The following is a 57,671-nucleotide window of genomic DNA, read 5'->3' as shown; positions in this document are numbered from 1 at the left end:
CGGTGCCGATTGTGCTGGCCATGTTTCCCTGGTTGGCAGGCTTTGAGAACTGGCCGTTCTTTTTCAATATCGCCTTCTTTATTGTGCTGGTGTCTCTGGTTATGCAGGGCTGGACCGTGGCGCCCCTGGCCCGCTGGTTGAAGCTCGATGTCCCCACCACTTCCTCACGGGTCCAGCGGGTCGAGTTGGGGGTGCCGGGGCAGGTGGGCTACGAGTTTGTCGGCTACAAGCTGGCCGAAGGCAGCCCGGCGCTGCGCTCGCCCACCGATAAACTGCCCTTGCCGGCGGGCGCCAGCCTGTTGTGCGTCTTGCGGGAGGATCAGCCCCTGTCGCTAAAGGAAAGTCATACCCTGGAGCCGGGAGATCACGTCTACTTGCTGGCCTCCGCCACGGACTTGCCCGCCCTCGACAAGTTGCTGGTGGGGGTGGACGAGCCGGACCGGCTGTCGGCTCAGGCGTTCTTCGGGGAATTTGTGGTCACGCCCCGGGCCAAGCTGGCGGACCTCGGCATGCTCTATGGCTTTGAGGTGCCGGAGGAGATGGCCAACTGGAGTATCGCTCGGTACATCTACAGCCANTACCGCCAGCCGGTGGTGGGCGACCGGGTTCGCNTGGGTGATGTGGAATTTGTGGTGCTGGATATGCGCGACTCGAAGCTGACTCAGGTCAGNCTGAAACTCCACCGGTAAAATCCNGNCCGANTTTTNCTTCAGAAATNTTGCGCCCGGCCGATGATTATTGGCCAGGCGTGATTTTGTCTTTTCTCGGCTACACTTTAATAACCAATCCCGATGAGGCNCAGCGTTGTACGGTGGGTGGNGGCTGAAAATCGGTATTTCGATACGGTCTGTTAAACGCNGGATNTTCTTATATAGGTCTTGTTGAAGGGTTCGTTATGTTGAGTTGGTACAACAATATAAGCTTTCGATGGAAGCTGATGCTGCCTTTATCGCTTCTGGTTATTATCTTTATTGCGGTGAGCATCTACGCGGTGCGGGCNGCGAANCAGATGGGGANCTACTCGAACACCATCGGNACNGTGAACCTTCCGGAAATCCAGCTTTTGATGCAGGCCGATCGCGACCTTTATCAGGCGCTGACCGCCGAGCGGGCCATGCTGTTNGCCGACCCGGGTAGCAGCGAAATGGATGCGCTGTATCGCGACCATCAGGATAATGCCCAGCAGACTTACGATCGCGCGATTCAGTCCTTGGACCTCTCCGAGATCGCCACCCGCGAAGAGCGGGAAACCTTCCAACAACTCTACGATCGTTGGTTTAGCCTGAGCGAGTCCATTGTTGAGGATGCTCGCAGTGCCGATCGGATGACNCTCGCCTTCCTGGAGGATCGCTCCTTCGGCGAGGTGGCGGAGGCTTTCGACGCGCTTCGAACTCACCTGGACGTNGTATCCGAACGCCGCCTGGAGCAGGTTGACCGGCTCAATCAGCGGGTTGACGCGGAAGAGGCGCAGATGACCTCGATCCTTACTCTGTCGGGTGTGACGGGCACTCTGATTGCCGTGTTGGCCGCCTTGTTATTGCCCCTGGTGGTGACACGCCCTCTGAACGAAATCAGCGGCCGGATTCACGACATCGCCGAGGGCGATGGAGACCTGACGCTGCGCATCAACCTCGATCGGCGCGATGAATTGGGGCAACTGGCCGGGCATGTGAACCGCTTTATGGACCGGTTGCAGCAACTGATTGGGGATATTCGTCACACCACCGAAGACGTTTCCGTTTCCAGCGAGCAGGTGCTGCAGGCCTCCACCAGCAGCCAGAAGGCGGCGGACGATCAGGGTCAGGCCATCAATATGGTGGTGGCGGCCGTCAATGAGCTGACCGCCGCCATTCAGGAAGTGGCGCAGAATACCAACGAGACCGCCGACAGTGCCAAAAACGCATCGGGCACCACCGATGTGGGGCGCGAGCGCATTGAGCGGGCCGTGGCCAGGGTGAACAGCCTCTCGGCCCACATTGGCGAAACGGCGGAGCGCATGCGCCGTCTGGAAGAAGAAGCCAAGAACGTCACCTCCGTCATTGATGTGATTCGCGGCGTTGCGGAGCAGACCAACCTGCTTGCGCTGAATGCTGCCATCGAGGCGGCGAGGGCGGGCGAGCAGGGGCGTGGCTTTGCCGTGGTGGCGGATGAAGTTCGCACCCTGGCCAGCCGCACCCAGCAGTCCACCGAGGATATCCGCACCATGCTGACCCGGCTTCAGTCCGGCGTGCAGGAAGCGGTTGAGGCCATGACCTCCAGCAGCGAAATGACCGAAGAGGCGGTAACCGCCGCCGGGGAGGCCGGGCAATCCCTGGAGGATATCGCCGAGGCGGTACAGCGGATTACCAATATGGCGATTCAGATTGCCAGCGCCGCCGAAGAGCAGAGTACCGTCACCGCCGATATTGACAAAAATATGGTGGAGATCAACGAGCTAGCNGCACGGACACAGGATGATGCCGCGACCACGGCGAGCGCCAGTGGGCGCCTGACCGACCTGGCTTCCAGCCTGAGAGAACTGGTGGTAAGGTTCAAGGTCTGACGTTAACGAGCCGGCCCGAGTTTTCGGGCCAGGCGTGATACGAGGAGACTTCCGTGAGCGAGCCGATTGGCAACAGTCTGATACTGGTCGGTATGCCCGGCGCGGGTAAAAGCACCGTGGGGCTGCTGCTGGCGAAGGAGTTGGTCAAGGCCTTTGTGGATACCGACATTCTCATCCAGACCCAAGAGGGTAAGGCGCTTCAGGACATCATTTACGATCACGGCTACGAGTACCTGCGCAAGGTGGAAGAGCAGGTGTTATTGGAGTCGCAGTATCTCAACCATGTGATCGCCACCGGCGGCAGCGTGGTTTACAGCGACCCCGGTATGCAGCACCTGAAAAAGGCGGGCCGGATTGTGTTCCTGGACGTTCCCTTGGAGGAGCTCGAACGGCGGGTGCACAACTTTTCCACCCGGGGCATCGCCTGTGCGCCGGGACAGACCCTGGCCGACCTGTTTGAGGAGCGCCGGGCCCTGTACCAGCGCTATGCCGATATCACGGTGGACTGTGCGACCAAGCACCAGGATGAGGTGGTGTCGGAAATCATTTACCAGGAAGCGGAGCAGTTCGCTGAAATGGATGCCTGAGGCGTCCCTGCCTCTTTTCCGGCCTGACTACAGTGGCAGCTCGGTGGTGTATTTCACCTGCTTGAGCGCGAAGTTCGAGCGAATCGAGGCAACATGGGGCAGGGGGCGCAGCTTTTCATTCAGCAACTGCTCGTAATGCTCGATGCTGTTGACCACCACCTTCAATAAATAGTCGCTGTCTCCGGTGCTGGCATAGCATTCCAGTACCTCGGGGACGGCCTGTATCCCCGCTTCAAACTCCTCCAGGGCTTCACTCTGATGGCTGGTCAGGCGCACAGCGCTGTGCACCACCACATGCATTCCCACCTTTTTCGGGTCCAGCAGAGTCACTTTCCCCCGGATGATGCCTTCGGCTTCCAGCCGTTTGAGGCGGCGCCAGCAGGGCGTATGCGACAAACCAATCAGGTTGCCCAGATCGGCCATGGAGTAGTCGGCGCTGCCCTGGAGGGCGCGCAGAATTTTTCGGTCGTAGTCATCCAGATCAATGGAATCGGAGGAGGTTGATACTGACATAGTTTTTATCCTGATTATGAATTTCTCTCACTACCTATTGTAGGGGGCGCGGGCGCGGCAATCAATTAGGGCGAGTATGATCAATCAGGGGGCGGACGGCGGGCAGTTGGCGCTTGAGATCAGGCCTCTGCCCGAGGTGAGCAAAAGCCTGATTTGACGAAGGTTTTGGGGCGTTTCCGGATCAGGAAGAGAGGCTGCCACGCCCCCGGCGCCCGGCCGCAATGGGCGTGGCCGGCTCGGTCGTTTCCAGGCTGTCGCTCAAGGGTTCGGAATCCGTCAGGGGCGCTGCTGCTGGTGCGGGCGGCGCCTGTGTCTGAGGGGCCCGGACCTGCTCAAAACGTGCCTTTATACGGGTCAGCTCCTCCAGTGAGGTGCTGAGCTCCGCCAGTTGCACCTGCTTATCATCAATCTGCTTCTGGAGGGCCGCAATATCCTGCTCGATTCCCTGATGCTCACGGCGAATACGCTGCTCTTTCTGATTAGCATCCTGGAGCACATCGTCGGTGCGGATACGCGCCGATTCCAGGGTTTTACAGATGACCTCCATCAGCCGGTCATCCGGATCGTCGGGCAATTGGCGCATCAGCGCCATGGCGTCGTCAATGCTGTATCGGGTTGCGTTGCGGGCTTTGGGCTCATCCACCAGAGGCGCGTGGAAGTCGTCTCGGGTGGGCAGGTCCAGATCATCGTCTTCCGGTGCATTGTCCTGCTCGTGTCGGTTGAACAGTCCCATAATCGTATCCTCTGCTGTTGGCAGGTGTCACAAGACCTAAGCATAGTCTACCGCGGACGATTTTTCCGGCGTTGCCAGCCTGAATCAGGCTGGCTCTCCCTTCAGCTTCTGGAGGTGCTTCTGGCTCAACGACAGAAACCGGGGGGTGGGACCGGAGTCGTTGTAGATCGGATCGCCCAGTTCATCCTCCGCCACAACGGTCCCACCTTTTATATAGGGCATGCCGGATTCCAGCTCGCTCAAGGCGGCGGAGAGCAGGTCAGTGATCAGGCTTTCCGGGGTTTTTTTGGGGTACATCTCGCACAGTGCTTCGATGCGTGCCGCATCTTCCACCGGCAGGTGCACGGCGTAGGCCTGCTTGGTCAGTTCGCCGCGGGCATTTTTTTCCCAATGACTCATGAGTTCGCTGACTTTCATCGATAAAACCTCATTGCTGGTCAGTGTGGGCGGTCGACCGGACCCCCTCAAATTCAGTATAGAGCAGCTTTTTGCGGCCAGCTAACTCCCGATAGGGAAAAGTGGCCACCCGATGTCGGTTCCGCTACGGAACCTGCCGGTAACGGCTCCTCTATATAAGGAATGTGGGTGAAAGTCGACAAATCAAGGGTTTCCGGGGGCTGATTGTCGCCAAACGGGGCTTGTGTGACGGCTGAAAGTTACAGAATTAGCCGCATGGACCAATATTGTGCTCCCGGGGCCGTGCGTGTATCGTATGCGGTTTTTCATTGGCCATCAGTCCGCCAATCCGTACTGCTTTAGAGGAGCAACCCATGAAAGTAATCCTGCTCGGTGCCCCGGGAGCCGGTAAAGGTACCCAGGCTCAGTTGATCATGGATAAGTTCGGTATTCCCCAGATCTCCACCGGTGATATGTTGCGAGCGGCCGTCAAGGCAGGCACACCGTTGGGTTTGCAGGCAAAAGACATCATGTCGGCGGGCGGTCTGGTGCCGGACGACCTGATCATCGCCCTGGTAAAAGAGCGTATCAAGGCCCCGGATTGCGCCAAGGGCTTTCTGTTCGACGGTTTCCCCCGCACCATCCCCCAGGCGCAGGCGCTGCTGGATGAGGGGATCAAAATCGATCACGTGATCGAAATCGATGTGGATGATGAAGAAATTGTTTCCCGTCTGGCCGGTCGTCGTGTGCATGAGCCCTCTGGTCGGGTCTATCACATCAACCATCAGCCGCCCAAAGAAGAAGGGGTGGATGATATTACCGGCGAGCCCCTGATTCAGCGCGAAGACGATCGGGAAGATACCGTGCGTAAGCGTCTGTCGGTCTATCATGAGCAAACCAAACCGCTGGTCAACTTTTACCGCGACCTGGAAAAATCCGGAAACCCGGACGCACCTCATTACACTCGCATTGAAGGTGTCGGCAGCATTGCGGACATTCGCGCACAGCTGGAATCGGTGCTGAAATAAGCGAAGCGTTACACCTTAGTTTTTGCGATTGCATCAGGGCCCGCTTGCGGGCCCTGATGCGTTTTGGAGCAACGAAAAATTACCCGCGTTGCATTCCGGCAACACCTGAAACGGTTCAGTTTTACCAAAAACGTGATAAAAATTAAAAAAAAGCCGAAAAATCATCAAATAATTTGCTAAAAACTCGCAATGTGGCTAATTTTTACATAGTATTTGTGTGCAGACTGGAAGCACATAGACTGTGCTCGGTTTATGATTCAACTGATGTGCAAACAACGATACGAAGTTGAGGAGAAACGTTTATGGCCAGAGTAGCAAAAAAGCGTAAGGCAACTGCCAAACGCGCCACCGCAAAACGCACCACTTCAACCACCAAAACCGTTGACGCGGCCGTGGCAAAAGTGGAAGCGAAAATCGAAAAGCTGCAGAAAGATGTTGCTGATCACGCGAAGAAAGTAGAGGCCGCTCGCAAGAAAGCGACGGCGGCAAAGTCGAAAGCCGCTACTTCCAAGCGCGCGGTTGACAAGCGTTCGGCAAAATCTGCCACCGCAGCGGTCAGCAAGGCCAATGAAAAGGCCAAGGCCGCTCGAGCCAAGGTCGCGGAAGCGCGCGTAGAGCTTGCCAAAGCCAAGGCGATGGCAACCGCAAAAGCCGCAGCCGAAGCGGCTGAAGCCAAGATTACCGAGCTGCGCGAAAATCTGGCCAAGCGTGCCGAAACCGATCTCGAAAAAGCCAAGGCTTCCTTCGAGCAGCGCTGGAGAAAGTCCCGCGAGAAGGCGGATGAGCGCAAGGTGAAGGCCGCACGCAAAAAAGCCGCTGCCAAAGCCAAAGCCGCCGAGAAGAAGGCCAAGGTGAAAATGGCGCAGGTCGAGCGTAAAGCCGCCGCCAAAGCCAAGACGAAAACCAAGAAGAAGGCCACCAAAAAGCGGGCTACCGCCAAGCGGACCGCCACCGCACCGGCGAAAACCCGGGCTCGCAAGGCGACCGCCAAGCGTGCCGGTCGTCCGCGTAAGAAGTAAGACGCGAGTCGGCGCCGCTCACTCGTCCAGTACGGGCCGGGCGGTCGCTTAGGCCAGGCGAAGCCCTGTACGGGGTCGCCTTTGGTAAAAACCCGGAACTCCCGGCCGAAATGGGCCGGGAGCCGGGTTTTTTTCGTTGTGGAGGCTTACGTGAGGTAGATCGATGCACGGCGGGGTGAAATCTGGCAGAATGCGGCGTCTTCTCTCTGGACCCACGTGACACTATGACCCGATTTCTTGCCCTCGATACCTCAACCGATGCTTGCTCCGTCGCGCTGCAGGACGGAGAGCGGATCATTTCCCGATTTGAGCTGGCCGCCAAGAGCCACACCCAGCGTTTGCTGCCCATGGTGGACGAGGTGCTCTCGGAGGCCGGGTTGGCATTGGCCGACCTGGATGCGCTGGTGTTCGGTCGCGGTCCGGGTTCATTTACCGGCCTCCGAATCTGTTTGGGGGTGGTTCAAGGGTTGGCGTTTTCGCGGAATTTGCCCGTCGTGGGCGTGTCCACGCTCAAAGCCATGGCGGTCGGTTATTATCGGCGGCATCCTGACCTGGCCAGCGCCTCCACGCCGTTGCTGGTTGCGCTGGATGCGAGAATGCAGGAAGTGTATTGGACTTTGGTCAAACCCCAATCCGGTGGCGGCGGTGTTGAAACCCTGACCGATGAAGCCGTCTCCCCCCCGGAGCAGGTCGTCGAGCTTGCCGCCGGGCACACCGGGGAGGCGGGTTTTTATGGCGTGGGGCCGGGTTGGCACTACCCGGCACTGGAAAAGCTGGCGCCATCGGCGGTGGATATGGACGTGCATCCGGACGCCCGCGATATGCTGCCGTTGGGTGCATTTGCGCTGGCGCAGGGGCAGGCGGTGTCGGCCGAGCAGGCCCGGCCCGTTTACCTGCGCGATGAAATCAGTTGGAAGAAACGCGAGCGGATTCGTTCCTGAGCCTCATCATTGTCACGGAAAGCGCTATGGACCTGTTGCAGATTGTTTTTCTGGCCCTGATCCAGGGCATTACCGAATTTCTGCCGATATCCAGTTCGGGGCACCTGCTGCTGCCGTCGGAGTTGCTGGGTTGGCCGGATCAGGGGCTGGCCTTTGATGTCGCGGTACACGTCGGAACGCTCAGCGCCGTCGNACTGTATTTTCGCCACAGCCTGGGCGCCATGGCACGGGATTGGTTGGGGCAGGTGTTTGCCCGTCGCGACAGCACCGAAGACAGCCAGCTCGCCTGGTATCTGATTTTGGCAACGGTGCCGGCGGCGCTTGCCGGACTGGTGTTTGATGGCGCGATCGAAACCCATCTGCGCTCGGTGTGGGTGGTGGCGATTACCACGATTGTATTCGGCCTGGCGCTGGGTTGGGCGGACTGGCATGGCGGGCGTGCCAAAACCGTCTTCGATATTACCTGGAAAACCGCCTTGATCATCGGCCTTGCCCAGGCACTGGCCCTGATTCCGGGCACCTCCCGCTCCGGCATCACCATAACNGCGGCGCTTTTTCTGGGGCTGACGCGAACGGATGCGGCCCGCTTCTCGTTTCTGTTATCGGTGCCGGTGATTGCGCTCAGCGGTGGCTATAAGGCCTTACAGTTGTGGCTGCAGAGCGAGCCGGCNCCCTGGGGGGAACTGGTGGGTGGTGCGGCCATTGCCGGNGTCAGNGCGTTTGTGTGCATCCACTATTTCATGCACTATATTCGGCAAATTGGCATGATGCCGTTCGTCGTGTACCGGTTGCTCTTGGGGGCGGCGCTCATTTGGGTGGCGCTTTGATACCCTCGTAAACATGTCAGCGTCGAGCACGCTGTTGTCTCGATTCACTCGGTTAGAATTCATCTATGGTTGATCATTCGTCCCACGCATTCAATCGGGGCCTGCTGGAGTTTCTGCAGGCNTCNCCCACGCCGTTTCACGCGGCGGAGAATATNGCGGCCCAGTTGACCCNGGCCGGCTTCCAGCCNCTNGTCGAGGGTGAGCGCTGGAGTCTCAAACCCGGTGGCAAGTACTGGGTCATGCGNAATGGCTCCTCCGTGATTGGTTTCATCTACGGGCGCGAGCCCATGGAGACCGACGGTATCCGGATGGTCGGTGCCCACACCGACAGCCCCTGCCTGAAAGTGAAACCGCAGCCGGACCTGTCCNGCCAGGGGTATGCTCAGCTTGGCGTGGAAGTGTACGGTGGTGCGCTGTTGGCCCCCTGGTTTGACCGGGACCTGTCCATGGCGGGGCGCGTCAGCTATCGCGATGGTGAGGGCCGAATCCGCAGCGGTCTGGTGGATTTCAAATTGCCNGTCGCGGTGGTGCCCAGCCTGGCCATTCATCTGGACCGGGAAGCCAACCGCCAGCGCAGCATCAACCCGCAGAAAGAATTGCCGCCGCTCCTGCTCAGTGAAATAGATGGCGTGGATCAGCCGTCNTTTCGCGAGCGGCTCAAGGCCCAGTTATTGGCTGAACAACCGTNGCTGACGGTGGATGAGGTGCTGGANTTTGAAATCAGTCTGTACGACACCCAGCCACCGGCANTNATCGGNCTGGCCCAGGATTTTCTCGCCAGTGCCCGGNTGGANAACCTGTTGAGCTGNTATGTGGGNCTGCAGAGCCTGCTGCAGGCCGATGACCGGCACAGCACGCTGTTGGTGTGCAACGATCACGAAGAAGTGGGCAGTGCNTCCGCCTGNGGTGCCAAGGGGCCCATGNTGCAACAGTTTCTGGAGCGNCTGGTGCCCGAGNCGGAAACCCGTATGCGGGTGCTGGATGCCTCNNTGATGATTTCCGCGGACAACGCTCATGGCGTGCACCCGAACTTTGCCGATCGCCANGACGACAATCACGGCNCGCGCCTGAACCGGGGNCCGGTGATCAAGGTCAANGCCAACCAGCGNTATGCCACCACCAGTGAGAGCAGNGCCCTGTTNCGTGACCTNGCCGAGCGGGCNGACGTGCCGGTNCAGACCTTTGTCTCCCGNACNGACATGGANTGCGGCAGCACCATNGGGCCGATCACCTCNGCNGAAGTGGGCGTCAAAACCCTGGACGTGGGTGTGCCCACCTTTGCCATGCACTCCATTCGCGAGCTGGCGGGGCGGGACGATGCGGCCTATCTTCATCAGATCCTCAANGAATTCTATCGCTACCCGCATCCGCCGGGGCAATCATGACACCAACTGGAGGGTNTATGTCCGGGAGTTTCTATCGTTCAACGCTGGGGCGAGCGGCCTTGCCACTGATGCTTGCGGCGGCTTCGATACTGATGGCCGTCAAGGCAGGCGCCAATGGTGGCCACTTTCTGGTTGATGACGCGGCCACAACGCCACCACAAACCTGTGCCCTTGAGACCTGGGTTACGAGAATGGATCCCACCACCCGTGCGACGGTGGCGCCAATGTGCAATATTACTGGTGCCAGCGAGTGGAAGCTCCCACTGGAGTACAACCTGTCCAATGACGAGCTGNCCACCATCGGGCTNGATTACAAGCGGGTGTTGTGGGCTTCGCGCAGTGGCCCGGCGCTGGCCGGCAGTGCGGGNTTTCGCTACAACCGGGTGACCAGCGAAATGGACACCTACTATCTNAATATTCCCCTGAGNTTCCAGCCCATGGACAGCCTCACGCTGCACCTCAACGGTGGGGTGGANCACGATCGGCCACTGGATGACACCTACGCCACCTGGGGNGNGGCGGCGACGTTCAAACCNGTGACCGGACCGATCTGGATTCTGGAGATGTATGACAATGATCGCCGTCAGGATCCGATCATTGCCGGCGGCGCGCGAATGAATGTCGGCAGCACCCGCTGGACACTGGACCTGGGCCTGGCCCGTGATACTCAACTGGACGAGACTGCCTATACGCTGGGGATCAACATTCCCCGTTTGTTTTGATTGCACGGTAGAAACGTTCTATGAGTCTCCAACGGGACACTTTACGGGTTTTTTCCCCTTTCGATCGCCTGTCTGATGANTACCTGGACAAGGTNCTGGAAAAGGCCGAGTGGGTAGAGATNCCCCGCGGCACACTGATNTTNAANCGGGGCAAAACCCTGGATGTGCAGCACTATCTGGTNTCCGGNCGGGTCGACCTGATCGATGCCCAGTTTCAGAGCAGCAGCCTGGAGGCGGGATCGGACAATGCCAGCTTTCCTCTGGCGGATCATTCGCCCACGCAAGTGTCGGCGGTCGCCAAAACGGACGTCGAGCTGATTGTTCTGGAGCGCGACTTTCTGGATCTGGTGATGGCCTGGAGTCAGAGCGGCGATCACCCCGAGGGTGACAGTAGCGGGGCGGATGATCATGACTGGATGTCCTACCTGCTGGAGTCGCCGCTCTTTACTCGCGTACCGCCGGGCCATATTCAGCAACTGTTTGTCCGCTTCGAAGAAATCGACGTCGAAAAAGGCGAATCAATCGTGCGCGAAGGGGAGCCCGGTGATTATTTTTATGTGCTCGAGTCCGGGCGCGCTTCGGTAACCGACAAGGCCGGTCGGGTGTTGGCGGAATTGGGCGCGGGTTCCTATTTTGGTGAGGAAGCGCTGGTCGGTGATACGACCCGCAATGCCAATGTCGACATGCTGACCGCCGGGCGGCTGATGCGCCTGGAAAAAGCGGACTTCAAAACCCTGTTGCAGGAGCCGGTGGTCAAAACAATCCCGGCGTCGGAGTGGGGCGAGCGCTCCGCCTCTTTGGGCGAGTTCGTCGTTCTCGATGTCCGTCTGGTGGTGGAGCGGCGTTTCGGTAAGCTCGAGGGCAGTCGCAATGTCCCGCTCGGGCAGTTGCGCGGTGCTCTGGACGAACTCGACAAGTCCACCGCTTATGTTGTTTCCGATGATGCCGGGCGACGTAGCGATGTCGCCGTGCAGTTGCTGGCCCAGGCCGGTCTTGAGGTCTACCTGCTGACGGATGCGGCACAGCTCCACGGTCAGCCGCTCAACTGATGCGCGTCCTGCTTCTGTCCGGATACGATGCCCCCAGTCATCGTCGATGGCGGGAGCAACTGGCCGCCCGGTACCCGGATTGGCAGTGGACACAGTTGAGTCTGCCCCCGCGTCATTTCAAGTGGCGCATGAGGGGCAGTGGCTTTCTCTGGGCGTTTGAGCAGGCGAACCGCCTGCGTGAACCCTACGACCTCCTGATTGCCACCTCGATGGTGGACCTGTCGGCTCTGCGCGGATTGGTGCCCGAAGTCGCGCGCATTCCCACCCTGGTTTACTTTCACGAGAATCAGTTTGCCTACCCACAGCGCAAGCAACAGCGGGCCAATGTCGAACCTCAACTGATCAACCTGTACACGGCTCTGTGCGCCGATCAGGTGGCGTTCAATTCCAATTACAACCGGCGGACTTTTCTCGCCGGGGTGGCGGACCTGCTATCGCGGTTGCCGGACCGGGTGCCGGATACCGTTCTGGCGCAGCTGCATGCCCGCAGTCGGGTGATGCCCATCCCGATCGAGCACGACTGTTTTGTGCCGGACCGGGCGCCAGAGGACGGCCCTCTGACCCTGATCTGGAACCACCGCTGGGAATACGACAAAGCGCCGGATCGGCTGCTCAATGGTCTGCGCCGTTTTTTCGAACTGTGTCCGGAGGGAAAAGCCGGCGAGCCGCCGATTCGCGTGCACGTGGTTGGGCAGCAGTTCCGCCAGCAACCGCCGGCTTTTGAGGCCCTGAAGTCCCTGCTGGACGCTCACGGCGCTGGGGGCGCCTGGGGTTATGTGGAGAGTCGGGAAGCCTACGGCCGCCTGCTGGCCGAGAGCCATGTGGTGCTGTCCACGGCGTTGCATGACTTTCAGGGCCTGTCGGTACTGGAGGCGGTGGCAGCGGGCTGTCGCCCCCTGGTGCCGGATCGCGAAGCCTACCCGGAGTGGTTTGCGCCCGAATACGGTTACCTGAGCGATCCGGAAAATCCCGAGTTTGAGGCCCAGGCGTTTGCGGAACGGTTGCTGAGTTGGTGTCGGGCGCGGGCCCAGGGCGAATGGCTTGCTGTACCTGATATCGATTTTCTGCATGAGCGGCGCTGGCATCCGGTCTATCGGGATGAGCTGATTGGGCTGTCGCGGACTTCAAAAATCTGAGTGTCGGGTGCAAAACCGGTGTTTCAGCCTGTATCATAGCGGCCTTTCGTTCCCACCACTGAACAGCGATACGATAACGATCATGAGTAAACAGCGGGTTCTAACCGGTATCACCACCACAGGCACGCCTCATCTGGGCAACTACGTCGGCGCCATTCGCCCGGCCATCCGCTCCAGTGAACGGGACGATGCCCAATCCTTCTATTTTCTGGCGGATTACCACGCGCTGATCAAATGTCAGGACCCGGAGCAGGTGCATCAGTCCACTCGCGAGATCGCGGCCACCTGGCTGGCACTGGGTCTGAACACCGACAAAGCGGTGTTCTATCGCCAGTCGGATATCCCGGAAATTCCCGAACTCTGCTGGTTGCTGACCTGCATGGCCGCCAAAGGCCTGATGAACCGCGCCCACGCCTACAAAGCGGCCGTCGCCGCCAATATGGAAGCGGGGGAGGATCCGGACTTCGGTGTCACCATGGGCCTGTACAGCTATCCGGTGCTGATGGCCGCCGACATCCTGATGTTCAACGCCAATGAAGTGCCGGTAGGCAAGGACCAGATCCAGCACGTGGAAATGGCCCGCGATATCGCCGCGCGCTTCAATCACCATTACGGTGATCACTTCGTGTTGCCTGAAGCCAAAGTGGACGACCATGTGGCGGTGTTGCAGGGCCTGGATGGCCGCAAGATGAGCAAGAGCTACAACAACACCATTCCGTTGTTCCTGCCCGAGAAAAAACTCAAAAAGCACATCAACAAAATCAAAACCAACCTGTTGGAACCCGGCGATCCCAAGGACCCGGATGATTCCACCGTATTCCAGATCTGGCAGGCCTTCGCCACCCCGGAGCAGACCGATGAAATGCGCACCGCATTCGCCGAGGGTATCGCCTGGGGCGAAGCCAAGAAGCAGTTGTTTGAATTGGTGAATGGTCAGTTGGGTGAAGCGCGGGAGCGTTACGAAGCCTTGTTGGCCAACCCGACCCACATCGAAGAGGTGTTGCAGGCCGGCGCCGAAAAAGCCCGCAAAGAAAGCCGTGAGTTTATCGGTAAACTCCGCGAAGCAGTGGGTATTCGTCCCATTCGGTAATTATTACGGCGGATGCGGCCTTCGGCCTTATCCGCCCTACGGCCGAGCGCAGCGGTATAGATATGCGTAGGGCGGATAAGGCCGAAGGCCGCATCCGCCGTTACCCAAGCTTAATTCAACTCCGCCACTACGTTATAAATTCCTTTGGTCAATTGCCGCAACTCCTCTGGCGTGCTCACAAACGGCGGCATGATGTACACCAACTTGCCGAAGGGCCGTACCCAAATCCCTTCCTCAACAAACCGCGGTTGCACCTTCGCCATATCCACCGGCTCGTGCAACTCCACCACACCAATCGCGCCCAACACCCGCACATCGGCCACCGCCGGTAAATTCCGACACGCCCCCAGCTCCTCTTTCAACTGAGCTTCAATACGCCCAACCTGTCCCTGCCAGTCGCTGTCCAGCAACAGGTCGATGCTGGCATTGGCCACCGAACAGGCCAGCGGATTGCCCATGAAAGTGGGTCCGTGCATAAACACCCCGGCTTCGCCCCGGCAGATGCCATCGCTGACTTTATCGTTACACAGCGTGGCCGCCAGAGTCATATAACCGCCGGTGAGCCCCTTGCCCAGGCACAGAATGTCGGGGCTGATGCCGGCGTGCTCGCAGGCGAACAGCTTGCCGGTGCGACCAAAGCCGGTGGCGATTTCATCGGCAATCAAAAGCACATCGTGTTCATCACACAGTTCGCGCACCCGGCGCAGGTAGTCGGGGGAATAAAAGCGCATGCCGCCCGCGCCCTGCACGATGGGCTCGAGAATGACTGCTGCGAGCTCGTCTTTGTGCGTCACCAGCAGGGCTTCAAAGTCCGCAATATGGCGCTCGTCCCAGAGTTCATCAATGTCGCACTCTGGCTGGGGGGCAAACAGTTGTTGTGCCAGGGTGTGACTGAATAGCTGGTGCATGCCGGTCACCGGGTCACATACCGACATGGCGCCGAAGGTGTCGCCGTGGTAACCGCGCCGCAGAGCCAGAAAACGGTGCTTGTCCGGGCGTCCCTGGGATTGCCAGAACTGCATGGCCATTTTCAGAGAGACTTCCACCGAAACCGAGCCGGAGTCGGCCAGGAACACTTTGTTCAGGCCTTCCGGGGTCAACTCCACCAGTCGTTTGGCCAGGGTGACGCCGGGCTCGTGGGTCAGACCGCCGAACATCACGTGCGCCATCTGCTCCAGCTGTTCCTGAATGGCCTGATTCAGGCGCGGGTGGTTGTAGCCGTGAAGCTGACACCACCAGGAGGACATGCCGTCCACCAGCTTTCGGCCGTCGGACAGGTGCAGGTATACGCCCTCGGCCCGTTGCACAGGGAACACAGGAGTCGGGTTCAGAAACGAGGAGTAGGGATGCCAGACGTGCTGACGGTCGATCTCCAGAATCTGTTCGGCGCTGAGTGGGCTGGAGAGGTTGGAACTGGAGGGATTGGAACTGGACATGCGGGCCCTTCAGAAGTTACGTGAGTGGAGTGGAAAGGCGCTCACGCTAGCAGAAAAGCCGTTAAAAATCAGCTGTCTTGAGACCATCGGGCCCGGCGCTGGCCGGGCCCGATGGCGGAATGGTGCGATCAGTAGGCGCCGCGAATGTGCTGCTGTACCTGGTCCTGATAGAACCGATACAGGTCTTCATGCAACCCGTCTTCCAGGGGCTTGAGCGCACTGACTTTGGCGTTTTCCCGCACCTGCTGAGCCGAGCTGGAACCGGGGATGATGCTGGTGACCGCGGGCTGGTCTAGAATCCAGCGCATGGCCATCTGCGCCATGGTGTAACCCTCGGGTACCATGCCTTCCAGTTCGCGCACCAGTTTGACGCCGGTTTCAAAGGGAATGCCCGCAAAGGTCTCGCCCACATTGAAGGCGTCGCCATCGCGGTTGAAGTTCCGGTGGTCGGTTTTGTCGAACTGGGTGTTCTCGGTGAACTTGCCGCTCAGCATGCCGCTAGCCAGGGGCAAGCGAACGATAATGCCGATGCCCTTGTCTTCGGCCCGGGGCAGCAGTTCGTCGAGCAGTTTCTGGCGGAAGATGTTGAAGATGACCTGCAGTGAGGTCAGGTCATCGTGCTCGGCACAGATCAGCCCCTCTTCAACGGTTTCCACGCTGGCACCGAAATAGCGGATCTGACCGTCCTGCTGCAGTCGGCGCAGCCAGTCGAAGATTTCGCCGCGGCGCATGACTTCGGTGGGCACACAGTGCAGTTGCAGCAGGTCCAGGGTGTCGGTCTTCAGTCGGTCCTGGGCGCGCTTGACCGAGTCCTGCATGTGGGTCAGGGAGTAACCGTCGGGGTAGGCGCCGTCGCCGCGGCCGTATTTGGTGGCAATGACCGGCTTGGGGTTGCGGTTGGCCAGGTGTTGGCCCAGGTAGGTTTCGCTGGCACCGCCGCCGTACACATCGGCGGTATCAAAGAAGGTGATGCCTTCGTCCAGAGCGGTCTGAAGGATGGCTTCGACGGTGTCGGCGGTGATCGGGCCGAAGTCGCCACCGAGCTGCCAGCAGCCCAGGCCCACTTCGCTCAATACCAGTTCGCTGTTGCCGAGTTTTCTCGTCTGCATAGTCGCTCCTGTGTTTGCGATACATCGTGATGGGCGGGATCGCCGCCCATAATTAGTCGTTTTGACTATTTACAGTTTAACACTCTGCTGTGGTCAGTGTGTCTTGTGGGTTGATGGGGTCTAGTGGTCCATGCGGCTAATGCTGTAACTTTCAGCCGTCACACAAGCGTCGTGGGCAAGGCGCGCGAGCGCAGGACTGGCCGTGGCCAATTCAAGCGAGCGCAACACCGCCCACGGCGCTTGTGTGGCGGCCCTTCGGGAGCTTCTGTGCTGGCGCGACTCGTCGTTGCGTTTCTTGACAAGGGAGCCACCCTTGCCTGCAAAACGCGCCTTGATTCGCGCCAGCACAGAAGCTCTGAAAGCTACAGAATTAGCCGCATGGACCACTAGTCAATCGGTCAGGCACGCCGGGTCAAACGCATAGCCGCCGTTGAGCCAGTCCAGTAATTCCCGGGCGTGAGGTTGTCCCGTCTCGGCGAAGGGTTGATAGCGGTCTTCCAGGCCGCGTCGCTCGGCGTCGGTGAGCGCATTCAGCCCTCGTTCCTGCAGCAGTGCCCGGTCGGCGATCAGGTGTCTGGCCAGCTCGGGCGGGGTGCAGGCCCGGGTCGCGCTCATGAACGCCGCCTCCGGCCGGTAGTCGCCGCCTGCCCGGTAGGCTTCCGGCAGGGAGTGTAGCGGAATCTGCGACAGGTAGGCTTGGTTCATCGGGTTTACCGCGTGGCCCGCGACCTGTCCGCTCAGTCTGGCATGGCTGGCAGGGTAGGCGTCCAGGCGCAAATAGGGGCTCAGGCTCGCACTGTCATTGACCGGGTAATTGTCCCAGAGAAAGGGGCGCCGCTGCAGGTATTGGCTGACTTGGGTGAGGTGGTCATCGGGGTAGGTCCGGGAGCAGACTTCCTGCCCGGTCCAGAACAGGTCGATCGACGGATCGAGGTTCTGCCCGAGATGCTCCCAGTAGCCGGCCGGACGCGCTCCGAAAACCTTCTCCAGAACGGGGTCAAAGCTGTAATAGGTCGGGCAGAGGATCAGATGCTCGGCGGTGCTGGCCTCGGCCGCGACATGGGCCAGGGATACCTGGCGTTCAGCCAGCTCGGGCAGGTCGCCGCGCATATCGTCGAACAACAGTCCCATCAGGTCCGGTTCGAGGCGGTTCAGCGCCTGGAGTTTCCGTGTCAGGGCCTTCCGGCTCTGCGGCCAGGGCTCCCGGTAGAGCTCCAGGGGGCTGAGTCCTACTCCAAAGCGGATACCCTGCGCCCGGCAGGTGTCGCGTAGCGCGCACAGGGCCCGCCATTCGTCTTCCGGCCAGGGTGTCTGCCAGTGGCGGCGCAGGTGGGGGTCCGCTTTCGGGGCATAGAGGTAAAAATCGTAACCCTGTCGGGCCAGGAAGTGGACCATGTCGGTCCGGGCCGCCCAGGACCAGGTGCGACCGAAGAAACCTTCAATGATTCCCAGCGGCGGGGTGGAGTGAACGTCAGCGGATGGGAACATGGCGCAAACTCGGCCTCGACAAATAAGCCAGCTTACCCTGTGAGACCAGCGCTGGAAAGCCGCTCAAATTGACTTTTTCACCCTAAGTGCTTATTATGCCTGCCTTTTTGAAGCACGCTCAATTTCTCGCCAGGCCAGAGGCGGCGGTGCTTTGCAGCGCTCAATCGGCACCTTTGACACCCGGCGCAGCGGCGGTGTCATCGCTAAATACCTACGCAGTCTTTCGCGTCGGTCAACCGAAGCGGCGGTTGGGCGGGCAGGCGACCTGATGCACCGGACGCCGCCAAAAAACCACAATTGCTTCCAACACAAGTGACCCGCTCTGCGGAAAAATGAGGTCGATACATGGCAAGTCCTACCCAGTTACCGAGTTGGCAATCCCTGGCACAGCATGCCGATACCCTGCGTCAGCGGGAGCTCAAATCTCTGTTTGCCGAGGATCAGTCCCGGTTCGACAACTTCTCTATTCGCGCTCCCCACATCCTGTTTGATTATTCCAAGAATCTGATCACCGAAGAGACCCGTAAGGGGCTGCTGACATTGGCGGAAGAGTCCAAGGTGGCGGATTGGCGCAATCGCATGTTCGGCGGTGAGCACATCAACCGGACCGAAGATCGTGCGGTCATGCACGTGGCGCTGCGGGACAAGTCGGGCAAGCCGATCATGGTGGACGGCAAGGATGTTCGCCCTCAGGTAGAGCGCGAGCTGAATCATATGCGCGAGCTGGTCACCAGCGTGCGCTCCGGCGAGTGGAAAGGTTTTTCCGGCAAGTCGATCACCGATATTGTCAGCATCGGCATTGGTGGTTCCAACCTCGGGCCGCTGATGGTCACCGAAGCGCTGAGCGCCTACAGCGACGATACGCTGCGCACCCACTACGTCTCGAACGTGGACGGTTTCCAGATCGCCCAGGTGCTGGAGCGGGTCAATCCCGAAACCACCCTGTTTATCGTGGCCTCCAAGACCTTTACCACGCTGGAAACCATCACCAACGCGAACACCGCCCGGGCCTGGTTCCTCAAAGGCGGCGGTTCCGAGTCCACGACCAGCCAGCATTTCGTGGCCGTATCGTCCAATGTGAAGAAGGCCGTGGAGTTCGGTGTAGCGGAGAAAAACATCTTTGAAATGTGGGACTGGGTCGGCGGTCGTTTCTCGCTCTGGTCCACCATCGGGCTGCCCATCGCGTTGCAACAGGGCTTTGATGCCTTTGAGGAGTTGCTGCAGGGCGCCTATGAAATGGATCGCCACTTCTGCGAAGCCCCCTTGGCGGAAAACGCCCCGGTCATGCTGGCCCTGGTCGGTATCTGGAACCGCAACTTCCTCGGTTATCCCTCCCATGCCCTGCTGCCTTACGACCAGTGCCTGCACCGCTTCCCGGCCTACATGCAACAGGCCGAAATGGAAAGCAACGGCAAGTCGGTCAACTGGGAAGGTGAGACCCTGACCTACGGCAGCGTGCCGCTGATCTGGGGCGAGGTGGGCATTAACGGCCAGCACGCCTTCTATCAGTTCCTGCACCAGGGAACCGACATCATCCCCGCCGACTTTATTGGCTCGGTGAAGCCCACCATTGAAGTGGAAGGACATCACGATGCGCTGATGGCCAATATGTTCGCGCAAACCGAGGCGCTGATGAAGGGCATCGACGCCGATCAGGTGCGTGCGGACCTCAAGGCCAAGGGTATGGATGAGGCGCGGATTGAAGAAATCGTGGCCCACAAGGTGCACCGTGGCAATCGCCCGACCAACACCCTGTTGATGGACAAGGTGACGCCGCGCTCTCTGGGCGCCCTGATTGCACTGTACGAGCACAAGATCTTCACCCAGGGCATCATCTGGCAGATTCACTCCTTCGATCAGTGGGGTGTGGAGCTGGGTAAGGTGTTGGCCGCCGGTATCCAGCCGGAACTGGCAGACGGCGCCGAGGTGAGCGACAAACATGATGCCTCGACCCGCAGTCTGATAAACTACTACAAACAAGCAAAGTAACAGCGGAAACAGTACGGCCGCCAGCGACCCTGGGTCTCTGGCGGCAAAATCATTTATAACCGCTGCACGGAGACGTGTGAGAGAGCCTCGGGAGTATTGTCCGGCAATGTATCGGATGAGCCCTGAGGAGCATTAGACCGTGAATATAGCAAGTCAGACGAGGCTTGGCGGACTGGCCCTTGGCGGACTGACCATGGTGCCGTCCCCCTGGTGCTGTCCGGCCCCCAACGCCGGATCAGCCCACCCGCAAGCGGGGTGACAGCGCCCGGGGCAGGCCGTCCGACCCGATAAATCGCTCCCGCGGGTGGCGGGGCGAGGGCGTCTGGCTGGATGTAAAGTAATCAATGGTGCTGAAATGACTCACAAAAGACTCTCCGATATTACCCAGCGGATCATCGACCGAAGCCGAGATACCCGGGCGGCCTACGTTGAGCGCGTCAATGCGATGCGCAATGATGGCCCCTCCCGCCAGCGCCTGTCCTGTGGCAACCTGGCTCACGGATTTGCTGCCTCTTCCGAGAAAGAGAAACAGCAGCTGATGGATACCGGCGCGCCCAATATCGGGATCGTGACCGCCTACAACGACATGCTGTCGGCGCACCAGCCCTACGTTGATTACCCCGAGAAAATCAAAACGGCCGCTCTCGCCAACGGTGTGACCGCCCAGGTCGCCGGTGGCGTGCCCGCCATGTGTGACGGGGTTACCCAGGGGCGGGATGGTATGGATCTGTCGCTGTTCAGTCGCGACGTGATCGCCATGTCCACCGCTGTCTCCCTGTCCCACGACATGTTTGATGCCGTGCACTGCCTGGGCATTTGCGACAAGATCGTGCCCGGCCTGATGATCGGCTCGCTGTCGTTCGGCCATCTGCCTACCGTTTTTGTGCCGGCGGGGCCCATGCCTTCCGGTCTGCCCAATTCGGAAAAAGTGAAAGTCCGCCAGCTGTTTGCCGAGGGTAAAGTGGGCCGTAAAGAGCTGCTCAAGGCGGAAATGGATTCCTATCACAGCCCCGGTACCTGTACCTTCTACGGCACCGCCAACAGCAACCAGATGCTGATGGAAATGATGGGCATGCAGTTGCCGGGCAGCTCCTTCGTGAACCCGGGCACCGGGATGCGCGATGCGCTGACCACCGAGGCGACCAACCAACTGGTGAAACTGACCCAGGGTGGCGATCAGTACACGCCGATTGCCGATGTGATCGACGAGAAAGCCGTGGTCAACGGCATTATCGGCCTACTGGCTACCGGTGGTTCGACCAACCACACCATCCACCTGACCGCTATCGCCCGGGCCGCTGGCGTGATCATCGATTGGCAGGATATGGCCGACCTGTCCGAAATCATCCCACTGATGTGCCGTGTCTACCCCAACGGTCTGGCGGATGTGAACCGCTTCCAGGCAGTGGGGGGCATGGGCTTCCTGATCCGCAGCCTGCTCAGCGAAGGGCTGATGCACGAGGATGTGACCACCATCATGGGTAAGGGTATGTCCCACTTCGCCAAGGAGCCGTTCCTGGAGGGCGACAAGATCGAATGGCGCGATGCGCCGGAGAAGAGCCTGGATGAGGACGTCCTGCGCCCGGCCGGTAGTGCCTTCAGCAAAACCGGCGGCATGGCGCTGCTCAAGGGCAACCTGGGCCGCTGTGTCATCAAAGTGTCCGCAGTCAAGCCCGAGAATCGTAAGGTCAAGGCGCCTGCACGGGTGTTCTACCGTCAGGAAGACCTCCANGCGGCGTTCAAAGCCGGCGAGCTGGACCGGGATTTCGTTGCCGTGGTGCGTTTCCAGGGCCCGAAAGCCAATGGTATGCCGGAGTTGCACAANCTGACTCCGCCGCTGGGCGTGCTCCAGGACCGCGGCTTCAAGGTCGCGCTGGTCACCGATGGCAGGATGTCCGGTGCCTCTGGTAAAATCCCCGCGGCCATCCACCTGACCCCCGAGGCGCTCGATGGCGGCCCCATCTCGCTGGTGCGCGATGGCGACATGATTGAGCTGGATGCCGATGCAGGCAAGCTGGAGCTGCTGGTTTCCGAAGAGGAACTGGCCAGCCGTCAGCCGGAGCAGACCGACATATCCAACAGCCACTATGGCATGGGCCGCGAGCTGTTTGCCCCCCTGCGTGCCGAAGTCGGCCTGGCCGAAGAGGGAGCCACCGTCTTCCGTTGGTAGTGAGAGCGTTCGAGCCCGGTGATCGTGCCGGGCTCAATGTATAACCGCAAATACAGAACACAAGGTTTTAGTCCATGCTGAAAGCATTTGATTTTGTGATTTTTGGTGGTGCCGGTGACCTGGCGCTGCGCAAACTGATCCCGGGCCTGTATCGCGCCTATTGCAATGACGAGTTGCCTGAGGGCACTCGCATTTTCGGTACCTGCCGTCGTCAGGAAGCCGTGGCCGAGTACCAGGATAAGGTTCGCGCTGCCGCCGAACAGCACCTGCGCAAAGGCGAGTTTGTGGCTGAAACCTGGGATCGTTTCGCGAAAATGATCCACCCGCTGTTCCTCGACATCTCTTCCCGGGATGAGCACTGGGACAAAATGGCGGAAATCCTCAAGTCCGGAAACGACAATCGCGTTTTCTACCTGTCGACGCCTCCGAGCGTNTTCGGTGTCTGCTGTAAGCACATTTCCGAAAGCGANCTGATCAGCCCGACCACNCGCGTGGTGGTGGAGAAGCCGCTGGGTTACGACGCNGCGTCGGCCGATGCGATCAATACCGAAATTGGNGAATACTTCGACGAGAAGTCCATTTACCGGATCGATCNCTACCTCGGTAAGGAAGCGGTTCAGAACCTTCTGACACTGCGTTTCGCCAATGGCATCTTCGAGCATCTGTGGGATGCCAAAACCATTGACCATGTGCAGATCAGCCTGTGCGAAACCGTGGGCCTGGAAGGGCGCGCGAGCTTCTACGACGACGCCGGTGCCATGCGCGATATGGTCCAGAACCACCTGCTGCAGTTGCTCTGCCTGGTGGCCATGGAGTCGCCCAACAAGCTGACCGCCGACAGCATCCGCTCCGAGAAGATCAAGGTGCTGGAGTCCCTGCGGGCACTCCAGGGTGATGCGGTCAAGTGGCATACCGTGCGCGGCCAATACGCGGCGGGCGAGATGGATGGCAAAGCGGTACCCGGTTACCTGGACGAGCTGGGCAAAGACAGCAATACCGAGACCTTTGTTGCCATTCGCGCGCACATCGATAACTGGCGCTGGTCGAAAGTGCCGTTCTATCTGCGCACNGGTAAGCGACTGAAAGAGCGTTTTGCTGAAATCGTCATTCAGTACAAAGANGTCTCCCACGAGGTGTATCCCGAGTCGGCCGGCGGAGTAACGCCGAACCGTCTGGTGATCCGTCTGCAACCGGAAGAAAGCATCCAGATGGTGCTGATGTCCAAGAACCTGGAAAAGCACGAAACCGAGCTGACGCCGGTGGTGTTGAACCTGAACCTGGCCGAGAAGTANAAGCACTTTGTCAGNGACGCCTACAAGCGCCTNATGCTGGATGCCGCCGCCGGTGACCCGAGCCTGTTCATTCACCGCGCGGAAGTNGACGCGGCCTGGGGCTGGGTGGANCCGATCATCGAAGCCTGGCAGCGCCCGGANAACAAGCCCATGGCNTACCCGGCTGGTTCCTGGGGNCCNGANGCGTCNGANGAGCTGCTGTCCGGCGATGGTCGCAGTTGGTTCAACATGGATGAGCTGCTGACGGAGGATCAGGACTGATGTTGGACGAAAAGATTTTTGACAGCCGCGAAGCCCTGTTGGCGGCGTTGCAGGAAGATTGCGTGGCGGTACTGGACGAGGCGCTGAAAGAGCGTGANCAGGCCAGNTTNCTGGTGTCCGGTGGCAGCTCTCCGGCGCCCCTGTATCAGCGACTGAGCCAGATCGCTCTGGACTGGAAACGGATCCAGGTGGCCNTGGTNGATGAGCGTTGGGTCGAGCCGGGCCACGCCAAAAGCAACGAGACGTTTGTGCAGAAAAATCTNCTGCAACACGCTGCCGGTCAGGCGCCGTTTCTGGGCATGAAGAACTCGGCGGAAACTGCCGCCGAAGGCCTCGCCGCCTGCGAGCAGGCCTATCAGAAGCTGGCCCAGCCGTTCGATCTCACCATTCTGGGTATGGGGCCNGACGGTCANACNGCGTCCCTGTTCCCCAACGCCGAAGGGCTTGAGGAAGCGCTGANCACCGATTCACTGTGTTCGGCGATTACCGCGCACCAGAGTGANGTGACCGGTGAGTACACTGAGCGTATGACCCTGAGCCTGGCGGGTATCGTCAATTCCCGTCGTCTGGTTCTGCTGATCACTGGNGAAGAAAAATTGCAGGCCCTGCGTGCCGCGCAAGGTGAAGGTCCGGTGGGCGATATGCCGATTCGTGCCGTTCTGCGNCAGAACAAAGTGCCAGTGACACTGTATTGGGCTCCCTGAGNCGTCGCNCCCGGGATCGCTCGTATTGAATCAACCCAGTTACCGAATCAAGAGGAAAGCATAGTGGCATTAAGTATCGATAAAATTGTTCAGGTGGCTCCGGTCATTCCCGTNATGGTCGTGGAGCGCCTGGAAGATGCGGTACCGCTGGCTCAGGCANTGTACAACGGCGGCCTGAAGGTACTCGAAATCACCTTGCGTACCCCGGTGGCGCTCGATGCGATTCGCGCCATGGTCGATGCGTTGCCGGAAGANGCCGTGATTGGCGCGGGNACCATNGTCACTCCGGACGACCTGAANAANGCCGTCGAAGCCGGCTCCACGTTCCTGGTCAGCCCNGGCACCACGGCGGAGCTGATNGAAGCCGCCAAGNNCAGCGATGTCCCGCTGCTGCCCGGTATTGCCACGCCNAGTGAAGCCATGAACCTGCTGGCGCACGGCTTTACNCACATGAANTTTTTCCCGGCGGAATCNGCCGGTGGTGTGTCCATGGTCAAATCCATTGGCGGACCCTTGCCGCAAATCACTTTCTGCCCGACCGGTGGCATCAACCTCGCCAAGGCGCCCGAGTACCTGAGNCTGCCCAACGTGGCCTGCGTAGGGGGTACCTGGATGGCTCCCAAAGAGCTCATCGCCGAGAAGCGTTGGGACGAGATTGAAAAACTGGCTCGTGAAGCGGCCCAACTGGCACGCTGATCACGCCTGAATGCGTTTGTAATTTCTCTTTTAGATTGTCCGAATTGTAACCAGGAGATGTGTAATGACCATTAAAGTAGCAATCAACGGCTACGGCCGCATCGGCCGCAACGTGCTGCGTGCGCTGTACGAATCCAACTATCGCGACCGCATTCAGGTGGTCGGTATCAACGACCTGGGCGACGTCAACCTGAACGCTCACCTGACCAAGTACGATTCGGTNCACGGCAAATTCCCCGGNGAAGTATCTGTCGANGGNGAGAACATGATTGTAAATGGTGATGCAATNCGCATTACCTCTGAGCGTGACCCGAGCAAGTTGCCCTGGGGCGAGCTNGGTGTGGACGTGGTGTATGAGTGCACCGGTATCTTCACCAGCAAAGAAAAAGCCAGTGCCCACCTNGAAGCCGGCGCGAAGAAAGTGATCATTTCCGCACCGGGTACTGATGTGGACGCGACCGCTGTTTACGGCGTCAACCACAAGACCCTGAAAGCGACCGACCAGATCATCTCCAACGCCTCCTGCACCACCAACTGCCTGGCGCCGGTTGCCAAGGTACTGAACGACAAGTTCGGTATCGAGCAGGGCTCCATGACCACCATNCACGCCTACACCAACGATCAGAACCTGAGCGACGTGTATCACACCGACGTTTATCGCGCCCGTTCGGCCACTCAGTCCATGATCCCGACCAAAACCGGTGCCGCTCGCGCGGTAGCGCTGGTACTGCCGGAACTGAAGGGCAAGATCGACGGTATGGCGGTTCGTGTACCGACCATCAACGTCTCTCTGGTTGACCTGAACGTATTGGTCTCCAAAGACGTGACCGTCGAGGAAGTGAATGCCGCCATGAAGGAAGCCGCCGAAGGTGAAATGGCGGGTGTACTGGAGTATTGCGATGAGCCGCTGGTGTCCATCGACTTCAACCACAACCCGGCCTCTTCCAACTACGACTCTCTGCAGACCAAGGTTTTCAACGGTCGCTGGGTTAAAGTNATGTCCTGGTACGATAACGAGTGGGGCTTCTCCAACCGCATGTTGGATAACACCCTGGCGCTGATGCAAGCCAAGTAATAAATACTGAGAGAGAGTTATGTTAAGACGTACCAAAATTGTCAGCACCCTGGGGCCCGCCTCTGAAGCTCCGGAAATGCTGGAAAAACTGATTCTGGCGGGCGTGAACGTCGTTCGCCTGAACTTCTCCCACGGGTCGCCGGAAGAGCACAANCAGCGCGCGGAAAACGTGCGCGCNATCGCNGCCAANCACGACCGTTTTGTGGCCGTGCTGGGCGACCTGCAGGGTCCGAAGATCCGTATTTCACGCTTCAAGGACAAGAAAATCGAGCTCAAGCTTGGTGACAAGTTTGTTCTGGATGCGGACCTCGGCCGTGACGAGGGAGACCAGAACCAGGTTGGTATCGACTACAAGGAGCTGCCAGGCGACTGTAAGCCGGGCGATAACCTGCTGCTGGACGATGGCCGCGTGGTGCTGGAAGTGGAGAAAATTGAAGGCAACCGCGTGTACTGCGTGACCCGNNTTGCCGGTCCGCTGTCCAACAACAAGGGCATCAACCGTCAAGGCGGTGGCCTGTCGGCTCCGGCTCTGACCGAAAAAGATCTGGCCGACATCAAAACCGCGGCGNANATCGACGTCGACTATCTGGCCGTGTCNTTCCCGCGCAGTGCGGACGACATGAACAAGGCTCGCGAGTTGATGCGGGCCGCCGGTGGCGAGCGTGCGGGTCTGGTAGCCAAAGTTGAACGTGCTGAAGCGGTTGCGGANGACGAAACCCTNGACGCNATCATTGAAGCCAGTGATGCGGTCATGGTCGCCCGTGGTGACCTGGGTGTGGAGATCGGTGATGAATCCCTGATNGGTGTACAGAAGCGCATCATCGAGCGCTCNCGTGCCCTGAACAAGGTGGTGATCACNGCGACCCANATGATGGAGTCCATGATCAAGAACCCGATGCCGACCCGCGCCGAAGTGTTCGACGTGGGTCGNCATCGNNGTNCTTGATGGCACCGATGCGGTGATGCTGTCCGCGGAAACCGCCGCTGGCGACTTCCCGGAAGAGACCATCAAGGCCATGGTGCGCATCATCCTGGGGGCTGAAAAGCACCCGAGCGCCAGCCAGAGCACCTACCGGGTGGAGCAGAAGTTCCAGACCATTGACGAGTCCATCGCCATGGCGTCGATGTACACCGCCAACCACCTCAGCGGTGTGAAGGCGATCATCTCGCTGACCGAGTCCGGTGCGACCCCGCGTCTGATGTCCCGCATTGGTTCTCAGTTGCCGATTTTCGCCTTCTCCGGACGGATCGATACCCAGCGTCGCGTGGCGCTGTATCGCGGTGTCCAGCCGGTACCGTTCGAAACCGACAGCTCGGCACCGGGCCATCAGGATCATATGCGCGCGATCGAGATCCTGAAAAGCAAGGGTGTGCTGAGTGACGGTGATCTGGTGATTGTCACCAACGGTGACTCCAACCAGTTGGGCGGCACCAACACCATGAAAATATTGCGGGTGGGCGAGCAGTAAGCTCAATCCTCAGTCATGGTATGAAACGAAAACGGCAGCCCTGAGGCTGCCGTTTTCGTTAACGGCGGATGCGGGTCATACCGCTGCGCTCGGCCCCTACGGATGGCACGGCAGTACCCGTAGGGGCCGAGCGCAGCGGTATGACCCGCATCCGCCGCTCCCACAGCACCCCATCCCCGCATCACGTGGTTGCCCCAATCACTTAAGTTCGTGCTAACCTGCTCATTAAATGATCCATTGATGATGTCAGAGGCATTACATGCTCAGAAATTTCACCGCATTCCCGTTTGCTCTGCTTTGGGCTCTCTCGGCCCAGGCCCTCGAAATCCACCACGGCGACTGGCAGCAGGGCGCCGTCATTCGTGGCGCGGTGACACCGGGTAGCGAGCTGAAACTGGGGGATCGCACTGTGCGGATTGCCGACGACGGCCAATTTGTGATTGGTCTCGACCGGGATGCCGAGTCGCCCGCCAAGCTGACCCTGATACCCCCGGCAGGGGAGCCCGAGCACTTTGAATTCCCCGTCAAAGCCCGGGATTACAATATCCAGCGCATTGAGGGTGTTCCACAGAGTACAGTGACTCCGGACCCGGAACAGGTCAAGCGCGCCCGGGCCGAAGCGGCTCTCGCCTGGAAGGCTCGCCAGCATGATCTGGCGCGTACCGATTTTACGCAGTCTTTCCAGTGGCCACTGGTCGGGATCATTACCGGCGTTTACGGCAGTCAGCGGTTTTATAACGGCGAGCCGCGCTCTCCCCATTACGGGGTGGATATTGCCGCGCCGCAGGGCACCCCGGTGGCATCCCCGGCGCCGGGTGTGGTCACCCTGGTGCACGACGATATGTTTTTCTCCGGCGGCACCCTGATTGTCGACCATGGGCACGGTCTGTCGTCCACCTTCATTCACCTGCACCGAATTCTGGTGAAAGAGGGGGAGGAAGTCGGTCAGGGGGATACCATCGCCGAAGTCGGTGCCACAGGAAGGGCCACCGGCCCACATCTGGACTGGCGCATGAACTGGTTCGATCGACGGGTCGACCCGACCACCCTGGTAGGGCCGATGCCAGAGGACGTGGCCAGCAACTGATTTGCGGGGCCGCTCAGTAGCGTTGGAGTCGCGCCCCGGTGTAAGATAGCGGCTTTTACCTCATTCCCCGAGGGGCGCTATGATCGACAAAAAACTGCTCAGTCTACTGGTCTGCCCGGTGAGCAAGGCTCCACTGGAGTACGACGCTGAAAAGCAGGAGCTGGTGTGCCGAGCCAGCCACTTGGCTTACCCTATTCGCGATGGCATCCCGGTGATGCTGGAGAGCGAAGCGCGCCAGTTGACCCAGGAAGAGCGGGAACAGCTCGACCGCCCCTGAATCGCCCCATTTTGATCTCGATAACCACGGATACGCTATGAAAAGCGCAGAAATTCGCGACGCCTTCTTGAAGTACTTTGAGCAGCAGGGGCACACCGTTGTCCCCAGCAGCTCCCTGATTCCGGGTAATGACCCGACCCTCCTGTTCACCAATGCCGGTATGGTCCAGTTCAAGGACGTATTCCTCGGCGAAGAACACCGGGATTACCGCCGTGCGGCCAGTTCCCAGCGTTGTGTGCGTGCCGGGGGCAAGCACAACGACCTCGAAAATGTCGGCTATACCGCCCGCCACCACACGTTCTTTGAGATGCTGGGCAATTTCAGCTTTGGAGACTACTTCAAGCGCGACGCGATCAAGTTCGCCTGGGAGTTTCTGACCGATGTACTCAAACTGCCCGAAGAGCGGTTGTGGGTGACCGTCCATATCAGCGACGATGAAGCGGCCGATATCTGGCAGAAGGAGGTGGGGGTCAGCCCCGAGCGCTTCTCCCGCCTGGATGAAGACAACTTCTGGCAGATGGGGGACACCGGCCCCTGTGGTCCCAGCTCGGAAATCTTTTATGACCACGGCCCGGATGTGCCTGGTGGCCCACCCGGCAGCGAGAATGATGATCTGGACCGGTACATCGAGATCTGGAACCTGGTGTTCATGCAGTATGAGCGCCACAGCAATGGCGAGTTGAAGCCGCTGCCCAACCCCTCCATCGATACCGGCATGGGCCTGGAGCGGATTGCCGCGGTCATGCAGGGCGTGCACAACAACTACGACATCGATCTGTTCCAGCACCTGCTCAAAGCCGCGGCCGACGCGACGGGTGCCACGGATATGGAAAACAAGTCACTGCGGGTGATTGCCGACCATATCCGTTCCTGTGCGTTTCTGATCAGCGATGGGGTGCTGCCCTCCAATGAAGGGCGCGGTTATGTGCTGCGCCGCATCATTCGCCGCGCCGTGCGCCACGGTCACCAACTGGGCCAGACCCAACCGTTTTTCCACCAGTTGGTGGTCGCGCTGGCCGAGGTGATGGGTGATGCCTATCCGGAGTTACGCCAGCAACGGGCACAGATCGAAAAGGTGCTGCTGTTGGAAGAGGAGCAGTTCGCCAAAACCCTGGATAAGGGGATGGTGGTCCTCGAAGGGGCGCTGGAAGATCTGAGTGGCACCGAGATTCCCGGCGATATCGTCTTTACTCTGTACGACACTTACGGTTTCCCTGTCGACCTGACCGCGGACATTGCGCGCGAGCGTGGTCTGACGCTGGATATGCCCGGTTACGAGCAGGCCATGGACGCCCAGCGCGCCCGGGCCCGCGCGGCCGGCAGCTTCAAGGTGGATTACACCTCGGCCGGGCTGGACCTGCCGGCCACCGAGTTCCTGGGCTATACCCAGCTTGCGGAGCAGGGCAAGATCCAGGCGTTGCTGAAAGACGGCCAGCTCGTGGACCAACTGGAAGAAGGCGATGAGGGCGCCGTGGTGCTCGATCGCACGCCGTTTTACGCCGAGTCCGGTGGTCAGGTGGGCGATACCGGCTACCTGGAAGCCGACGGTGGTCTGCGCTTTGAGGTGCGTGACTGCAACAAGCAGGGGAGCAGCCATCTGCACATTGGCCGGGTATTGCACGGCCGTCTGGCGGTGGGCGATACGCTGTCGGCCCGGGTCGACGGCAATGTGCGTTCGGCCACCGCCCTGAATCACTCGGCAACCCACCTGATGCACGCGGCGCTTCGTGAAGTGCTGGGCGAGCACGTGACCCAGAAAGGGTCACTGGTGGATTCCGAGCGTCTGCGTTTTGACTTCTCCCACTTCGAGGCGCTCAAGCCCGAAGAGATCAAGGCGATTGAAGCGCTGGTCAACGAACAGATTCGCGCCAACACCGATGTTCAGGTCGAAGAGATGGATATCGACAGCGCCAAGACCAAAGGTGCCATGATGCTGTTTGGTGAAAAGTACGGTGACCAGGTGCGCGTGCTGACCATGGGGGATGGGTTCTCGGTGGAACTCTGCGGCGGTACCCACGTGCGCCGCACTGGCGACATCGGCCTGTTTCGGATCACCTCTGAATCCGGCGTGGCGGCGGGTGTTCGTCGCATCGAGGCGGTGACCGGAGCGGGCGCTCTGGCGCTGTTTGATGAGGTTGAGGCACTTGCCGACCGCACCGCTCAGGCCCTGAAGACCCGCCGTCCGCAGGTGCCGGAGAAGGTCGAGCAACTGCTGGCCCAGAACCGCAAGCTGGAAAAGGAACTGAGCGCGCTCAAGGCCAAGCTGGCCACTGCGGGCAGCGGCAGCCTGCTGGACCAGGTTCAGGAGGTCGCCGGGGTCAAGGTACTGGCGGTCAAGCTGGAGGGGGCCGACAGCAAATCCCTGCGCGAGAGCGCCGATCAGCTGAAAAACAAGCTTGGCAGTGGCGTATTGCTGGTCGCGGCGGTAGAGGGTGAGAAAGTCTCATTGGTTGCCGGGGTGACCAAGGATCTGACTGACCGGATCAAAGCCGGCGATCTGATGCGTGAAGTGGCCACAAAGGTAGGCGGCAAAGGCGGTGGCCGCCCGGATATGGCCCAGGGCGGTGGCACTGATCCCAGCGGGCTGGACAGCGCCCTGAGCGCCGTCCCCGAGTGGGTCAAAGCCCAACTCGCATAACGCTTTTCGGGTCGGTTACGGCGGATGCGTGTCCTACCGCTGCGCTCGGCCCCTACGCATAGCACGGCAGGTCGCGTAGGGCGGATAAGCCGAAGGCGCATCCGCCGTAACCCAACGTGCCAAAATCTCGTACGGCGAACCGCATCCGCCGTAACCAAACCGCTAAAAAAGGCTTTTACGGGCCTGAAAAACTATTTCGCTAACGCGCGATTTACGCTTTAATAGCGGGCCGCGCATGGCGCGCAATGTTGCAACTGAGCCGGTTCTCCGGCGTACTGGTCGAGGAAGCGTTCGGGCATGAGTTTGTTCGTACAGAAATACGGCGGCACCTCCGTGGGCACCGTCGAGCGGATTGAAGCCGTGGCTGACAAGGTGGCGAAATTTCGTGACCAGGGCCACGATATGGTGGTGGTGCTGTCCGCGATGAGCGGCGAGACCAACCGCCTGATTGCCTTGGCTCAGCAGATACAGGACAACCCCGACCCGCGCGAATTGGACGTGCTGGTGTCGACCGGTGAACAGGTCACCATTGCCCTGCTGTCGATGGCGCTGAAAAAGCGCGGCTACGATGCCCGGTCCTACACCGGTGGCCAGGTGCGTATCCTGACCGACAATGCCCACACCAAAGCCCGCATCCAGGCCATTGATGAAGCCAACATGCGCGCCGACCTTGAGGCCGGGCGTGTGGTGGTGGTCGCCGGGTTCCAGGGTGTGGACGAGCAGGGCAATATCACCACCCTTGGACGGGGTGGCTCAGATACCACCGGCGTGGCCCTGGCGGCGGCGTTGAAAGCCGATGAGTGCCAGATCTATACCGACGTGGACGGCGTATACACCACCGACCCACGAGTGGTAGAGCGTGCCCGACGGCTGGACCGGATCACCTTCGAAGAAATGCTGGAAATGGCCAGTCTAGGTTCCAAGGTGCTGCAGATCCGGTCGGTTGAATTCGCCGGCAAGTACAAAGTTCCGTTACGGGTGTTGTCGAGCTTCCAGGAAGGCCCGGGCACCCTGATTACACTCGATGAGGAAGATGACACTATGGAACAACCCATTGTCTCGGGCATCGCGTTCAACCGCGATGAGGCAAAAGTGACTCTTGCTGGTGTGCCGGACACGCCGGGCGTTGCCGCCCGTATCCTGGGTCCGGTGGGTGCTGCCAATATTGAAGTGGACGTGATTGTCCAGAACGTGGGTGCCGACAACACCACAGACCTGACCTTTACCGTCAACAAAGGCGATCTGAAAAAGACCGTCGGTGTCCTGGAAACCGTGGCCCAGTCCATCGGCGCCCGGGAAGTACGCGGGGATGACCGGGTCGCCAAGGTGTCCATTGTCGGAGTTGGAATGCGCTCCCATGCCGGGGTGGCCTCCACCATGTTCAACGCCCTGGCCGAAGAGAACATCAATATTCAGATGATCACCACCTCGGAAATCAAAATCTCCGTGATCATCGAAGAGCGTTACCTGGAACTGGCGGTTCGCTGCCTGCACACGGCCTTCGGACTCGATAAAGAGCCCGAGGAAAGCCGGGACCGGGGTTAACAGGCGCATACTCCGGATTGGGGCGGTTGGTTAGCGATCGCTCAATAAATCTGGTACAGTTAGCGCGCGTTAATGTAAGCAGGGAGAACAATGCACATAAAAGGGTGGAAAATGTTTGTCCTAATCGCCAACTATGGTCAATACTTCAAGGGGGTTTGTAGTTTGACGCCCATTGGCGATCGGGGTTAGCCGAGAAGCGGCATCGGACGATGGAGTCTACGCCGTGTTCTTACAGGATGAGTGAAGGAGATTTATTATGTTGATTTTGACCCGCCGTATTGGCGAAACATTGATGGTTGGTGATGAAGTGACCGTCACCGTACTTGGCGTGAAGGGCAATCAGGTCCGTATCGGTGTGAATGCACCCAAGGATATCGCCGTTCACCGCGAAGAGATTTACCAGCGCATTCAGCGTGAGAAGCAGAACCAGGATGAGCAGCTGGATTGATCCCAGACTCGTCGACGGGCCTCGGGAGCGTAATCAACCACCTCCCGAGCCGCTCTTCCCTCTGGAAATTCCGGTCAAGTTCCGACCAGACGCGATTTTGATCGCACTTTTTTGCATCCAACCACTCTCAACCCTTTGATTTTTCGTGAGATATGGTATGATGCGCCGCACTTGTCGAGAGGCAGGTGACAAATTGTTTTGGAGAGGTGGCCGAGTGGCTGAAGGCGCTCCCCTGCTAAGGGAGTATACCCTAATCCGGTATCGAGGGTTCGAATCCCTCCCTCTCCGCCATACAGAAACCGTCCCCGACAGGGGGCGGTTTTTTTATGGCTGAAAGGGAAGGGTGAGAAGCCTCGCCGGGTTCGACCAATTTGACGGGATCAAATTGGGACGGCGAAGCCGCCCGGAGGGTGAGCCTCAGGAAGAGGCGAATCAAAAAACGGCAGGACAGCCGTTTTGCACGGCCGAAGGCGCCGACGTGCAGGATGCACTAATGCCGCGGAGCACAGGGATGTGCGTGAGCGGCCGAAGGGCGAGGGCCATGGATGGCCCGAGTGAATCCCTCCCTCTCCGCCATGCGCCTCGGTCTATCCCTACCCAAGGCAACGGCGGATGCGCGCCTCGCGGCGCTTATCCGCCCTACGGGAGCTGCCGTGGTATGCGCAGGGCGGATAAGCCGAAGGCGCATCCGCCGCAACCACCCAAAATACATCCACCACGCCCCGCAGGGCGGAGCCGAGCGCAGCAGTAAAAATCCGCATCCGCCGTAACCTAACCCAAATGCGTCCGCCGGAATCGCCCCAAAACTTTGATCGACCTCTCAGTCATAAGCCACATTGTCGCTTGATGCCGCTATCGGCTTGGCTCCGTTCGTCCTATTGGATACCCTTTGTGCGACATTATCCAAGGACTGGAGCCCGCCATGCCCAACTACCGACGCACTTACATTCCCGGTGGCACATATTTTTTCACGGTAACCTTGCAAGATCGGCAATCCGATTTTTTGACTCGCTATATCGATACCCTCCGTGACGCCGTGCGTCGGGTGCATCAAGCGCGCCCTTTTACCATCGATGCCTGGTGCGTCCTGCCGGATCACCTGCATGCAATATGGACCTTACCGCAATACGATGCCGACTACTCTGGCCGCTGGCGGGAGATCAAGAAAGTGTTTTCAAAAACGGTGATTGCGATGGAGGGATTGGCCCGAGATGCCACAATCTGTCAGCAGCGATTTTGGGAGCACGCCATCACCAGCGAGCAGGATTTTCGCAATCATATGGATTACGTGCATTACAATCCGGTCAAACATGGTTGGGTGAATGCGGTGAAGGATTGGCCGTATTCAACCTTTCACCGATCGGTGAAGGAAGGTGTTTATCCCGAGGATTGGGGTGGGAAAGGCGTGGTTGATATCCGTGCCGGCGAACGATAGGTGGCGTAGGGCGGATAAGCGCGAAGCGCGCATCCGCCGTTCCCCAAGGTTGCGTTAATCGATAATGTCACGGGTATTTACGGCGGATGCGCTTCGCTTATCCGCCCTACGCAAAGTCGAGGAAAATTATCAGAGACTCTCGATTCGACGTACCTGCTCCTGCAACTTACTCAACGCGGATTTCAACCCGTCCAACCGATCGCGCTCTTTATCGACCACCTCTTTAGGCGCTTTGTCGACAAAGCTTGCATTGCCCAATTTGCCTTCGGTTTTCTGGATGTCTTTTTCCAGTTTTACGGTTTCCTTGTTCAACCGCTCCAGTTCCGCATCCTTGTCGATCAGACCGGCCATGGGTACCAGCAGCTCAAGATTACCCGCCAGTGCTGTGGCGGACACCGGGGCCTCGTCCCCCGGGTTCAGCCAGGTGACATCTTCCAGGGCGGCAATTTTGATCAGGTACTGGCGGTTGTCGTTCAGGCGGCGCTGATCCTGATCGGAGCCGTTGTAGAAAAACAGCGGCAGTTTTTTCGCCGGGGAAATGTTCATTTCCCCGCGAATGTTACGCACGCCCAGGATCACTGCTTTCAGCCATTCGATATCGGCTGAGGCCTCGGCATCCACCTTGCGCTCATCGGCCACGGGGTAGGGCGCGAGCATGATGGTCTCGCCCTGGGCACCGGACAGGTCTTTGATCTTCTGCCAGATTTCTTCGGTGATGAATGGCATCAGCGGGTGTGCCAGACGCAGGGTGGTTTCCAGCACGCGGATCAGGGTGCGGCGGGTGCCGCGTTTCTGTTCGGCGGTGGCATTCTCGTCCCACAGGACCGGCTTGGACAGCTCCAGATACCAGTCGCAGTACTCGTTCCAGATGAACTCGTACAGGGCCTGGGCGGCCAGATCGAGGCGGTAGGTGTTCAGTGCCTCGGTGACGGTTTGCTCAGCGTTCTGCAGGCGGGAGATGATCCACCGGTCCGCCAGCGACAGGGCGACGTCACCGCCGTCCTGACCGCAGTCTTCGCCTTCGCACTGCATCAGCACATAGCGGGTGGCGTTCCAGATTTTGTTGCAGAAGTTGCGGTAGCCTTCCACCCGGCCCATATCGAACTTGATGTCACGCCCGGTGGAGGCCAGGGAGCAGAAGGTAAAACGCAGGGCGTCGGTGCCATAGGCGGCAATACCGTCCGGGAATTCCTTGCGGGTCTGCTTTTCAATTTTCTGGGCGTCTTTCGGGCGCATCAGGCCTTTGGTACGCTTGGCCACCAGGCTTTCGAGATCAATGCCGTCGATGATGTCCAGCGGGTCCAGCACGTTGCCTTTGGATTGGACATTTTCTGACCGTAACTGTCGCGTACCAGACCGTGCACGTAGACGGTTTCGAACGGCACCTGCGGCTTACCGTTTTCATCTTTGATCAGGTGCATGGTCAGCATGATCATGCGCGCCACCCAGAAGAAAATGATGTCGAACCCGGTCACCAGCAGGTCGGTCGGGTGGAATTTCTTCAGGAAGTCGGTCTGTTCCGGCCAGCCGAGCGTGGAAAAGGTCCACAGACCCGAGCTGAACCAGGTATCCAGTACGTCTTCGTCCTGCTCCAGCCTGACGCTCTGGGGCAGGTCGTACTTGCTGCGGATTTCCGCCTCGTTGCGGCCCACATACACCTTGCCGTTCTCGTCGTACCAGGCCGGAATCCGATGGCCCCACCAGAGCTGTCGGCTGATGCACCAGTCCTGAATGTCGCGCATCCAGGAAAAGTACATGTTCTCGTACTGCTTGGGCACAAACTGAATGCGGCCGTCTTCCACCGCCTCAATGGCCGGCTCGGCCAGGGGCTTGGTGCTCACATACCACTGGTCGGTTAGCCAGGGTTCCACCACTACACCGGAGCGGTCGCCGCGGGGCTGCTTCAGAGCATGGTCTTCGATCTTGTCCATCAGGTCGGAGGCCTGCAGGGCTTCGACAATCGCTTCGCGCGCGGCATAGCGATCTTTGCCTGCCAGCTCTGAGGGCAGGCCGGTATCGATGTCGGTGCGAGACTGACCGGCATAGTTGAATACCTGAGCGGTGCCCAGAATGGCCGCATCTTTATCCAGCACATTGATCAGGGGCAGGTCGTGACGTTTGCCCACTTCGTAATCATTGAAGTCGTGGGCTGGAGTGATCTTCACGCAGCCGGTGCCAAAATCCTGATCCACATAGTCATCGGCAATAATCGGAATGCGGCGGCCGACCAGGGGCAGCTCAATGAACTTCCCCACCAGTGAGGCGTAGCGCTGGTCTTCCGGGTGCACGGCCACGGCCGAATCGCCCAGCATGGTTTCCGGGCGGGTGGTGGCCACCACCAGGTGGTCTTTGCCATCGGCCGTCTTTTCGCCGTCGGCGAGCGGGTAGCGCATGTGCCAGAAAAAGCCTTTCTCATCGTGGTTTTCCACTTCGAGATCGGAAATGGCGGTGTGCAGTTTCGGGTCCCAGTTCACCAGGCGCTTGCCGCGGTAAATCAGGCCATCTTCGTACAGGCGCACAAACGCTTCCTGAACGGCTTTGGACAGGCCCTCATCCATGGTGAAGCGCTCGCGGCTCCAATCCAGAGAGGAGCCCAGACGGCGCAGCTGGCGGGTGATGTTGCCGCCAGACTCGGCCTTCCACTCCCAGACTTTCTCCAGGAATTTTTCCCGGCCCAGATCGTGCCGGTCCTGACCTTCGGCAGCCAGTTGCCGCTCCACCACCATCTGGGTGGCGATGCCGGCGTGGTCGGTGCCCATCTGCCACAGGGTGTCGTCGCCCTTCATTCGGTGATAGCGGATCATCGCGTCCATCACCGCGTTGTTGAAGCCATGACCCATGTGCAGGCTGCCGGTTACGTTCGGCGGCGGAATCATGATGCAGTAGGGGTCATCTCCGCCCTGGGGCTTGAAGTAACCTCGATCTTCCCAGGTCTGATACCACTCGCGCTCGATGGCGTGGGGGTTGTACGTTTTTTCCAAAGACATGCGGTAACCTGTACTAAGCTTCGTGTATGACGGGCTGGCGTGAAACCCGCGATTATACAGCTTCCAGACCCACCGGCCTACCGGGAGGTGACCATGAGCGAGCCCCACTCGCGCGATTCCCAGACAGAGACCCACGAAGTGTTCAACGTGCCGCCGCCGTTGGAAGGCTATGACGCCTACCGGGAGGATGTGGCGCTGCAGGAATTGATCAAAACCGGTGGGGCGGGGTGGGCCGAAGCCGCGCTGCATGAGCAGGGGCGGGCGCTGGGTGATCCGGGGTGGATTCAATGTGGTTTTGACGCCAATGCCCATCCGCCGGAACTGCGCACCCACGATCGCTGGGGCCATCGGTTCGACTGGGTGGACTATCACCCGAGCTATCACCGGTTGATGGGCAAGGCCATTGCCGAGGGCCTGCACGCGAGTCCCTGGCAGAACCCCCAGCCCGGCGCCCATGCCGCCCGGGCCGCCAGCGTCTATCTGCAGACGCAATTGGAGCAGGGTCACGGTTGCCCGATCACCATGACCTTTGCGGGTATTCCGGTGCTGAAAGCCCAGGAGGGCCTGCCGGCGACCTGGGTGCCCAAGTTGTTGTCCGGGGAGTACGACGGCAGCAATCGGCATTTCAGCGAGAAAGCCGGGCTGACCCTGGGCATGGCCATGACCGAAAAACAGGGTGGCTCGGATGTGCGCGCCAATACCACCCGGGCGCGGGCCCAGGGTGATCATTATCGGTTGACCGGCCACAAGTTTTTCATGTCTGCTCCCAACTCCGATGGTTTTCTGACGCTGGCGCAGACCGATGCGGGCCTGTCCTGTTTTCTGGTGCCCCGCTGGCGCTCCGAGGGCGGCAAGAATGCGCTGCTATTGCAGCGGCTGAAAGACAAGGCCGGCAATGTCTCCAATGCCTCCAGTGAGGTGGAGCTGCGCGGGGCCGAGGGTTGGCTGTTGGGTCAGGAAGGGCGGGGCGTGGCGACCATCATCGAGATGGTGGCCCTGACGCGATTTGATTGCACCGTCGCCTCGGCCGCCGCCCTGCGCCAGGCGGTGGTGCAGGCGATTCACCACTGTGTGCATCGCCGGGCGTTTGGCCGGGCGCTGGTGCAGCAACCGCTGATGCAGAATGTTTTGGCGGACCTGGTGATTGAAAGCGATGCCGCCGTGACCTTGGCAATGCGTTTGGCTCAGGCCCTCGACCATCGGCGGGACCTGCAGGAGCAGGCGTTTCTGCGCCTAGCGACGGCGCTGGGGAAGTACTCGGTGTGCAAACGGGTGGCCGGGCACAACGCCGAGGCCATGGAATGTCTGGGTGGCAGCGGGGTAATGAACGAATTCATGACAGCGCGCCTGTACCGGGAGGCGCCGATCAATGCCATCTGGGAGGGTAGCGGCAATGTGCAGTGTCTGGATATTCTGCGGGCATTGGACAAGCAGCCGGAAACCCGAGAGGCGCTGTTCAGCGAGTTTCAGCGCAGCCGGGGCGTGGATGCCCGGCTGGACCGCTATGTGGTCGACCTGGAGGCGGCGCTCAAGGCGCCGGAGGCGCGGGAGTATCGGGCGCGGAGTCTGGCCGAGGCGATGGCGGTGGCCTTGCAGGCATCATTGTTGCTCCGCCACGGCGATCGGCGCGTGGCGGAGGCCTTCATCGCCAGCCGGATTGAGCAGCCGCACGGGTTGTACGGTAATTTGCCCAAAGGTGTGCCGGTGAAGGAGATTATTGCGCGGGCCTTACCGATGTATGGGTAACGGCGGATGCGCCTTCGGCTTATCCGCCCTACGGATAGTGCGGCAAATGGCATAGGGCGGATAAGCGAAGCGCATCCGCCGTTACCCAACGTGAATCAACAACGAACTGTTACACCTCACCCCGATCATGCGGCGCATCCAACCCCAACTCCGGCCCCACCGGCACGATCCGGGTCGGGTTGATGGTGTCGTGGCTGTAATAATAATGGTGCTTGATATGGTCCAGATGCACCGTCTCTTTCACCCCGGGTACCTGGTACAACTGACGCAGGTAATTCGACAGATTCGGGAAGTCCGCAATCCGGTTCCGGTTGCATTTGAAATGACCCACATACACGGCATCGAATCGTACCAGGGTGGTGAACAGCCGCCAGTCCGCCTCGGTCAGAGTGTCCCCGGCCAGAAACTTCTGCTGTCCCAGTAACGCTTCCACATCATCCAACGCGGCGAACAGTGCCTGAAAGGCTTTCTCATACTTGTCTTGCCGGGTGGCAAAACCGGAGCGGTACACCCCGTTGTTGATGTTGTGATACACCTTCTCGTTAATCGCATCGATCTCCGAACGCATTGCTTCCGGATAAAAATCCCGGGGTGCTTTGGCCAGATCCCAGAAACCGCTGGAGAGCATGCGGATGATTTCGGCGGACTCGTTGTTGACGATGGTTTCGCGCTGCTTGTCCCAGAGTACCGGTACGGTCACCCGGCCGGAGTAATCCGGTTGTGCTTTGGTGTACACCTGATGCATACAATCAAAACCGTATAAGGGCTCCGGGCCCTCAGTGCTGAAGGTTTTATCGGCCCGGAACTCCCAGCCGTTTTCCAGCATGTGCGGATGCACCACCGAGACGCTGATGACGTCCNCCAGCCCGAGCAGNGCGCGGAAAATCAGGGTGCGATGGGCCCAGGGGCAGGCGTAGGACACGTACAAGTGATAGCGCCCCGCCTCGGCTTTGAAGCCGCCCTCACCGCTGGGGCCGGCGCTGCCGTCCCGGGTCACCCAGTGGCGGAACTGGGCGTCTTCCCGAATNAANTCCCCACCGGTTTTTTCGGTGTCGTACCACTGATCATGCCACTTGCCTTTGACTAGCAGGCCCATGGTTGTGCTCCCCAAGTTGGTGTCNATTGATTCAAGGCTAACGGCCTTTACGAAAGATATCCACGGGAGTGTTAAGTGAGATAACCAATCTTTACATTTACTGTTCGGCCCGCAACCCCCGTTATCTCGTCATTTGTATGATTTTAGCGTAGGCTGTAATGCTTACGAATGATCGTTTGTGATAACAAAGCAGTATCCCTGACCTCCAGGGAATNCCCGACCTTAATTGACCTGAAAACCATCAGACGCTTATGAAAATTTCGATGTTTTGCTCTCGTGCCAGTCGCGCCCTANTGGGNGTTCTGGCGGTCTCCGTGACCGTTGCCTGTTCCGACTCCGGTGANGAGCCGGGAGGNNCCNGNGGCGGGCCGGGGGAGCGTAAGCCNCAGCCGGTGTTGACGGCGNCNGCAGAGTACGCCTANGANACCACATCGCTGGAGGCGGTGGGAACATCCCGCGCGCTCAAGTCGGTCACGATNGAATCGGCGGTGTCTGGTGANGTGGTGGAGGTCAATTTTTCGGCGGGGGATAAAGTAGAGCAAGGGCAGGTGCTGCTCCGCCTGGACGATCGGGACGAACGCCTGGCGGTGCAGGCGGCCGAGTTGGAATTGGCCGATGCCGAGCGTCAGCTCGATCGCTATCAGCGCTCGGTACAGAGCGGCGGCGTGACCCAGTCCGACCTGGATGATGCCCGCAGCGCCGTTGAACGCGCCCGGATTGCGCTGGAGCGCGCCCGGGTCGATTTAAATTACCACACCATCCGAGCGCCATTCAGCGGTTACGTCGGGCTCACCGACCTTGACCCCGGTGCCTGGATTGATCCCGATACCGCTATTACAACCCTGGATGATCGCAGCACCTTGTTGGTCCGGTTTGAATTGCCCGAATTGCTGTTGGGTAAGCTTCAGCGTGGTGAGGACATTGAAGTGACCACTTGGAGTAATCGTTTCGCCCAGGCGACCGGCACGATTGTTGATGTGTCGTCCAGGGTGGATGAAGTCCGCCGGACGTTCACGTTGCGCGCCCATGTCGATAACGCCAATGACGTGCTGTTGCCGGGGATGAGCTTCCGGATCAACCTGAGTCTTCAGGGCAACCGCTACCTGTCAGTACCTGAATTGTCCGTTCAGTGGGGCGGAGAGGGCGCCTATGTATGGACCATCGAGGATGGCAAGGCGCAGCGGGTCGCGGTCAATCTGATCGAACGGAATCAACGCGGCGTGTTGGTTGAAACTGACCTGCAAGAGGGCGCCCCGATCATTACCGAAGGTGTGCATATCGTTCGTTCGGGCATGGACGTTCGCCCCTTGAACGCCGAACTGGGCGAGAATGACGGCGCCTATCGGGACTCTGGAGAATCAGAGGAAGGAGAAGAGTCGTGAGCGATGAAAAAAACCGGGCTGACATTCAGGAAGTCAATGACCTCCCCAGTCTGAGTATTCGCCGCCCGATTCTGGTACTGGTCATCAACCTGCTGATTGCCCTTGCCGGCGCGGCCGCCATTCTTGCCGTGGAAGTGCGTGAGCTTCCGAATATCGACTACCCCTATGTCAGTGTCAACGGCAATTATCCGGGTGCCTCACCAGAAACCATGGACGCGGAAGTCACCTCTGTCGTGGAGGGGGCTGTGGCACGCGTGACCGGTTTGCGCTCCGTCCGCTCGGACAGTGAAGAGGGCAACTTCCGGATGTCGCTCGAGTTCAATGCGGGCGTGGATCTGAATGATGTGGCCTCTGAAGTCCGCGAAGCGGTCAGCCGNGTGCAACGTGAACTGCCGGAAGATGTGGAACAACTGACGGTGGTCAAGGCCGACCCCGATGCCCAGTCAATCATCAATATCGCCGCCATCAGTGATTCACTGAGCGAGACTGAACTGACCCAGCGAATTGAGCGGGACATCATTCCCGAATTGATCTCGGTCACTGGAGTGGCCGATGTTCAGGTGTTCGGGGGGCGCAATCGTATCGTCCGGGTGGTGATGGACCCAATGAAGCTGGCCAGTTTCGGATTGGGCGTGACCGATGTGGCCAATGCCTTGCGCAACGCACCCTACGATGTGCCCAGCGGTAGCTATCGCTCCAGCGATCAGGAATTGCTGGTCAGGGCCGATGCGACGGCGACCACGGAAGAAGATATTCGAAGTATTATCGTCGAGGGCAACACTCGAGTCGGGGATATCGCCCGGGTGTTTTATACCCCGCGTGATGCCGATTCACTGGTGCGGTTCAACGGCCAGCCTGTTGTGGGTATGGGTGTGATTCGACAGGCCCAGTCGAACACGCTGGAAATTTCCAATGGCATTCGCGAGATCCTCGGACCACTGGACGAGCGTCTGACCGACGTTGAGCTGACCATCACCGAAGATAATGCCACGTTCATTCGCGGCTCGGTGAAAGAGGTCATTACCAGCCTATTGCTGACGGTGGCGATTGTGATCGGCACCATCTGGTTGTTCATTGGCTCCTTCCGGGTCACCCTGGTGCCGAGCCTGGCCATTCCGATTGCACTGATCGGTACTGTGGCCGCCATCTGGGCGCTGGGTTTCTCCATCAATATTCTGACGCTGCTGGCTCTGGTATTGGCCACCGGGCTGGTTGTGGATGATGCCATTGTGGTACTGGAAAATATTCAGCGCCGTCGTGGGCAGGGCCTGGGTGCGCGGGCCGCCGCCGTGCTCGGGACCCGCCAGGTGTTCTTCGCCGTCGTCGCGACCACGGCCGTTCTGGTGTCGGTATTTGTACCGATTGCCATTTTGCCCAGCACCGCGGGGCGGCTGTTTCGGGAGTTTGGTTTNGTTCTGTCCATCGCCGTTGCGATTTCCTCCTTCGTCGCCCTGTCACTGGTTCCCGCGGCAGCAGCGCGGATATCTCCGGAGCGAGAGGGNCAGCCCCACCCGTTTCGAAACAAGCTTACCGGGTTTGGCAANCNGATGGTNGGNGTCTANAGCTGGATGGTCGATCATGCGTTGCGTTACGCCTGGACCACTTTCGGTATTGCTTTGCTGATTGTCGCGNTGGCCGGTTATGCCTACACACAGGTACCCAAAGAGCTGGTGCCCAGCGAAGACCGGGGNGTGATCTACATTGGTATCAATGGACCTGAAGGCGTAGGTCTGGATTACATTGAACGCCAGGCAGGGCAGGTCAGCGAAATTGTTCAGCCGATTGTGGCATCCGGAGAAGCCCGGTTGGCCTTTTCCATTCTCGGTTGGCGTGACCCGAATCGCGCCCTGTTTGTTCTGCCCCTGGCGGACTGGAGCGAGCGCAGCCGGAATCAGCAGGCCATTGCCGCTGAGATTGAGCCCAAGCTGAAAGAGCTGCCCGGTGTGACCAGCTGGGTTGGCGCCGGTAACAGTCTGAACATTCGCGGTGGCGGTGGTCAGGGGTCAACCATCGAGTTGGCCCTGACGGGACCGGACTACGATGAGATTTACCAGGCGGCGCAGAGCTTCATCAAGGAAGTGGAAACCCGTTACGACCATATTTCTGATCCCGACCTTGACTACGANCCCAACAAGCCGCAGCTATCCATCAATGTCGATCGACGCCGCGCCTCCGAGTTGGGTGTCGAGCTGGCCGATATTTCCGCTACTTTGCGGGCAATGGTTGATGGTTATGATCTGGTCGATCTGAGCGTTGGCGACGAAGCCATNCCCATTATTCTGGAGTCCGCTACCGGTCAGATTCGCAGTCCCGATGACCTGCTGAATCTGTACATCAGTTCAAGNACCGGCGAGTTGCTGCCTCTGTCCAGCGTCGTGACCCTGACCGAGGAAAATATCGCTGCGGAACTGGAGCGCAATGCGCAGCGGCGGTCGATTGAAATTGAGTTTCAACTGGACTCGGANTATCCCCTTCANACNGCGGTGGACGATGTGCGGGCCGTTGCGGCCGATACATTGCCGCGGGGCATCGGGTTGATTTTTCAGGGTGAGGCTCAAACTCTCGATGAAACTTCGCGAGAGGTGGCGCTGACCTACATCATTGCACTGGTGGTGGTGTTCCTGGTGTTATGCGCCCAGTTTGAAAGTTTTACCAGTGCTCTGATTGTCATGGTCACGGTGCCGTTTGGCATTGCAGCGGCGATTCTGGCCATTTTGATTACCGGCACCAGCATCAANATCTATTCCCAGATCGGGCTGGTGATGTTGATCGGTCTGATGGCNAAAAACGGCATTCTGCTGGTNGANTTTGCCGATCAGCTACGGGATCTGGGGCACGATGTGTACAGCGCCGTGCGCACNGCTGCTCTGGTACGTCTGCGCCCCATCGCCATGACCCTGATGTCGACCGTACTCGGCGGCCTGCCGCTGATCCTCAGTTCCGGNCCCGGGGCGGAATCCCGCTGGGCCATCGGCTGGGTCATTTTTGGCGGGCTGGGCTTGGCCGCGCTGTTCACCCTGTTCCTTACGCCGGTGGTGTATCTCGGCCTGGCGCGCTTTGCCAAACCCCGNGCCGCNGAGGGTGAGCGCCTGCACGGTGANCTGGCCGATGCCGAAGCNATTCCCGATAGTGACGCCGAATGGCGNGCCTCCTGAGGAACCTCCAGAGGACTTGGGTGCCGAATGGACGTGCCCCGGTCCTCTTGACCGGTTTTGAATAGGGGTGCTCACACCCGGGCCCCNAAAAGGTGTTAAGCTAGTGAATGGAGCCCTGTGGTGCTGCGTGAGGTCCTCATGTTATGAGTGCCTCAAGTAAAGTGCCGCAACGGTCACATTACTNGCTGCCACTACTCTGGCATGACGCCAAAAGGAGGCTGAAATGGCAACATCATCCAAAAGTACCGCTGAAAAAAGTACCACNGAAAATGGCGCCGAAACGGGCGCTCCCTTCACCGAAAAAACCGTTGCAGCGGCACACGAAGCGATCGATCGTTTATCCGAGCGTGTGGCCAAAACGGAAGAGCGCTTGCGCGGTGCCGCCAATCAGGGCCAGCAGAGCTGGACCGAGAAGCAGGAAGAGGTGCGNGCACAGGTGGAAGGGTCGGTTTCCAGTGCACGGGACTACGCCCGGGAAAATCCGTTGATGACGGCAGGTATCGCTTTTGCAGCGGGCCTGATTGTTGCCAATCTGCTTCGCCGCTAGTTCCGGGGCACTGAATGCGCGAAGGCGAGCAGACAAGATNCCGGGACCATGGCGGAGCAGGACNCCANGCAGACGGCGAAGAGGGTANCGCAGAGTCGGTAAACGATGCGGCGAGTGAGTCACCTCCGGAGTCGTCTCTNCTGGACCTGGCGACCGCCATGGTNATTCTGATTCGTCAGACCTGGATCGACCGCTGGGCGNTGTTCAAAGCNGAGGCNCGCCTGGCNGCCAGAAGCCTGGCGCTGATTCTGCTGGTGAGCATTCTGTTGGCCATGACTCTGATGCTGGTCTGGGTGCTGTTGCTGGCGGTGGTCAGCTACCTGGCCTGGCAGGCTGGCGTACACTGGGGCTGGATTGCCGCCGGGTTGGTGCTCGCCCAGTGCGTCATGGTCGTGTATCTGCGCGGGCAGCTCCGTCGCTTGTTGCGCTGGTTGCGTTTTCCGGAAACTCGNCNCGCCTTTGCGCGAGTGGCCAGTGATGACGAAACCCCGGAAACGCCCACAAAGGAAANGGAAGCCGCGTCATGATTACCGCATTACTCCTCAANCGCCAGAGCCGGGAAGTGGCTCGTTTGTCCTCCGCCATTCACCATGAGCGNCGGGTGCTCAATGCACTTCGTCANGAGGCGCGTGCGNNGCTGGAAACGCATCTGCAAGGGGGCTGGGCAGTGGCGGGTTGTTTTTCGGCCGGCTTCCTGACCGGGCGTTTTGGCGGCCGGATGGCCAGGGCGGTACGCACGCTTCCGGTGATGCGACTGGCCCGCCAATTGTGGGCCCACCTGCTGGTGTAAGGATTCATCCACCTCATGTTCAAACCCTTTTCCTCGCACTTTGGTCTGCCCCATTTCCAACTGATTGCCTTACTGGTGCTGGCGACGATCGCCCTGGTGGCGGCGCTGCATGTCGCTTCTCCGATTCTGATCCCGATCACCATGGCGTGGTTACTGAGCGCGCTGCTCGCGCCGGTCATTCGCTATGGNCAGCGCTACGGCATTCCTCCCACGCTCTCGGCTCTGGTGTTGATGGGGCTGTTGGTTTACGGTGTGGTACTGATCTTCCTGTTATTGATTGAACCCGCCGAGCAGTGGTTGCAGAATATTCCCGACGTGGTACGCGGGTTTCGCGAAAAGCTCTCGGAGTTCAGCGGTCCGCTGTCAAACCTTCAGGCGGTGACCGAGGAAGTGCGTCAGCTTTACATCCTCGGGGATGGCGACAAGATGACCCCGGTTGAGGTCAAGGTCGAACGGGAAAGTACCCTGGGTTCTTTTGTCCTGGCCAACCTGCCGACGCTGTTGGCCGGGCTGACCATCGTGGTTTTTCTGACTTACTTTCTGCTCGCTGCGGGTGACCGCTTTCTGCGCAAGGCGACACAATTGGGAGCTAATCTCGGTTCGCGTCGCCGCATCGTGCGCATTGCGTACCGCATTCGCCAGGACATTTCACGCTATCTGGCGACCATTACGGTGATCAATATTACGCTGGGTGCCTGTGTGGCGCTGGCAATGAAGCTGCTCGGCGTGGAGAACGCTCTGCTGTGGGGCATCATGGCCACCTGTTTCAATTTCGCGCCGTACGTTGGCGCGGTCGTGATGGCCGGGATTCTCACGCTGGTCGGACTCGCCACCTTCCCGAGCATTCCCCAGGCCTTGCTGGTGCCGGGGGTGTACATGGCACTGTCGGTTACCGAGGGGCACATGATTACGCCGATGGTGATCGGGCGGCGGTTGGCCGTTACACCCACCGCAGTGTTTATCTCGGTAGTGGCCTGGGGCTGGNTATGGGGTGTGGCGGGAGCGCTAATGGCGGTTCCCTTGCTGGCGAGCTTCAAGATCGTCTGTGAAAATGTGCCGCAGTTGATGCCGATTTCACGACTGCTCGATAACAGCTCACCCAAGCGTCAACGCCGGTTTTTGCGCGCCCGCTGACGGCGCAGCTTGGCTTTTTCTTCCTTTTCGATTTTGGCCCGTTCGTCGGCCTCCCGGGCTTCGGCCTCTTCGCGTTCGGTCATCTCCGGCGTTTCCAGCGTAATGGGGCCGAGAACCCCGTCCCGCAGTTCACTGATCAGCAGCGCGGAGACTTTCTCCAGGTCCACCTGGCCGCCCTTGCGCACCGTACCCCGAGCCCGGCCGATGCTTTCCAGCAGCTCCAGGTCGTCTTCGGGAAGCTCCGTGAGCCGGTAGCGGGCCTTGAGCGCCTCGGGGTATTGCTGGCCCAGATAGGCCACGGTAAACAGTGCCACTTCCGGGTAGTCGAAGATCTTCTCCTTGATCGCCCCCGTGGCGGCCAGTCGGTATCCGCAACTGGGCGGATTCAGTTTGGGCCACAGAAACCCCGGGGTGTCGGTCAGCACCACCCGGTTGTCCAGTTTGATTCGTTGCTGGGATTTGGTGACCCCGGCTTCGTTGCCGGTTTTGGCAATCTTGCGCCCGGCGAGGATATTGATCAGGGTGGATTTGCCCACGTTCGGAATCCCCATGATCATCGCCTGGGTGTTGCGTGCGCTCAGGTTCCGGTCCGCCAGAATGTCCTGAATCTGCACCAGCAGTCGACGAATGCTCTCGGGCTTGCGGTGCGTGACGGGTAGGGCGGTCACGCCCTGTTCCTGCTCCAGGTGGGCCACCCAGCGCTCGGTCATGGCCGGGTCCGCCAGGTCGGCCTTATTGAGCAGTTTGATGCACGGCTTGTCGCCGCGCAGCGCGGGAATCATCGGATTCTTGCTGGAGTAGGGGATACGGGCATCGAGCACCTCAATGACCACATCCATATGGGCCATTACCTCCGCAATCTCCTTGCGGGCCTTATGCATATGTCCGGGAAACCAGTTAATCGCCATTCAATTCTCTACCAGGCTGCGTATTCATCGGCGGGGGAGGGCGATTGTGCCCGCAATCCAACCCAACCACAACCAGCTATCCAGTCATCGAATGCCCGCGTAGGGCGGATAAGCGCGCAGCGCGCATCCGCCGTAACCCAACGAGCCAACCATCGAATGCCAGATCAGATTGCGTAGGAGCCGAGCGCAGCGGTATAACCCCGCATCCGCCGTAACCTAAACTCGTTTCCAGTTGTGCCACCCAAAATTATCGAAATAACAGATACCTCATCTATTCAAAAATTGTATTACAAATCCTTGTCCGCCCCGGCCCAACCTTGATAACCTAAATTTCGAACGATGATAGGATAATAATACGAATGGACCCACTAACCATAAGCATAAATAGGTGACCCATGAGAACAACGATACTCCGTTTACTACCGACCCTGCGCCGCCTCGGCCTGGTTGCCCTGCTGTTGGGAGCTACTCCCGCCCTGGCACTGGACCTGACCGGCATTACCAACTCCCATGACCCCTCTACACTGGTGCGTGATGGGGATACCTACTTCCATTTCACCACCGGCAACGGCGTCTGGTACTCCCGGTCCACCGATCTGGTCCACTGGGATAACCCCGGCGATATTTTCGGCAGCTCCTGGCCGGCCTGGATCAACGACGCGGTGCCCGGCTTTGAAGGCCACTTCTGGGCGCCGGATGCCATCCAGATGGGCGACTATTACTACGTCTACTACTCCGTCTCCACCTTCGGCAGCTCCCGTTCCGCCATCGGCGTGGTGCGCACCCCGTCGTTGAAGAACCCCAACTGGCAGGACCTGGGTGTGGTGGTGCAGTCCTATGGCGGATCGGAAGAGATTAATGCGATTGATGCGGCCCTGTTCCGCGATCACGACGGCAAGGTGTATATGTCCTACGGCTCCTGGTTCGGCGGCCTGGGTGTAGCGGAAATCAATCAGAATACCGGTAAGCTCGCCAGCGCCGTCACCAAGATTTATGGCGGCGGCCACCAGTCCATTGAAGCGCCGTACATTACCCGCAACGGCGATTACTACTACCTGTTCTTCACCCGTGGTCTCTGCTGTCGGGGCGCGGACAGTACCTATGAAGTGCAGGTGGCCCGCTCCACCAGCGTGTTTGGCCCCTATACCGGCGAGCGAAACCTGTTGCCCAACGAAGACGGCAAGCGCAAAGGCCCCGGCCATATCGGCGTGCTCAAGCAGGACGGTTGTAACTACGTCACCACTCATTACTACGATCTGAATGACGGCGGCAATGCCAAGCTGGATATTCAGCGCATGACCTTCTCCGGCGGCTGGCCCTCAATGACCCACAACTTCAGTTCCATCACCAGTTGTGGTGGGGTGAGCGAGGGGCTTTATCAGTTCGAGTCCCAGCTCAGTGGCAAGCTGTTGGAGATTGCCAATGCCGATACCGCCAACGGTGGCAACGTCGTGCAGTACGAGGATAATGGTGGCCTGCACCAGAAATGGTATGTGGTGGACCACGGCACCGGTGAATACAGCCTGATCAACGGCCTCAGCCTGAAGGGCATGGATGTGTGGGAAGGCAGTACCTCAGCGGGTGCCAATATCGCCCAGTGGGACTACTGGGGCAGCGCCGGCCAGCGTTGGCAGATCAACCCGGCGGGTAACTACGTGGAAGTTGAATCGGTACTGAGCGGCATGGTGCTGGATGTGGAAGGAAAAAGCACTGCCAACGGCGCCAACATCCTGCAGTGGAACAGCACCGGCGGCACCAACCAACGCTGGACCATGATCCGTCAGTATTAATCACTAACCTTGTTACGGCGGATGCGCCTTCGGCTTATCCGCCCTACGGCCGGGCGCAGCGGTATAGACACGCGTAGGGCGGATAAGGGCGCAGCCCGCATCCGCCGTAACCCAACTCGAACCGCTCACCCCAAACAAGCCGCAATCGGCTGATCCCCATGAAACAGGGGATAAATCTTCCCGATCGTCCCCGGCGACCCCAGACAATGCTCAATCGCCAGCGCCACATCCGCGCGGGAAATCCACTGGTCCTCGGCTTTCTCCGGCCAATGGTTGATCACCCGTCCCGAGGCCGGGTCATCGGTCAATCGTCCGGGCCGCAGAATGGTGTAGGGCACGCCGCTCGCCAACAGGTGATCATCGGCAACTTTCTTGCACACGGTGTAATGCTTGATCTTGGCTGGCCCCGCTTCCGGATCTTCCGCCCCGCGCGAGCTGACCATCACAAACTGTTGAATACCCCGGGCCTTCGCGATATCCACTGCCTTTATTGCGCCCCACATATCCACCAGAATGGTCTTGTCCGCCCCGGTTTTGGCGCCCGAGCCGGCGGTAAATACCACCTTGTCACAGCCTTCAAACGCATGGCTGAAATCGCCTTCCAGATCCGCAATCACGGGCTCAGCACCCAGAGAGCGCACCGCCTCGGCCTGCGGCTCGTTGCGCACCATGGCGCGCGGCTTTTGGTGGTGGTCCGCCAGCTCCTGGACCAGTAACTGGCCAATCTGCCCGTGAGCGCCAATTATCAAGGTAGTCATTGCGTGTTTCCCCTTATCTCCAGTGCAATGACAACACCTTACCATGAAGACAAAAAGTCTGGCATCATCAGAAAAGAGCCGTCGATGCCACTGGAGGCCGCCATGAACGACACCCGCATCAAAGCCGTATTTTTCGATCTGTCCGGTGTTCTGTACGAGGGTGATCGGCGAATCGACGGCGCCATTGAGGCCGTCGCGGCGGCCAGAGACCGGGGCCTGGTACTGCGGTTTGTCACCAACACCGCCACCAAGTCACGTGAACAGTTACTGGAGAAGCTGCAACAACTGGGCTTTGATGTGACAGCGCAAGAACTCTTCACCGCCCCCGATGCGGCCCTGGCCTACGTGCGGGAACACCAGTTGACCCCCTACGCGCTGGTCCACCCCAGCATCAAGGCCCTGTTCGGGCCCCTGGGCGACCGCGAACCCGACTGCGTGGTGCTGGGCGATGCGCGGGACGAGTTGAACTACCGTAACCTCAACCAGGCGTTTCGCATCGCACAGGCCCACAAACGGCTGATTGCCATTGGCGAGAACAAATACTTCAACGACGGCGACGCCCTCTGCCTGGATGCCGGCCCCTTCGTCCGGGCGGTCGCCTGGGCGGCCGATGTGGAGCCCGTGGTCATGGGCAAACCCAACCCGGAATTCTTTCACCAGGTAGTGACCTCCACGGGCCTGGAACCGGACCAGTGCCTGATGATAGGCGACGACGTATTTGGGGATGTGGAGGGGGCACTCAAAGCCGGTTTGCAGGCCCGGTTGGTGAAAACCGGAAAATATCAGGCTGGGGACGAGAAGAAATTGAGCCCGGCCGCGATAGTTCTGGATTCTGTAAAAGTATTACCGTCGATGCTATAACGAAGGTATTCGAGTGCGAGTATCAGGAGGCTTGGTGAACAAAAGTGTTACTCAACTATCCGATTTTCTACTTCAACTTGACGGCCTGAAGTCCGTAAACCGCCGAACCTATATCAATGGCGGAGAGCGAGTAGAAAACTCGGCCGAACATTCCTGGCATTTGGCGATGGCGTGTTGGGCGTTCTCAGAATTGTTGCAAGATGATTTTGATGTTTTGACGCTTATCAAGCTGGCGTTGGTTCATGATCTGGGTGAAATTGATGCCGGTGATACGTTTCTTTACAGCGCCAATCGTGACGCTGCCCACCTTGAAGAGCGCAAGTGTGTTGAAAGGATTGCATTCCACCCTGGAAACCCCATCCAGAACTTATTGACCCTGTGGGACGAGCAGGAGTTTGGGCAAAGCAGGGAAGCCAAACTGCTGAAGGTCATCGATCGACTGCTGCCGTTTTTGCACAATATCTCCAGTAACGGGCGAGCATGGCAGGAGAACGGGATTTATAAAAGCCAGGTGTTGGAAATGCATCAGTTTGTTGAACTGGAACAACCGGACATCTATCAGTGGGTGGTTGCAAAGGTAGATTACGCGGTCGAGCAGGGGTGGCTGAAGGAGTCCTGAAACCGCTTATTTTGGCTTTGTATTCGAGGCGGATAAATGCTCTAATAATGGTCATAAGGACCACTACTGACATTCAAGCTCCCGTGCACCTCAGGTATGGAGGTCTCGCCGGGAGACAATAAGAGGACCGAGCTTTGAAAACCCATCGTCTTACGACTACCGCACTGGCTCTCGCCCTGTTTGGCGCCGTGGGCTGTGCTACCGAGCAACAGGCTCCTGATTCCAGCGATACGGCCTCCGCAGCCGGCATCGAGAAGTTCAAGGCCTATACCCAAAAATTCACCGATGACACCGTGATTACCGACAGCCATGCCACTGGCCATGTGGGTGATTTTTTCTTCACTCACTGGAAAGACGGCGGCGCAACCACACTGGCGCTGGAGACCGATGGGTCATTCAAGGTGGAGTGGGAAGGTGGCGGTTATAACTACGTCGGCGGCCCCGGCTGGCACTATGGCGATGAAGATCGGGTGATCGGGTACCGCTTCGATGAGGACAGCGGCGCGAGCTATATCACACTGTACGGCTGGGGCTACGATGAAACCATGCCGAAGGATGATCCGGCCCACCTGGTGGAGTACTATATTCTCCAGCGCTGGACCTACGACCCCAGTCAGGACGGTGAGTACGGGAAGACCTTTGTCAGTAACGGCGTCGAGTACTCTACGTATCGCTCAGTACGCGAGCAGAAGCCGTCGATCAACAATACCTCCACGTTTTACCAGTACTGGAGCAAGCCGACCGAGCAGCGCGAGCTGGGCAAGGACTACGAAATCAACTTCGCCGATCACGTCAAAGCGTGGGCGGATACCGGCTGGATTATTCCGGATATGAATAACTTTGACGCCAGCGATGACCCCACCTATCAGGTCATGGCGGTCGAGGTGTTCAACCCGGCCAATGACGGTGTTGGGTCGGGTCAGGTGTGGGACGCCTCCGACCGGTAGAGGATGCTGGACGCGATGACCCGGGGGGTCGATCAGTGCTGATCAATACCCGCGGGTCAGTCCTTTACTCGGCTCCGCTTTGCTCTCCCCTCTGCTCCCTGATGAAAGTCATTAACTGCTCGACCTGGTCGGACCTCAGTATGCGGTTCAATCGTGATTCCAGAACAATATCGGAATAGACGGTTGTAGCGCTGATCTCTTCCTGTGGCGGCAGGGTTTCGCTCAACTCCTGTAACGCCTCGTCCGCCCTCTTCCGATCTTCCCGGAACTGATTCATTACCTCCATGACGTCGTTACGCCGACGCAGGGTCAGGTCCATCTGTTGGAAAATGTCGTCCAACTGGATGTTTTCGTAGAGGTCGCCGTGATTGTCAGCCAGGGCTTGGGGCAGTGATAGCGCGATGAACAGGGCAGATACGGAGAACAGTGCACGAATCATGACGTTTTTCCTCAGGGCCTGTGGGTGGTTCGGTATCCGAGGAAGCCATTGGCTTCGCCTTAGTTACAGTATTGATCATGGCGCACTGTTTTGGGGCCGGTTATGGTGGATTTATAGACGATTTGGTTTGTGGGCGGTGACTGGTTATTGCGTTTGGGGATTTAGAAAAGGGGGACGGTCGCAGACGGCTATTCTGCGACGATCTCGTTGATCGGTTTACTGGTAGACCCGCACGTAATCGACATACATGCGCTGGGGGAACTGGCTGGTGCCGTCGGGTTCGCCGGGCCAGCTTCCGCCAATGGCAATGTTTAGCAGAAAGAAGAAGGGATGGTCGTACACCCAGTTGCCGTATTGTTCCACCTCCGAACGAGTCACACTGTAGAAGTTGATGTCGTCCACATACCAGTCGATGCCGTTTTCATCCCACTCCACAGCGTATACATGGTAGTTGGCGTCGGCGGACTCGCCCAGGTCGTGGGTGCCGTTGATCGGGGTGTCGCCGGAGTAGCCCGGGCCGTGCAGGGCGCCGTGGGTCAGGTTGGGCTCGAAGCCGACATGTTCCATGATGTCGATTTCGCCATTGTTGGGCCAACCGACCTGGTCAAAGTCATTGCCCATCATCCAGAAGGCAGGCCAGATGCCCTGGGTTTGGGGTAGCTTGATGCGGGCTTCCATGCGCCCGTACTCGAACTCCTGCTTGCCTTTGGAAATCATGCGGGTTGAGGTGTAGCTGCAGTAGCCATACCAGCACTCGTAACCTTGCGGGTTTTCCTGGCGGGCCTCCAGCACCAGTACATTGCTGTCCACTTCGGAGTCGTACTGAATAAAGGCGTTGTCGCCGCCGGTATAGTACTGCAGCTCCTGGTTGCCCCAGCCCCAGCCACCGGTCTCAAAGGTCCAGCTGTTGCTGTCGATAGTGTCGAACTCGTCGCTCCACACGGGCTGAGGGGCTGGATCGGTGCCGTCGCTGCCCGGTTCGAAACGCACCCAATTGAGGTTGAAGTTTCCGCTTTGAACTTTGACCCGCACGGTGTGCTGCCCCGCCGGCAGAGCGATGGGCCAGGAGGTCAGGGTAGTCCAGCTTTGCCAGCCACCGGTATTGCCGACGTTCTGGGTACCAACGATTTCAGAGCCGTTCAGGTCGATGGTGAACTGGCCACCGCCGATGTCCGAGGCGACGCGGGAGCTCACTGTGTAGGTGTCGGCGTCCAGGTTGATGGTGTATTCCAGCCATTCCCCGGCGTCGATCCAGCCGACATTGTAGCCGCCACCGTCGTCGGTACTGGCTTCAATGTCGACATCGCCGCTGCGATAGGCGCCACCCGTGTTGCCTGCCGTGGTGTCGTAGGCGTTGATATAATCTTCGGCCTGCAGTGTTTGCACGCTGCCTGCGCCGCCGCTCTGGCCGTAAATTTCCAGCTCCCAAATGGAATAGCCCCATTCATTACCAGCACTGCGGCTGATGCCGTTCATGCGCACGTAGCGGAAGTTGCCCGCGACATTGATGGTATCCGTTCGGTCTCCGAATGTGCCGCCGGTTTCTGTGGCCAGCGTCGTCCAGTTACCTCCGTCGTTGGAGCCAAGTATCTGGTAAGTGTCCGCGTTAGCCGCTTCCCAGTGAATGACGACGCTGGACAGGGCATACTGTTGTCCGAGGTCGATGGTTATGTGGGACGGGTCAGTCTGCGCCGCTGAAGCCCAACGGGTGTTGGGGTCGCCATCAATAGCGTTGCTGGCCGCGAGATCCTGGGTGCTGGCGGAAGCAGTGGCATTTTGTGCCAGGTTGTCGTTTTGTGCCTGAACGCTGACGCTGATCATGAGTAGCAGTGCGCTGAAAAGCGCGGGAAGGTTTCGATACATCATTATTATCCTCGCTGTGCAAGTGAGTTTTATTGAGATGGCCGTTAAACGGCGCTGTCAGCAAAGCACAGGCGGGTGATGTGGGTATCTCACTTTGGGGTGGGGGCGTAAAGTGGGACGGGAAATGTGGTCAGTTTGTGGGGTGGATCACAGGATGAGGTGCGGTGGATATAGGTGGATGACGCTCCGAAACGTCGGACCGATCCACCCTACAGGTGCTCAGCAGTTGTTGCCGGGTTCGTAGGGTGGATAAGGGACCAAAGGCCCCGTCATCCACCGCTTTCCATCGTTCAGCTTAAAACTCGCTGGTGCAGGTCTCGCCACGGAATGCCTGAGCGACGCCTTCGAGGGCGGGCTTGGCACTCAAGTCGGCGTTGAACAGCAGCGGCCAGACGTCGTCGTAGTCATTACCGGTGGCGTTGGCGAACTGGTTCATCAGCCAGCTTTCGTCATCGGTAAGTCCCCAGACGGTGAAGCCGCCGCGCAGTGCTTCCGGAACAACCTCCAGGTAAACTTCGGCGATTTCACAGAACCGCAGCTTCTGGGCGCCTGCCAGTTCGGCGTCGTAGGTCAGGGTGTCCGGCGCATTGCCACCGTAGGGATTGACCACGGCAACGTCCAGTTCGGTGACTTTCACTTTCAGGTCCATGTCCACCACGTCCTGGAACGCGTTCCGGAAGTTGGTGATGTCCGGGTAGTCCATGTACACATGCATCTGGAAGCCGACGCCATCGATGAGGCCCAGGCCGTCGAGGTGCTCGGCAATTTCCAGGGTCTTCTCCAGGCGACCGGCATTGGCGGTGTTGTCGTAATCGTTGTAGTACAGATCAACGTCCGGCTGGGTATCCCGTGCGGCCTGGTACATCACTTCGATGTACTCGGGCACTTCACCTTCAGCGGGCGGTGCGTAGTTGTAGAACAACGAATGGCGCCATCCGTCTTCCGTATCGGTATCTACCGCTTCGTTGACCACGTCCCAGCTGACCACCACTTCGGGGTCGAAGTGGTTGAGAATGCCTTCGACGTGGGCGGTCAGCATGTCCTGCCACCCTTCGCCGTAATTCCGCATAAAGTTAGGCACCTGATAGTCTGGATGCCAGAGCAGGGCGTGGCCGTGTACGGTCATACCGTTGCTCTGGGCGAAGTTGACCAACTGATCGGCATCATCGAAAGTAAAATTGTCTTCAGTCGGGTGCAGGTAACTCATCTTCATGATGTTGCCAGCGGTGAGCTGGTTGAAGTGAGTGGCGATGACATCCTGGCGTTCAATGGCATCGCTGTGGTTGAAAATACTGTAATTCTCGTTAGCGGCCGATACGGCGACGCCGACGGGGGAGTCGGTGGGCGCTTCCGCATACAGGTTGTAATCAGCGGTCACGCTGAAAACACTGGGTTCGCTACTGCTGCTGGAGCTTTCGCTGCTCGATTCACTGGATGAGGAACTGGAAGAGCTCGAGGAAGAACTTGAAGGCCGGTCGGGAAATTCCAGTTCGGGTCCGCTGTTGCTGCCGCCGCAGGCGGACAGGCCCAGCGCCATCAGGGCGGTGGTGAGCAGAGTAAAG

46 protein-coding genes, 1 tRNA gene and 2 pseudogenes (1 of these 49 running past the window's edge) are annotated in these 57,671 nt (G+C 59.2%); 35 read left to right on the top strand and 14 right to left on the bottom strand.

Annotated features, from left to right (window positions below; genetic code table 11):
• The 3 genes from CMG77_RS07715 to CMG77_RS07705 form a co-directional block, all read left to right on the top strand.
• Positions 1–689 carry the 3' portion of a potassium/proton antiporter gene (locus tag CMG77_RS07715; protein ID WP_286903969.1) on the top strand. 1,027 nt of this gene lie to the left of the window's left edge, so the window shows 689 of its 1,716 coding nt (coding positions 1,028–1,716); its start codon lies beyond the left edge, outside the window; the stop codon is at positions 687–689.
• Between the two features lie 206 nt (positions 690–895).
• Positions 896–2,542 carry a methyl-accepting chemotaxis protein gene (locus tag CMG77_RS07710; RefSeq protein ID WP_502691787.1) on the top strand — a complete coding sequence of 549 codons (1,647 nt, stop codon included), beginning with the start codon at positions 896–898 and terminating at the stop codon, positions 2,540–2,542.
• Between the two features lie 92 nt (positions 2,543–2,634).
• Complete coding sequence (locus CMG77_RS07705; RefSeq protein WP_051174294.1) at positions 2,635–3,129, top strand: shikimate kinase; 495 nt, start codon at positions 2,635–2,637, stop codon at positions 3,127–3,129.
• 27 nt (positions 3,130–3,156) lie between these two features.
• Here CMG77_RS07705 and CMG77_RS07700 read toward each other — a convergent pair whose 3' ends face one another.
• The 3 genes from CMG77_RS07700 to CMG77_RS07690 all read right to left on the bottom strand — a co-directional run bounded on the left by CMG77_RS07700 (position 3,157) and on the right by CMG77_RS07690 (position 4,792).
• A complete protein-coding gene (locus tag CMG77_RS07700) occupies positions 3,157–3,642 on the bottom strand; it encodes an Lrp/AsnC family transcriptional regulator (protein ID WP_123637028.1) in 486 nt (161 codons plus the stop codon).
• Positions 3,643–3,823: 181 nt separating this feature from the next.
• Complete coding sequence (locus CMG77_RS07695) at positions 3,824–4,375, bottom strand: hypothetical protein (RefSeq protein WP_286903966.1); 552 nt, start codon at positions 4,373–4,375, stop codon at positions 3,824–3,826.
• A gap of 84 nt (positions 4,376–4,459) precedes the next feature.
• Positions 4,460–4,792, bottom strand: a complete 333-nt coding sequence (locus tag CMG77_RS07690; RefSeq protein WP_286903965.1) for a type 1 pili tip component — start codon at positions 4,790–4,792, stop codon at positions 4,460–4,462.
• Between the two features lie 353 nt (positions 4,793–5,145).
• Between CMG77_RS07690 and adk the strand changes: the two genes are divergently transcribed.
• From adk to CMG77_RS07650, 9 genes are all read left to right on the top strand, one after another.
• Entirely contained in the window at positions 5,146–5,799 is a 654-nt protein-coding gene (gene adk, locus CMG77_RS07685; RefSeq protein WP_024459760.1) for an adenylate kinase, read from the top strand.
• Positions 5,800–6,101: 302 nt separating this feature from the next.
• Positions 6,102–6,818: a hypothetical protein gene (locus CMG77_RS07680; protein WP_286806423.1), complete on the top strand. Its 717-nt coding sequence runs from the start codon at positions 6,102–6,104 to the stop codon at positions 6,816–6,818.
• 224 nt (positions 6,819–7,042) lie between these two features.
• Positions 7,043–7,759: a tRNA (adenosine(37)-N6)-threonylcarbamoyltransferase complex dimerization subunit type 1 TsaB gene (gene tsaB / locus CMG77_RS07675; RefSeq protein WP_286903962.1), complete on the top strand. Its 717-nt coding sequence runs from the start codon at positions 7,043–7,045 to the stop codon at positions 7,757–7,759.
• Between the two features lie 26 nt (positions 7,760–7,785).
• A complete protein-coding gene (locus tag CMG77_RS07670) occupies positions 7,786–8,586 on the top strand; it encodes an undecaprenyl-diphosphate phosphatase (protein ID WP_286903960.1) in 801 nt (266 codons plus the stop codon).
• Positions 8,587–8,651: 65 nt separating this feature from the next.
• Complete coding sequence (locus tag CMG77_RS07665; RefSeq protein ID WP_286903959.1) at positions 8,652–9,971, top strand: M18 family aminopeptidase; 1,320 nt, start codon at positions 8,652–8,654, stop codon at positions 9,969–9,971.
• The gene (locus CMG77_RS16150; RefSeq protein ID WP_502691786.1) at positions 9,968–10,693 is read left to right on the top strand and encodes a PA4824 family protein; all 726 of its coding nucleotides are present in this window, start codon (positions 9,968–9,970) and stop codon (positions 10,691–10,693) included. Before CMG77_RS07665 ends, CMG77_RS16150 begins: the two co-directional genes overlap by 4 nt.
• Positions 10,694–10,713: 20 nt before the next feature.
• Positions 10,714–11,742, top strand: coding sequence for a cyclic nucleotide-binding domain-containing protein (locus CMG77_RS07660; RefSeq protein ID WP_286903957.1), 1,029 nt, complete (start codon positions 10,714–10,716; stop codon positions 11,740–11,742).
• Positions 11,742–12,878, top strand: a complete 1,137-nt coding sequence (locus CMG77_RS07655; protein WP_286806416.1) for a tRNA-queuosine alpha-mannosyltransferase domain-containing protein — start codon at positions 11,742–11,744, stop codon at positions 12,876–12,878. The genes CMG77_RS07660 and CMG77_RS07655 overlap by 1 nt, the downstream gene beginning before the upstream one ends.
• A gap of 82 nt (positions 12,879–12,960) precedes the next feature.
• Positions 12,961–13,968 (top strand): tryptophan--tRNA ligase, encoded by a 1,008-nt coding sequence (locus tag CMG77_RS07650; protein ID WP_123637039.1) that lies wholly within the window; start codon positions 12,961–12,963, stop codon positions 13,966–13,968.
• Between the two features lie 110 nt (positions 13,969–14,078).
• Here the strand turns inward: CMG77_RS07650 and bioA are convergent, their stop codons facing one another.
• The 3 genes from bioA to CMG77_RS07635 all read right to left on the bottom strand — a co-directional run bounded on the left by bioA (position 14,079) and on the right by CMG77_RS07635 (position 18,001).
• Complete coding sequence (gene bioA, locus CMG77_RS07645; protein WP_286806673.1) at positions 14,079–15,404, bottom strand: adenosylmethionine--8-amino-7-oxononanoate transaminase; 1,326 nt, start codon at positions 15,402–15,404, stop codon at positions 14,079–14,081.
• Between the two features lie 128 nt (positions 15,405–15,532).
• On the bottom strand, positions 15,533–16,513 hold the full coding sequence (locus CMG77_RS07640) for an aldo/keto reductase (protein WP_286806672.1): 981 nt from the start codon (positions 16,511–16,513) through the stop codon (positions 15,533–15,535).
• A gap of 390 nt (positions 16,514–16,903) precedes the next feature.
• Entirely contained in the window at positions 16,904–18,001 is a 1,098-nt protein-coding gene (locus CMG77_RS07635) for a beta-N-acetylglucosaminidase domain-containing protein (protein WP_286876061.1), read from the bottom strand.
• Positions 18,002–18,346: 345 nt separating this feature from the next.
• On the opposite strand from CMG77_RS07635, the gene pgi reads away from it, so the two are divergent.
• Positions 18,347–19,990, top strand: coding sequence for a glucose-6-phosphate isomerase (pgi, locus tag CMG77_RS07630; protein ID WP_286876063.1), 1,644 nt, complete (start codon positions 18,347–18,349; stop codon positions 19,988–19,990).
• Positions 19,991–20,225: 235 nt separating this feature from the next.
• Here the strand turns inward: pgi and CMG77_RS07625 are convergent, their stop codons facing one another.
• Positions 20,226–20,354, bottom strand: a complete 129-nt coding sequence (locus CMG77_RS07625; RefSeq protein ID WP_286876065.1) for a hypothetical protein — start codon at positions 20,352–20,354, stop codon at positions 20,226–20,228.
• Between CMG77_RS07625 and edd the strand changes: the two genes are divergently transcribed.
• From edd to CMG77_RS07560, 13 genes and pseudogenes are all read left to right on the top strand, one after another.
• Positions 20,346–22,160, top strand: a complete 1,815-nt coding sequence (gene edd / locus CMG77_RS07620) for a phosphogluconate dehydratase (protein ID WP_286903954.1) — start codon at positions 20,346–20,348, stop codon at positions 22,158–22,160. The genes CMG77_RS07625 and edd overlap by 9 nt on opposite strands.
• Before the next feature lie 74 nt (positions 22,161–22,234).
• On the top strand, positions 22,235–23,713 hold the full coding sequence (zwf, locus tag CMG77_RS07615; RefSeq protein ID WP_286903953.1) for a glucose-6-phosphate dehydrogenase: 1,479 nt from the start codon (positions 22,235–22,237) through the stop codon (positions 23,711–23,713).
• Positions 23,713–24,417 (top strand): 6-phosphogluconolactonase, encoded by a 705-nt coding sequence (gene pgl, locus CMG77_RS07610; RefSeq protein WP_286903952.1) that lies wholly within the window; start codon positions 23,713–23,715, stop codon positions 24,415–24,417. The genes zwf and pgl overlap by 1 nt, the downstream gene beginning before the upstream one ends.
• Before the next feature lie 63 nt (positions 24,418–24,480).
• A complete protein-coding gene (locus tag CMG77_RS07605) occupies positions 24,481–25,113 on the top strand; it encodes a bifunctional 4-hydroxy-2-oxoglutarate aldolase/2-dehydro-3-deoxy-phosphogluconate aldolase (RefSeq protein WP_286903950.1) in 633 nt (210 codons plus the stop codon).
• Positions 25,114–25,177: 64 nt separating this feature from the next.
• Complete coding sequence (gene gap / locus CMG77_RS07600) at positions 25,178–26,188, top strand: type I glyceraldehyde-3-phosphate dehydrogenase (RefSeq protein WP_286903948.1); 1,011 nt, start codon at positions 25,178–25,180, stop codon at positions 26,186–26,188.
• A gap of 19 nt (positions 26,189–26,207) precedes the next feature.
• Positions 26,208–27,657, top strand: a pseudogene (gene pyk / locus CMG77_RS07595) (pyruvate kinase).
• 259 nt (positions 27,658–27,916) lie between these two features.
• On the top strand, positions 27,917–28,744 hold the full coding sequence (locus CMG77_RS07590) for a M23 family metallopeptidase (protein ID WP_123637049.1): 828 nt from the start codon (positions 27,917–27,919) through the stop codon (positions 28,742–28,744).
• Positions 28,745–28,823: 79 nt separating this feature from the next.
• Complete coding sequence (locus tag CMG77_RS07585; protein ID WP_024459779.1) at positions 28,824–29,021, top strand: Trm112 family protein; 198 nt, start codon at positions 28,824–28,826, stop codon at positions 29,019–29,021.
• A gap of 37 nt (positions 29,022–29,058) precedes the next feature.
• On the top strand, positions 29,059–31,659 hold the full coding sequence (gene alaS / locus CMG77_RS07580) for an alanine--tRNA ligase (RefSeq protein WP_286806658.1): 2,601 nt from the start codon (positions 29,059–29,061) through the stop codon (positions 31,657–31,659).
• 297 nt (positions 31,660–31,956) lie between these two features.
• The gene (locus tag CMG77_RS07575) at positions 31,957–33,204 is read left to right on the top strand and encodes an aspartate kinase (protein ID WP_123637051.1); all 1,248 of its coding nucleotides are present in this window, start codon (positions 31,957–31,959) and stop codon (positions 33,202–33,204) included.
• 256 nt (positions 33,205–33,460) lie between these two features.
• Positions 33,461–33,652, top strand: coding sequence for a carbon storage regulator CsrA (csrA, locus tag CMG77_RS07570; RefSeq protein WP_024459782.1), 192 nt, complete (start codon positions 33,461–33,463; stop codon positions 33,650–33,652).
• 200 nt (positions 33,653–33,852) lie between these two features.
• Positions 33,853–33,943 (top strand) — tRNA-Ser (locus CMG77_RS07565).
• 631 nt (positions 33,944–34,574) lie between these two features.
• Positions 34,575–35,087, top strand: a complete 513-nt coding sequence (locus tag CMG77_RS07560; RefSeq protein ID WP_286806655.1) for an REP-associated tyrosine transposase — start codon at positions 34,575–34,577, stop codon at positions 35,085–35,087.
• 129 nt (positions 35,088–35,216) lie between these two features.
• On the opposite strand, the pseudogene CMG77_RS07555 reads toward CMG77_RS07560, so the two are convergent.
• A pseudogene (locus CMG77_RS07555) lies at positions 35,217–38,068 on the bottom strand (valine--tRNA ligase).
• Positions 38,069–38,167: 99 nt separating this feature from the next.
• Between CMG77_RS07555 and CMG77_RS07550 the strand changes: the two are divergent.
• Positions 38,168–39,820: an acyl-CoA dehydrogenase family protein gene (locus tag CMG77_RS07550; RefSeq protein ID WP_286876071.1), complete on the top strand. Its 1,653-nt coding sequence runs from the start codon at positions 38,168–38,170 to the stop codon at positions 39,818–39,820.
• Between the two features lie 109 nt (positions 39,821–39,929).
• Here the strand turns inward: CMG77_RS07550 and CMG77_RS07545 are convergent, their stop codons facing one another.
• Positions 39,930–40,916 carry a glutathione S-transferase family protein gene (locus CMG77_RS07545; protein WP_286903945.1) on the bottom strand — a complete coding sequence of 329 codons (987 nt, stop codon included), beginning with the start codon at positions 40,914–40,916 and terminating at the stop codon, positions 39,930–39,932.
• Positions 40,917–41,167: 251 nt separating this feature from the next.
• On the opposite strand from CMG77_RS07545, the gene CMG77_RS07540 reads away from it, so the two are divergent.
• The 4 genes from CMG77_RS07540 (at position 41,168) to CMG77_RS07525 (ending at position 47,924) form a co-directional block, all read left to right on the top strand.
• On the top strand, positions 41,168–42,298 hold the full coding sequence (locus CMG77_RS07540; protein ID WP_353743463.1) for an efflux RND transporter periplasmic adaptor subunit: 1,131 nt from the start codon (positions 41,168–41,170) through the stop codon (positions 42,296–42,298).
• Entirely contained in the window at positions 42,295–45,453 is a 3,159-nt protein-coding gene (locus CMG77_RS07535) for an efflux RND transporter permease subunit (protein WP_286903941.1), read from the top strand. The genes CMG77_RS07540 and CMG77_RS07535 overlap by 4 nt, the downstream gene beginning before the upstream one ends.
• A 223-nt stretch (positions 45,454–45,676) precedes the next feature.
• On the top strand, positions 45,677–46,000 hold the full coding sequence (locus tag CMG77_RS07530) for an ElaB/YgaM/YqjD family protein (RefSeq protein ID WP_123637057.1): 324 nt from the start codon (positions 45,677–45,679) through the stop codon (positions 45,998–46,000).
• A gap of 805 nt (positions 46,001–46,805) precedes the next feature.
• A complete protein-coding gene (locus CMG77_RS07525) occupies positions 46,806–47,924 on the top strand; it encodes an AI-2E family transporter (RefSeq protein WP_286903939.1) in 1,119 nt (372 codons plus the stop codon).
• Here CMG77_RS07525 and ylqF read toward each other — a convergent pair.
• Positions 47,897–48,832 carry a ribosome biogenesis GTPase YlqF gene (gene ylqF, locus CMG77_RS07520; RefSeq protein WP_286805273.1) on the bottom strand — a complete coding sequence of 312 codons (936 nt, stop codon included), beginning with the start codon at positions 48,830–48,832 and terminating at the stop codon, positions 47,897–47,899. The genes CMG77_RS07525 and ylqF overlap by 28 nt on opposite strands.
• A 395-nt stretch (positions 48,833–49,227) precedes the next feature.
• Here ylqF and CMG77_RS07515 point away from each other — a divergent pair, with 395 nt between their 5' ends.
• Positions 49,228–50,622 carry a family 43 glycosylhydrolase gene (locus CMG77_RS07515; RefSeq protein ID WP_286805275.1) on the top strand — a complete coding sequence of 465 codons (1,395 nt, stop codon included), beginning with the start codon at positions 49,228–49,230 and terminating at the stop codon, positions 50,620–50,622.
• A 125-nt stretch (positions 50,623–50,747) separates the two neighbouring features.
• On the opposite strand, the gene CMG77_RS07510 is transcribed toward CMG77_RS07515, so the two are convergent.
• Positions 50,748–51,380 carry an SDR family oxidoreductase gene (locus tag CMG77_RS07510; RefSeq protein ID WP_286805276.1) on the bottom strand — a complete coding sequence of 211 codons (633 nt, stop codon included), beginning with the start codon at positions 51,378–51,380 and terminating at the stop codon, positions 50,748–50,750.
• 84 nt (positions 51,381–51,464) lie between these two features.
• Between CMG77_RS07510 and CMG77_RS07505 the strand changes: the two genes are divergently transcribed.
• The 3 genes from CMG77_RS07505 (at position 51,465) to CMG77_RS07495 (ending at position 53,807) form a co-directional block, all read left to right on the top strand.
• Positions 51,465–52,241: a TIGR01458 family HAD-type hydrolase gene (locus CMG77_RS07505; protein ID WP_286903938.1), complete on the top strand. Its 777-nt coding sequence runs from the start codon at positions 51,465–51,467 to the stop codon at positions 52,239–52,241.
• 34 nt (positions 52,242–52,275) lie between these two features.
• Positions 52,276–52,860 carry an HD domain-containing protein gene (locus CMG77_RS07500; protein ID WP_286805278.1) on the top strand — a complete coding sequence of 195 codons (585 nt, stop codon included), beginning with the start codon at positions 52,276–52,278 and terminating at the stop codon, positions 52,858–52,860.
• 134 nt (positions 52,861–52,994) lie between these two features.
• Positions 52,995–53,807, top strand: a complete 813-nt coding sequence (locus CMG77_RS07495; RefSeq protein WP_286805280.1) for a glycoside hydrolase family 11 protein — start codon at positions 52,995–52,997, stop codon at positions 53,805–53,807.
• A 64-nt stretch (positions 53,808–53,871) separates the two neighbouring features.
• Here CMG77_RS07495 and CMG77_RS07490 read toward each other — a convergent pair whose 3' ends face one another.
• From CMG77_RS07490 to CMG77_RS07480, 3 genes are all read right to left on the bottom strand, one after another.
• On the bottom strand, positions 53,872–54,246 hold the full coding sequence (locus CMG77_RS07490; RefSeq protein WP_286875173.1) for a hypothetical protein: 375 nt from the start codon (positions 54,244–54,246) through the stop codon (positions 53,872–53,874).
• A 216-nt stretch (positions 54,247–54,462) separates the two neighbouring features.
• Positions 54,463–56,112, bottom strand: coding sequence for a family 16 glycosylhydrolase (locus CMG77_RS07485; protein ID WP_286805283.1), 1,650 nt, complete (start codon positions 56,110–56,112; stop codon positions 54,463–54,465).
• Positions 56,113–56,404: 292 nt separating this feature from the next.
• On the bottom strand, positions 56,405–57,671 hold a 1,267-nt coding region (locus tag CMG77_RS07480; RefSeq protein ID WP_286903935.1), incomplete at its 5' end, for an endo-1,4-beta-xylanase.

The organism is Marinimicrobium sp., from assembly GCF_002695945.1.
GTDB classification, from domain to species: domain Bacteria; phylum Pseudomonadota; class Gammaproteobacteria; order Pseudomonadales; family Cellvibrionaceae; genus Marinimicrobium; species Marinimicrobium koreense.
Note: the sequence above shows the minus strand (reverse complement) of the source record. Positions and strands in the feature narration are given on the sequence as shown.

Coding starts and splice junctions, on each gene's coding strand:
- CMG77_RS07585 (WP_024459779.1), top strand. CDS start 28,824: ATGATCGACAAAAAACTGCTCAGTCTACTGGTCTGCCCGGTGAGCAAG.
- CMG77_RS07505 (WP_286903938.1), top strand. CDS start 51,465: ATGCCACTGGAGGCCGCCATGAACGACACCCGCATCAAAGCCGTATTT.
- CMG77_RS07700 (WP_123637028.1), bottom strand. CDS start 3,642: ATGTCAGTATCAACCTCCTCCGATTCCATTGATCTGGATGACTACGAC.
- alaS (WP_286806658.1), top strand. CDS start 29,059: ATGAAAAGCGCAGAAATTCGCGACGCCTTCTTGAAGTACTTTGAGCAG.
- CMG77_RS07705 (WP_051174294.1), top strand. CDS start 2,635: ATGCCCGGCGCGGGTAAAAGCACCGTGGGGCTGCTGCTGGCGAAGGAG.
- CMG77_RS07490 (WP_286875173.1), bottom strand. CDS start 54,246: ATGATTCGTGCACTGTTCTCCGTATCTGCCCTGTTCATCGCGCTATCA.
- CMG77_RS07510 (WP_286805276.1), bottom strand. CDS start 51,380: ATGACTACCTTGATAATTGGCGCTCACGGGCAGATTGGCCAGTTACTG.
- adk (WP_024459760.1), top strand. CDS start 5,146: ATGAAAGTAATCCTGCTCGGTGCCCCGGGAGCCGGTAAAGGTACCCAG.
- CMG77_RS07550 (WP_286876071.1), top strand. CDS start 38,168: ATGAGCGAGCCCCACTCGCGCGATTCCCAGACAGAGACCCACGAAGTG.
- CMG77_RS07515 (WP_286805275.1), top strand. CDS start 49,228: ATGAGAACAACGATACTCCGTTTACTACCGACCCTGCGCCGCCTCGGC.
- CMG77_RS07640 (WP_286806672.1), bottom strand. CDS start 16,513: ATGCAGACGAGAAAACTCGGCAACAGCGAACTGGTATTGAGCGAAGTG.
- CMG77_RS07635 (WP_286876061.1), bottom strand. CDS start 18,001: ATGTTCCCATCCGCTGACGTTCACTCCACCCCGCCGCTGGGAATCATT.
- CMG77_RS07590 (WP_123637049.1), top strand. CDS start 27,917: ATGCTCAGAAATTTCACCGCATTCCCGTTTGCTCTGCTTTGGGCTCTC.
- pgi (WP_286876063.1), top strand. CDS start 18,347: ATGGCAAGTCCTACCCAGTTACCGAGTTGGCAATCCCTGGCACAGCAT.
- CMG77_RS07575 (WP_123637051.1), top strand. CDS start 31,957: ATGAGTTTGTTCGTACAGAAATACGGCGGCACCTCCGTGGGCACCGTC.
- CMG77_RS07695 (WP_286903966.1), bottom strand. CDS start 4,375: ATGGGACTGTTCAACCGACACGAGCAGGACAATGCACCGGAAGACGAT.
- CMG77_RS07650 (WP_123637039.1), top strand. CDS start 12,961: ATGAGTAAACAGCGGGTTCTAACCGGTATCACCACCACAGGCACGCCT.
- tsaB (WP_286903962.1), top strand. CDS start 7,043: ATGACCCGATTTCTTGCCCTCGATACCTCAACCGATGCTTGCTCCGTC.
- csrA (WP_024459782.1), top strand. CDS start 33,461: ATGTTGATTTTGACCCGCCGTATTGGCGAAACATTGATGGTTGGTGAT.
- CMG77_RS07560 (WP_286806655.1), top strand. CDS start 34,575: ATGCCCAACTACCGACGCACTTACATTCCCGGTGGCACATATTTTTTC.
- CMG77_RS07485 (WP_286805283.1), bottom strand. CDS start 56,112: ATGATGTATCGAAACCTTCCCGCGCTTTTCAGCGCACTGCTACTCATG.
- CMG77_RS07690 (WP_286903965.1), bottom strand. CDS start 4,792: ATGAAAGTCAGCGAACTCATGAGTCATTGGGAAAAAAATGCCCGCGGC.
- CMG77_RS07680 (WP_286806423.1), top strand. CDS start 6,102: ATGGCCAGAGTAGCAAAAAAGCGTAAGGCAACTGCCAAACGCGCCACC.
- ylqF (WP_286805273.1), bottom strand. CDS start 48,832: ATGGCGATTAACTGGTTTCCCGGACATATGCATAAGGCCCGCAAGGAG.
- bioA (WP_286806673.1), bottom strand. CDS start 15,404: ATGTCCAGTTCCAATCCCTCCAGTTCCAACCTCTCCAGCCCACTCAGC.
- CMG77_RS07655 (WP_286806416.1), top strand. CDS start 11,742: ATGCGCGTCCTGCTTCTGTCCGGATACGATGCCCCCAGTCATCGTCGA.